Origin of the sequence: Benzoatithermus flavus (assembly GCF_037908215.1) — a bacterium.
In the GTDB taxonomy this organism is placed as follows: Bacteria; Pseudomonadota; Alphaproteobacteria; order Geminicoccales; family Geminicoccaceae; genus Benzoatithermus; species Benzoatithermus flavus.
This window is the reverse complement of record NZ_JBBLZC010000009.1, coordinates 113,414-168,640: the sequence shown is the minus strand read 5'-3', so window position 1 is coordinate 168,640 and position 55,227 is coordinate 113,414. Positions and strand designations below refer to the sequence as shown.

General features: G+C 69.5%; 53 protein-coding genes and 1 pseudogene (2 of these 54 only partly in view). 11 read left to right on the top strand and 43 right to left on the bottom strand.

All coding sequences use genetic code 11. The annotated features are described in order from the left end of the window. The 7 genes from U1T56_RS11300 to U1T56_RS11270 all read right to left on the bottom strand — a co-directional run. Window positions 1–555 carry the 5' end (the start) of a hypothetical protein gene (locus U1T56_RS11300; RefSeq protein ID WP_418159573.1) on the bottom strand. Its footprint begins 774 nt before the window's first position, so only the first 555 of its 1,329 coding nucleotides appear in the window; it begins with the start codon at window positions 553–555; the stop codon falls past the left edge of the window. Window positions 556–566: 11 nt separating this feature from the next. Further along, window positions 567–1,610 carry a 4-hydroxythreonine-4-phosphate dehydrogenase PdxA gene (pdxA, locus tag U1T56_RS11295; RefSeq protein ID WP_418159572.1) on the bottom strand — a complete coding sequence of 348 codons (1,044 nt, stop codon included), beginning with the start codon at window positions 1,608–1,610 and terminating at the stop codon, window positions 567–569. Beyond that, window positions 1,607–2,410, bottom strand: coding sequence for an exodeoxyribonuclease III (locus U1T56_RS11290; protein ID WP_418159571.1), 804 nt, complete (start codon window positions 2,408–2,410; stop codon window positions 1,607–1,609). The genes pdxA and U1T56_RS11290 overlap by 4 nt, the downstream gene beginning before the upstream one ends. Before the next feature lie 122 nt (window positions 2,411–2,532). Next, a complete protein-coding gene (locus tag U1T56_RS11285; protein ID WP_418159570.1) occupies window positions 2,533–3,537 on the bottom strand; it encodes an aldo/keto reductase in 1,005 nt (334 codons plus the stop codon). Between the two features lie 22 nt (window positions 3,538–3,559). Further along, window positions 3,560–4,699, bottom strand: coding sequence for a PQQ-dependent sugar dehydrogenase (locus tag U1T56_RS11280; protein WP_418159569.1), 1,140 nt, complete (start codon window positions 4,697–4,699; stop codon window positions 3,560–3,562). A 339-nt stretch (window positions 4,700–5,038) separates the two neighbouring features. Beyond that, window positions 5,039–6,448, bottom strand: coding sequence for an ATP-binding protein (locus tag U1T56_RS11275; protein ID WP_418159568.1), 1,410 nt, complete (start codon window positions 6,446–6,448; stop codon window positions 5,039–5,041). After that, a complete protein-coding gene (locus tag U1T56_RS11270; protein WP_418159567.1) occupies window positions 6,445–7,170 on the bottom strand; it encodes a response regulator in 726 nt (241 codons plus the stop codon). The genes U1T56_RS11275 and U1T56_RS11270 overlap by 4 nt, the downstream gene beginning before the upstream one ends. A 189-nt stretch (window positions 7,171–7,359) precedes the next feature. On the opposite strand from U1T56_RS11270, the gene U1T56_RS11265 reads away from it, so the two are divergent. Both U1T56_RS11265 and U1T56_RS11260 read left to right on the top strand, forming a co-directional pair. Then, the gene (locus U1T56_RS11265; RefSeq protein ID WP_418159566.1) at window positions 7,360–7,842 is read left to right on the top strand and encodes an EF-hand domain-containing protein; all 483 of its coding nucleotides are present in this window, start codon (window positions 7,360–7,362) and stop codon (window positions 7,840–7,842) included. 25 nt (window positions 7,843–7,867) lie between these two features. Then, a complete protein-coding gene (locus U1T56_RS11260; protein ID WP_418159565.1) occupies window positions 7,868–8,437 on the top strand; it encodes a cytochrome b in 570 nt (189 codons plus the stop codon). Window positions 8,438–8,470: 33 nt separating this feature from the next. Here U1T56_RS11260 and U1T56_RS11255 read toward each other — a convergent pair whose 3' ends face one another. Then, a complete protein-coding gene (locus U1T56_RS11255) occupies window positions 8,471–9,808 on the bottom strand; it encodes an Nramp family divalent metal transporter (RefSeq protein WP_418159564.1) in 1,338 nt (445 codons plus the stop codon). A gap of 170 nt (window positions 9,809–9,978) precedes the next feature. Between U1T56_RS11255 and U1T56_RS11250 the strand changes: the two genes are divergently transcribed. Further along, the gene (locus tag U1T56_RS11250) at window positions 9,979–10,752 is read left to right on the top strand and encodes an SDR family NAD(P)-dependent oxidoreductase (RefSeq protein WP_418159563.1); all 774 of its coding nucleotides are present in this window, start codon (window positions 9,979–9,981) and stop codon (window positions 10,750–10,752) included. Here the strand turns inward: U1T56_RS11250 and U1T56_RS11245 are convergent. Next, window positions 10,682–11,014 (bottom strand): type II toxin-antitoxin system Phd/YefM family antitoxin, encoded by a 333-nt coding sequence (locus tag U1T56_RS11245; RefSeq protein ID WP_418159562.1) that lies wholly within the window; start codon window positions 11,012–11,014, stop codon window positions 10,682–10,684. The two genes, U1T56_RS11250 and U1T56_RS11245, sit on opposite strands and share 71 nt — an antisense overlap. Window positions 11,015–11,514: 500 nt before the next feature. Here U1T56_RS11245 and U1T56_RS11240 point away from each other — a divergent pair, with 500 nt between their 5' ends. Continuing rightward, the gene (locus tag U1T56_RS11240) at window positions 11,515–12,108 is read left to right on the top strand and encodes a DUF1013 domain-containing protein (RefSeq protein WP_418159561.1); all 594 of its coding nucleotides are present in this window, start codon (window positions 11,515–11,517) and stop codon (window positions 12,106–12,108) included. 21 nt (window positions 12,109–12,129) lie between these two features. Here U1T56_RS11240 and U1T56_RS11235 read toward each other — a convergent pair whose 3' ends face one another. From U1T56_RS11235 to U1T56_RS11125, 23 genes and pseudogenes are all read right to left on the bottom strand, one after another. Then, window positions 12,130–12,678, bottom strand: coding sequence for a hypothetical protein (locus U1T56_RS11235; RefSeq protein ID WP_418159560.1), 549 nt, complete (start codon window positions 12,676–12,678; stop codon window positions 12,130–12,132). A gap of 130 nt (window positions 12,679–12,808) precedes the next feature. Continuing rightward, window positions 12,809–13,456 carry an MT-A70 family methyltransferase gene (locus tag U1T56_RS11230; protein ID WP_418159559.1) on the bottom strand — a complete coding sequence of 216 codons (648 nt, stop codon included), beginning with the start codon at window positions 13,454–13,456 and terminating at the stop codon, window positions 12,809–12,811. Then, the gene (locus tag U1T56_RS11225; RefSeq protein ID WP_418159558.1) at window positions 13,453–14,628 is read right to left on the bottom strand and encodes a M20 aminoacylase family protein; all 1,176 of its coding nucleotides are present in this window, start codon (window positions 14,626–14,628) and stop codon (window positions 13,453–13,455) included. Before U1T56_RS11225 ends, U1T56_RS11230 begins: the two co-directional genes overlap by 4 nt. A 100-nt stretch (window positions 14,629–14,728) precedes the next feature. After that, window positions 14,729–15,040, bottom strand: a pseudogene (locus tag U1T56_RS11220) (type II toxin-antitoxin system VapC family toxin); the annotation flags it as partial. Next, window positions 15,040–15,285: a type II toxin-antitoxin system VapB family antitoxin gene (locus U1T56_RS11215; RefSeq protein WP_418159557.1), complete on the bottom strand. Its 246-nt coding sequence runs from the start codon at window positions 15,283–15,285 to the stop codon at window positions 15,040–15,042. The gene U1T56_RS11215 and the pseudogene U1T56_RS11220, both read right to left, overlap by 1 nt. 130 nt (window positions 15,286–15,415) lie before the next feature. Further along, on the bottom strand, window positions 15,416–16,516 hold the full coding sequence (locus U1T56_RS11210) for a branched-chain amino acid ABC transporter substrate-binding protein (protein ID WP_418159556.1): 1,101 nt from the start codon (window positions 16,514–16,516) through the stop codon (window positions 15,416–15,418). A 119-nt stretch (window positions 16,517–16,635) separates the two neighbouring features. After that, a complete protein-coding gene (locus U1T56_RS11205) occupies window positions 16,636–16,989 on the bottom strand; it encodes a DUF6867 family protein (protein WP_418159555.1) in 354 nt (117 codons plus the stop codon). A 4-nt stretch (window positions 16,990–16,993) separates the two neighbouring features. After that, window positions 16,994–17,704 carry an ABC transporter ATP-binding protein gene (locus U1T56_RS11200; protein ID WP_418159554.1) on the bottom strand — a complete coding sequence of 237 codons (711 nt, stop codon included), beginning with the start codon at window positions 17,702–17,704 and terminating at the stop codon, window positions 16,994–16,996. After that, entirely contained in the window at window positions 17,704–18,552 is an 849-nt protein-coding gene (locus tag U1T56_RS11195) for an ABC transporter ATP-binding protein (RefSeq protein WP_418159553.1), read from the bottom strand. The genes U1T56_RS11200 and U1T56_RS11195 overlap by 1 nt, the downstream gene beginning before the upstream one ends. After that, window positions 18,549–19,871, bottom strand: a complete 1,323-nt coding sequence (gene livM, locus U1T56_RS11190; protein WP_418159552.1) for a high-affinity branched-chain amino acid ABC transporter permease LivM — start codon at window positions 19,869–19,871, stop codon at window positions 18,549–18,551. The genes U1T56_RS11195 and livM overlap by 4 nt, the downstream gene beginning before the upstream one ends. Window positions 19,872–19,875: 4 nt before the next feature. After that, entirely contained in the window at window positions 19,876–20,790 is a 915-nt protein-coding gene (locus tag U1T56_RS11185; protein ID WP_418159551.1) for an ABC transporter permease subunit, read from the bottom strand. Between the two features lie 220 nt (window positions 20,791–21,010). Next, entirely contained in the window at window positions 21,011–22,330 is a 1,320-nt protein-coding gene (locus U1T56_RS11180; protein WP_418159550.1) for a cytochrome c peroxidase, read from the bottom strand. A gap of 7 nt (window positions 22,331–22,337) precedes the next feature. Next, the gene (locus U1T56_RS11175) at window positions 22,338–23,204 is read right to left on the bottom strand and encodes a hypothetical protein (protein WP_418159549.1); all 867 of its coding nucleotides are present in this window, start codon (window positions 23,202–23,204) and stop codon (window positions 22,338–22,340) included. Window positions 23,205–23,282: 78 nt separating this feature from the next. Next, the gene (locus U1T56_RS11170) at window positions 23,283–23,741 is read right to left on the bottom strand and encodes a hypothetical protein (RefSeq protein ID WP_418159548.1); all 459 of its coding nucleotides are present in this window, start codon (window positions 23,739–23,741) and stop codon (window positions 23,283–23,285) included. Between the two features lie 176 nt (window positions 23,742–23,917). Continuing rightward, complete coding sequence (locus U1T56_RS11165; protein WP_418159547.1) at window positions 23,918–25,375, bottom strand: NAD-dependent succinate-semialdehyde dehydrogenase; 1,458 nt, start codon at window positions 25,373–25,375, stop codon at window positions 23,918–23,920. A 225-nt stretch (window positions 25,376–25,600) separates the two neighbouring features. Further along, entirely contained in the window at window positions 25,601–25,993 is a 393-nt protein-coding gene (locus U1T56_RS11160) for a DUF4174 domain-containing protein (protein WP_418159546.1), read from the bottom strand. A gap of 75 nt (window positions 25,994–26,068) precedes the next feature. Then, the gene (locus U1T56_RS11155) at window positions 26,069–27,214 is read right to left on the bottom strand and encodes an AI-2E family transporter (RefSeq protein WP_418159545.1); all 1,146 of its coding nucleotides are present in this window, start codon (window positions 27,212–27,214) and stop codon (window positions 26,069–26,071) included. 113 nt (window positions 27,215–27,327) lie between these two features. Next, window positions 27,328–27,765 carry an SRPBCC family protein gene (locus tag U1T56_RS11150; RefSeq protein WP_418159544.1) on the bottom strand — a complete coding sequence of 146 codons (438 nt, stop codon included), beginning with the start codon at window positions 27,763–27,765 and terminating at the stop codon, window positions 27,328–27,330. Between the two features lie 34 nt (window positions 27,766–27,799). Next, window positions 27,800–28,630, bottom strand: coding sequence for a phosphoenolpyruvate hydrolase family protein (locus U1T56_RS11145; protein WP_418159543.1), 831 nt, complete (start codon window positions 28,628–28,630; stop codon window positions 27,800–27,802). Next, window positions 28,630–29,847: a Tm-1-like ATP-binding domain-containing protein gene (locus tag U1T56_RS11140; protein WP_418159542.1), complete on the bottom strand. Its 1,218-nt coding sequence runs from the start codon at window positions 29,845–29,847 to the stop codon at window positions 28,630–28,632. Before U1T56_RS11140 ends, U1T56_RS11145 begins: the two co-directional genes overlap by 1 nt. 266 nt (window positions 29,848–30,113) lie before the next feature. Continuing rightward, a complete protein-coding gene (speB, locus tag U1T56_RS11135) occupies window positions 30,114–31,088 on the bottom strand; it encodes an agmatinase (RefSeq protein ID WP_418159585.1) in 975 nt (324 codons plus the stop codon). 370 nt (window positions 31,089–31,458) lie between these two features. Beyond that, window positions 31,459–32,085: a 3'-5' exonuclease gene (locus U1T56_RS11130; RefSeq protein ID WP_418159541.1), complete on the bottom strand. Its 627-nt coding sequence runs from the start codon at window positions 32,083–32,085 to the stop codon at window positions 31,459–31,461. 4 nt (window positions 32,086–32,089) lie between these two features. Then, complete coding sequence (locus U1T56_RS11125; RefSeq protein ID WP_418159540.1) at window positions 32,090–33,904, bottom strand: putative nucleotidyltransferase substrate binding domain-containing protein; 1,815 nt, start codon at window positions 33,902–33,904, stop codon at window positions 32,090–32,092. Window positions 33,905–34,101: 197 nt separating this feature from the next. Here U1T56_RS11125 and U1T56_RS11120 point away from each other — a divergent pair, with 197 nt between their 5' ends. Both U1T56_RS11120 and U1T56_RS11115 read left to right on the top strand, forming a co-directional pair. Further along, window positions 34,102–35,073: a DMT family transporter gene (locus U1T56_RS11120; RefSeq protein ID WP_418159539.1), complete on the top strand. Its 972-nt coding sequence runs from the start codon at window positions 34,102–34,104 to the stop codon at window positions 35,071–35,073. Between the two features lie 85 nt (window positions 35,074–35,158). Beyond that, entirely contained in the window at window positions 35,159–36,337 is a 1,179-nt protein-coding gene (locus tag U1T56_RS11115; protein WP_418159538.1) for an iron-containing alcohol dehydrogenase, read from the top strand. On the opposite strand, the gene U1T56_RS11110 is transcribed toward U1T56_RS11115, so the two are convergent. Beyond that, window positions 36,316–37,137, bottom strand: coding sequence for a matrixin family metalloprotease (locus U1T56_RS11110; protein ID WP_418159537.1), 822 nt, complete (start codon window positions 37,135–37,137; stop codon window positions 36,316–36,318). The two genes, U1T56_RS11115 and U1T56_RS11110, sit on opposite strands and share 22 nt — an antisense overlap. A 302-nt stretch (window positions 37,138–37,439) precedes the next feature. Between U1T56_RS11110 and U1T56_RS11105 the strand changes: the two genes are divergently transcribed. After that, window positions 37,440–38,756 (top strand): lipopolysaccharide biosynthesis protein, encoded by a 1,317-nt coding sequence (locus U1T56_RS11105; protein WP_418159536.1) that lies wholly within the window; start codon window positions 37,440–37,442, stop codon window positions 38,754–38,756. 6 nt (window positions 38,757–38,762) lie between these two features. On the opposite strand, the gene U1T56_RS11100 is transcribed toward U1T56_RS11105, so the two are convergent. Beyond that, window positions 38,763–39,347: a rhodanese-like domain-containing protein gene (locus U1T56_RS11100; protein WP_418159535.1), complete on the bottom strand. Its 585-nt coding sequence runs from the start codon at window positions 39,345–39,347 to the stop codon at window positions 38,763–38,765. A 120-nt stretch (window positions 39,348–39,467) separates the two neighbouring features. On the opposite strand from U1T56_RS11100, the gene U1T56_RS11095 reads away from it, so the two are divergent. After that, on the top strand, window positions 39,468–39,653 hold the full coding sequence (locus U1T56_RS11095) for a hypothetical protein (RefSeq protein ID WP_418159534.1): 186 nt from the start codon (window positions 39,468–39,470) through the stop codon (window positions 39,651–39,653). 258 nt (window positions 39,654–39,911) lie between these two features. Here U1T56_RS11095 and parC read toward each other — a convergent pair whose 3' ends face one another. After that, the gene (gene parC / locus U1T56_RS11090; RefSeq protein ID WP_418159533.1) at window positions 39,912–42,155 is read right to left on the bottom strand and encodes a DNA topoisomerase IV subunit A; all 2,244 of its coding nucleotides are present in this window, start codon (window positions 42,153–42,155) and stop codon (window positions 39,912–39,914) included. Further along, window positions 42,152–42,937, bottom strand: a complete 786-nt coding sequence (gene recO / locus U1T56_RS11085; protein WP_418159532.1) for a DNA repair protein RecO — start codon at window positions 42,935–42,937, stop codon at window positions 42,152–42,154. The genes parC and recO overlap by 4 nt, the downstream gene beginning before the upstream one ends. Before the next feature lie 150 nt (window positions 42,938–43,087). Between recO and U1T56_RS11080 the strand changes: the two genes are divergently transcribed. Beyond that, window positions 43,088–46,216 (top strand): SNF2-related protein, encoded by a 3,129-nt coding sequence (locus U1T56_RS11080; RefSeq protein WP_418159531.1) that lies wholly within the window; start codon window positions 43,088–43,090, stop codon window positions 46,214–46,216. Between the two features lie 649 nt (window positions 46,217–46,865). After that, entirely contained in the window at window positions 46,866–48,137 is a 1,272-nt protein-coding gene (locus U1T56_RS11075; RefSeq protein WP_418159530.1) for a hypothetical protein, read from the top strand. A 43-nt stretch (window positions 48,138–48,180) separates the two neighbouring features. Here the strand turns inward: U1T56_RS11075 and era are convergent, their stop codons facing one another. The 5 genes from era to U1T56_RS11050 all read right to left on the bottom strand — a co-directional run bounded on the left by era (window position 48,181) and on the right by U1T56_RS11050 (window position 52,800). Continuing rightward, a complete protein-coding gene (gene era / locus U1T56_RS11070) occupies window positions 48,181–49,104 on the bottom strand; it encodes a GTPase Era (RefSeq protein ID WP_418159529.1) in 924 nt (307 codons plus the stop codon). Further along, a complete protein-coding gene (gene rnc, locus U1T56_RS11065; RefSeq protein ID WP_418159528.1) occupies window positions 49,097–49,822 on the bottom strand; it encodes a ribonuclease III in 726 nt (241 codons plus the stop codon). Before rnc ends, era begins: the two co-directional genes overlap by 8 nt. Before the next feature lie 12 nt (window positions 49,823–49,834). Beyond that, window positions 49,835–50,587 carry a signal peptidase I gene (gene lepB, locus U1T56_RS11060; RefSeq protein WP_418159527.1) on the bottom strand — a complete coding sequence of 251 codons (753 nt, stop codon included), beginning with the start codon at window positions 50,585–50,587 and terminating at the stop codon, window positions 49,835–49,837. 164 nt (window positions 50,588–50,751) lie between these two features. After that, complete coding sequence (gene acpS / locus U1T56_RS11055; RefSeq protein WP_418159584.1) at window positions 50,752–51,153, bottom strand: holo-ACP synthase; 402 nt, start codon at window positions 51,151–51,153, stop codon at window positions 50,752–50,754. Between the two features lie 99 nt (window positions 51,154–51,252). After that, the gene (locus U1T56_RS11050) at window positions 51,253–52,800 is read right to left on the bottom strand and encodes a YifB family Mg chelatase-like AAA ATPase (protein WP_418159526.1); all 1,548 of its coding nucleotides are present in this window, start codon (window positions 52,798–52,800) and stop codon (window positions 51,253–51,255) included. A 203-nt stretch (window positions 52,801–53,003) separates the two neighbouring features. Between U1T56_RS11050 and U1T56_RS11045 the strand changes: the two genes are divergently transcribed. Then, on the top strand, window positions 53,004–53,258 hold the full coding sequence (locus tag U1T56_RS11045; RefSeq protein ID WP_418159525.1) for a DJ-1/PfpI family protein: 255 nt from the start codon (window positions 53,004–53,006) through the stop codon (window positions 53,256–53,258). 52 nt (window positions 53,259–53,310) lie between these two features. Here U1T56_RS11045 and pyrE read toward each other — a convergent pair whose 3' ends face one another. Further along, window positions 53,311–53,910 carry an orotate phosphoribosyltransferase gene (gene pyrE / locus U1T56_RS11040; protein ID WP_418159583.1) on the bottom strand — a complete coding sequence of 200 codons (600 nt, stop codon included), beginning with the start codon at window positions 53,908–53,910 and terminating at the stop codon, window positions 53,311–53,313. Between the two features lie 14 nt (window positions 53,911–53,924). Next, window positions 53,925–55,227: the 3' portion of a RelA/SpoT family protein gene (locus U1T56_RS11035; RefSeq protein WP_418159582.1), read on the bottom strand. The gene runs 851 nt beyond the window's last position; the window shows 1,303 of its 2,154 coding nt (coding positions 852–2,154); the start codon falls outside the window, past its right edge; its stop codon occupies window positions 53,925–53,927.

Here is a 55,227-nt window from a genome sequence, read left to right as displayed (position 1 = left end):
ATCGCCGTATCTCTCGTCGAGATAGGCGAACTTGCGACCCAGTAGGAACATGTACCTGTCAGCGGCGCCCTCCTTGATCTGCCGCCAGATCTCGGGGTTGCGGTAGCGGCCGTTCTCCCAGCCATTGCCGACCGTGCGCGGCACGACGTTCATCCAGGCGAGGTGGATGATTCGCCGGCGATGCTCGGTCGCCGGGTAACCGCCCCAGACGTGCGCCATCCAGGCGGAGCCCTCGAAAATGCCGGCGAAGGTCGGCGGGGTCGCGCGCCAGTCGCTCGGGGATCGCCGGAACTCGCGCTCGACCTCGGCCTCGCTGCGGGCACCCGCGTGCTCGGCCCACGTGTCCTTGCCGCGCAGGGACTGTGTCACCGCATCGGACGGCCGCCCCCGCATCGCCTCGAACCGCTGTAGCCGGTCGCTGTCGCCGTTGACCCAGTTGCCGGACTTCCACGACAGGCCCGAGCCGTTCCCGTCCGTGGCGCTGCAGGCGGCGACGAGCAGGAACGAGAGCGTCAGACCCGAGGCCAGACCCTGGCGACGCCGCGAGCCAGCCATGCCGCCGCTCCTCATCCGCCCGCGGCCGATCCCGGATCGGCCCCGCCGGCCGCCGCGTGCCGGCGTTCCGCCGTCTCGGCGGCGAGGCGGATGGCGGCGATCAGGCTCTGCGGCCGGGCGACGCCCTTGCCGGCGATGTCGAGCGCCGTGCCGTGGTCGGGCGAGGTGCGCACGAAGGGCAGGCCCAGCGTGACGTTGACCCCCTCGTCGAAATCGAGGGTTTTGATCGGGATCAGCGCCTGGTCGTGGTACATGCACAAGGCGACGTCGTAGCGGCTGCGCGCGTGGACGTGGAACATGGTGTCGGCCGGCAGCGGCCCGCGCACGTCGATGCCCTCGGCCCGCAGGCTCGCGAGTGCGGGTACGATCAGCCTCGCCTCCTCGTCGCCCATGGCCCCGTCCTCCCCGGCATGGGGGTTGAGCCCGGCGAAGGCGAGCCGGGGCCGCTCGATGCCGAAGTCGGAGCGCAGCGCACGGGCCACGATCCGCCCCTGCCCGACGATGAGCGCCGGGTTCAGGATCCGCGGCACCGCCGCGAGTGCCACGTGGATCGTGAGCGGCACGACGCGCAGCGACGGCCCGACCAGCATCATCACGACCCGGCAGCCGCCGGCGAGCTCGGCCAGGTACTCGGTATGGCCGGGAAAGCGGAAGCCCGCCGCATAGAGCGTGCTCTTCTGGATCGGATTCGTGACCACGGCCGCCGTCTCGCCCGCCCGGGTCAGGCTCACCGCCCGCTCGATGCTCTCGAGTGCCATGGGCGCATGGCGCGGCTCCGGACGGCCGGGCGTCGCCTCGACCGACCGGCTCAGCGGCAGGACCGGAAGCGCACGGGGGAAGACCGCGACGGCCTCGCCCGGGCTCGCCACGGCGCGGATCGGGACGGGCCAGCCGAGTCCTGCGGCCAGCCGCGTCAGCCGGTCCGGATCGTCCAGCGCCACGAACGCGGGCCCGGTCGCGGCGAGCGCCTGCCACGCTGCCAGCAGGATCTCGCCGCCGATCCCGGCGGGCTCGCCCATGGTGATCGCGAGCGGCGGGCGCTGAAGCGCGGTCATGGCCGGACCGAGAGCTCCACCGTCACCGGCACGTGGTCGCTCGGGTTCTCCCAGCCGCGCGCCGCGCGCCGGACCTCGGCCGTGACGAGATGCGGCGCCAGTGCCGGCGAGAGCCAGATATGGTCGAGCCGGCGGCCGCGGTCGGAGGCGTCCCAGTCCCGGTTGCGGTAGGACCACCAGGTGAAGAGCTTCTGCGAGGGCGGGATCACCGTGCGCACCGCGTCGACGAACCCGTACGCCTCCTGCAGCCGGATCAGCCCCTCGGTCTCGACCGGCGTGTGCGAGACGACGTCGAGGAGCTGCCTGTGGCTCCACACGTCGGTCTCGAGCGGGGCGATGTTGAGATCGCCCAGGACCACCATCCTGGCCCCATCGCCCTTGCGTCCGCCGAAATAGCCGGTGAGCTCCTCCAGCATGTCGAGCTTGTGGCGGAACTTGGGGTTCGCTTCCGGATCGGGGATGTCGCCCCCGGCCGGGATATAGAAATTGTGCAGCTCGATCCCGCCCGGCAACGTGCAGATCGCGTGCCGGCAATCGCCGTTACCGCACCATTTCCGGGCATGGCACTGCTCGAGCGGCAGCTTCGAGAGCACGGCGACGCCGTGATAGGCCTTCTGGCCGTGAACGTGCAGGTGCGGGAAGCCGAGCTCGCGGCAGAGATCGTAAGGGAACTTGTCGTCCTCGACCTTGATCTCCTGCAGGCACAGCACGTCCGGCCGGATCTCCGCCACGATCCGTTTGAGCGAGCTTTCCCGCAGGCGGATCGAGTTGGCGTTCCAGGTGGTGATCCGAAGCGACATGGCAGACCCGGGGAGCGATGGCACGGATGCCCTACCACCATTCCGAGGTGCGTGGGCAGCTCCCGAGATAGGGCCTTCGGGCGAGCCTGTCATCAGGTCGCCCCGCATGTCCGGCTTTCGTCTCAGCCGCCCGGCCGGCCCTCGCTGTCGAGCATCCGCATGCCGTGCGCGTCGTAGCGCGTCCCCGCCACCGCACCCGCCGGGACCGCCGCCTCGATTCGGACGAGGTCGTCCGCGTCCAGCACGAGATCGAGCGCACCCAGAGCCTCCTCCAGCCGGTCGCGCCGCCTCGCACCCACGAGCGGGACGATGTCCTCGCCACGGCTCAGGACCCAGGCGATCGCGAGCTGGGCGGGTGTCGCACCCTTCTCCACGGCGATCCGGCGCAAGGCCTCGACCAGCTCGAGGTTGCGGGCGAGGTTCTCGCCCTGAAAGCGTGGTGCGCGGGTGCGGAAATCGTCGGCACCCAGCGTCGTGCCGGCGGCGAGCCGCCCGCTCAGAAGGCCACGCGAAAGAACGCCATAGGCCGTGACGCCGATGCCGAGCTCGCGGCAGGTCGGCAGGATCGCGGCCTCGATCCCGCGGGTCATGAGCGAGTACTCGATCTGGAGCTGGGCCACGGGATGGACCGCGTGCGCGCGCCTGATGGTGCCCGCCCCGGCTTCCGAGAGGCCGAGATGACGCACGTAGCCGGCCCGGATCAGATCCGCGATCGTGCCCACCGTGTCCTCGATCGGCACGGCCGGGTCGACGCGGGCGGGCTGGTAGAGATCGACATGATCGGTACCGAGCCGGCGCAGCGTGTAGCTCAGGAAGTTCCTGACCGAGGCGGGGCGCGCATCGAAGCCGATCAGGCCGCCCGAAGGATCGCGCAAGGCCCCGAACTTGACGGCGATGAACACCTCGTCGCGCCGGCCGCGGATCGCGCGTCCGATCAGCTCCTCGTTGTGGCCGATACCGTAGAAGTCGCCGGTGTCGAGCAGGTCGATCCCGGCCGCCATGGCGGCATGGATGGTGGCGATGCTCTCCGTCTCGTCGGCCGGCCCATAGGCCCACGACATGCCCATGCAGCCGAGCCCGATCGCCGACACGTCCGGGCCGTTCCGCCCCAGCCGCCTGCGCTGCATCGCCTCCCGCTCCCGCCGCCGCTCAGCCCGCCTCGGTGACCGGCTCCAGCCGGTAGAGTCCGCCCGGATCCTCGTCGGTCAGGAGATAGACGAGCCCGTCCGGCCCGGTGCGCACGTCGCGGATACGGCCGAGCGCCCCTTCGAGGAAGCGCTCCTCCTTCACCACCCGGCCTTCTTCGTCGAGATCGAGCCGGCTCACGAGCTGGTACTTGAGCGCACCCACGAGGAGATCGCCGTTCCAGCCCGGAAACCGGTCGCCGAGATAGAGCGTCATGCCGGAAGGGGCGATCGACGGGTCCCAGTAGAACACGGGCGCCTCGACGCCGGGAGCGATGCTCCTGCCGGTGCCGATCGTGGTGCCGTCGTAGTTCTTGCCATAGGCCACCTCGGGCCAGCCGTAGTTGGCGCCGGGCTTGAGCAGGTTGATCTCGTCCCCGCCCATCGCACCGTGCTCCTGCTCCCAGACCCGTCCATTGCGCGGGTCGACCACGAGCCCTTGCGGGTTACGGTGGCCAAAAGTGTAGATCTCGGGACGGGCACCCTCGCGGCCCACGAACGGGTTGTCCGGAGGTGCTGTGCCATCGGTCGTGATCCGTAAGACCTTGCCGAGATCGGTCGCGAGATTCTGCGCGTCCTGCCGGGCGACGAAGCGCTCGCCCACGGTGACGAAGAGCGTGCCGTCGGTGCCGAAGGCGAGCCGCGAGCCGAAATGGGCCGAACTCTGGATCATGGGCTCGGCCGAGAAGATCACCTTCTGCTCGGAGAGTCCCTCGGGCGCGTAGCGGGCGCGCATCACCCGTGTCGTGGTCTTGCCGCCCTCGGCATGAGCGTAGCTGAGATAGATCCGCCGGTTCTGGGCGAAGGCCGGATCGAGGGCGACATCGAGCAGGCCGCCCTGGCCCCTGGCATAGACCTCGGGCCCGCCCTTGACGGGCTCCGCGCGCAGCTTCCCGTTCTCGACGAGGCGCAGCCGGCCCGGCCGCTCCGTCACCAGCATCCCGCCGTCCGGCAGGAAAGCCATCCCCCAGGGGTTCTCGAGCCCGCCCACGACCTCGACCACGCGAAAGGTCGCCTTCTCGGTCCGAACCGGCCCCTGCGGTGCTGCCGCGTGGGCGCAGCCCGCGGCCGACAGCATGGCGACGGCAAGAGCGATCGTACGCATGCCAGCCAACTCCCGTGCTCCCGTCATCGGTGAGGCGAGCGGCCGACCCGCCGCCACGCGTCCATCCTCGCAAGAGAGACTGGGTCGGGTGAGCGGCGCGACCATAAAGAACGCGTGAGGAGGGGTTTAGTCCCTGTCAAGGGTGCATGTGAGCCATGCGCCGATTCGGGTTGCGACCGGCGCCGTCGGCGGCGACAGTCCTGTTGCGTTGCAGCACTCCTCTCGGATCGGACCTGCGGAGGTTGTCGCCTCGACGTTGTGCGTGGAAGCGGCCCGATGCCCGAACGGCATCGGGCCGTTCCGCATCGAGGCGGCGATGCAGAGCAGGGCGCTCGCGTATCAGCCCGCCGGCCACGCATCGCCTGCGGCCGGCAGGGCGATCGTGACCCGCAAGCCTCCCTCGGGCCGGTTCTCGAGCCGGATGTCGCCGCCATGGCCGCGCACGATCGAGCGGGCGATCGCGAGCCCGAGGCCGATGCCACCGGTCTCGCGCGAGCGCGAGCCCTCGAGCCGCACGAAGGGCTCGAACACCCGCTCCATCATGTCGGGCGGGATGCCGGGCCCCTCGTCCTCGATCACGATGCGAACACCGTCGCGATCGCTCGCGAGGCTCACCTGCGCACGCTTGCCGTAGCGCACCGCGTTCTCGATCAGGTTGCGCAGAGCGCGCCGCAGGCCCAGTGGCCGGCAGCGATAGGCGAGTCGGCCCGGACTAGCGAAGGCGACATCCGCGCCGAGATCGGTGAGATCGAGGACGATGCTCTCGACCAGGGCCGCGAGGTCGACCACCCGCGTCTCCTCGCTCGCCGCCTCGCCCTGCGCGAAGGCGAGCGTGCCCTCGACCATCCGCTGCATCTCGTCCAGCGTGTCCAGCATGCGTTCCCTAGTCTCGTCGTCCTCGACGAACTCGGCCCGGAGCCGGAGCGAGGTGATGGGCGTCCTGAGGTCGTGGCTCACCGCCGCCAGCATGGCGGTACGGTCGTCGACGAAGCGCTTGAGCCGGGCCTGCATCCGGTTGAAGGCGCGCACCGTGCTCCTGATGTCGGCTGGCCCCACCTCGGGTAGAGGCGGCAGCGCCTCGCCCCGGCCGAGCGCGTCGGCGGCAACGGCGAGGCGTGCCAGCGGTCGGGCGAGCCGGCGCACCGCTAGCACCACCGCGACGCCCACGAGCACCGCCGTAAGCACGAGCGAGACCAGATTCGGCAGCCCCCAGGCCGGCGGTGTCGGGAACGAGGTCTCGGCGTTGAGCCAGCGTCCGTCCCCGAGCTGCACCGCGGCCACGAGCCCGACCGGGCCACGCCGCCCCTGCCAGTAGCGCGGCCGGCCGGTCGCCTCGTCCAAAGGCGCGAAGCCGATCAGGTTCTCGAGCCGCCGCTCGTCGCCCCGGATGTCGACCAGCACCGGGCGGCCGCCATTGCCGTCCAGGAGCTCCCCGAGCTGCCGGGCGAGGCGGTTGCGGCCGTGCCAATTCTCGCCGATGTCGACGGCGCTCTCCCGTCCGATCTGGAAGCGGAGCTGCCGGCTGCTGCTCGCCGCGAGGATCGGCTCGTGCAGATCGGGCGGAGTCTCGTCCAGAAGCCGCACGAGCGTCGCGGTCCGGGCCAGCACCTGCTCGCGGTTGGCGGCGCGCAGGGCCGCCCGGCGCTCGTCGGCGAAGATGAGGAAGCTCAGGCTCTGGCCGGCGATCAGCGCCGCCAGCACGATCAGCACGAGCTGACCGGCGAGGCTGCCGGGCCGCAGGCGCCTCATGCGGTCTCGACCGGCTCGGCCGTGAAGCTGTAGCCGCCGCCCCAGTGGGTCTTGATGAGCTGCGGCCGGCGCGGATCGCGCTCGATCTTCTTCCTGAGCCGGCTCACTTGGTTGTCGATCGAGCGGTCGAAGGGGGCGGCGTCCCGGCCACGGGTGAGATCGAGGAGCTGGTCGCGGGTCAGCACCATGCCTGGATGGCGCAAAAAGACGCCGAGCAGCAGGAACTCGCCCGTGCTCAAGGGCACCGCCACCCCGTCCTCGCCGACGAGCTCGCGCCGCGCCACGTCGAACGTCCAGCGGTCGAAGCGGAGACGGCGCGCCGCGGGCCGCTCGGGCTGCGGCGGCAAGCTGTGGGTGCGCCGCAGCACGGCCTTGATCCGGGCGAGGAGCTCCCGCGGGTTGAAGGGCTTCGTGACGTAGTCGTCCGCCCCCATCTCGAGCCCGACCACCCGGTCCGTGTCCTCGGCCATGGCGGTGAGCATGATGATCGGCACGTCGCTCTTCGCCCGCAAGGAGCGGCAGAGCGAGAGCCCGTCCTCCTTCGGCAGCATGAGGTCGAGCACGACAAGGTCGATCCGGCTGGTCTCGAGCACGCGCCGCGCCGCCATGGCACTGTCGGCCACGCTCACCCGGTAGTCGTGCTTGGTGAGATAGCGGGCGAGGAGGTCGCGGATCTCGCGATGATCGTCGACGACGAGGAGATGGGGGGCGCTGTCCGTCATGGCCGGGCCGCTCGGGAGGCTGCGAGCGCAGTATGCCCGCATCCGCTGCCATGCGTAGCAGCGAAATGTAACGAAGTTTCCCGGGCATCCGCTTTCGCCGCAGCTCGCGACGAAGAGCCGGGCCGCGCGCCAAACTCTCGTTACGCCCGTACGGTCTCCTGGGGTCGTCAACAGGAGACGGAACGAACCATGCGCATTCCAGCGAAGAAGACCCTGTTCCTGACGGGTGCCGTCCTCGCCGGCGCTCTGGCCCTGGGGGCCGGAGCCGCCGTGGCCCGCGGCTGGCACGGCGGCGGCCCCGGCTTCGGCGGCATGGGCGGACCCATGATGCTGTTCGATCAGTTCGACAGCAACAAGGACGGCAAGATCACCCAGGACGAGATCGACGCCGTGCGCGACGCGCAGCTCAAGAAGTACGACCGCGACGGCGACGGCACCTTGAGCCTCGAGGAGTATCAGGCGCTCTGGCTCGATGCGATGCGACCGCGCATGGTGCGCCAGTTCCAGGCGAACGACGCCGACGGCAACGGCCGCATCACGACGGAGGAGTTCCGCGCCCGCTTCGCCGGCATGATCCGCCATCTCGACCGCAACGGCGACGGCGCCATAATGCCCGACGAGCTGCGCCGCCACGGCGACCGCGGTCCCCGCGGCGACCGCGACGACGAGTGAGGACGGGGTACGAGAGGGACGAACCATGCTCGTCAAGGACAGCAGGTCCGGCTACGGCCTGGTCTCGATCGCGCTCCACTGGTCGAGCGCCTTCCTCGTCGCCGCGCTGGTCTGGCTGGGCTGGACGTTCACGGAGCTGCCGCGCGGGCCCGAGCGCGACGCGCTCGCCGCCCTCCACATCTCCCTGGGCTTCCTCGCCCTGTTTCTCGCGGCCGCACGTCTCGGCTGGCGGCTCGCCTGCGGCATGCCGGCGGCGGCCTCGTCCCGGCCGCGCGTGCTCGAGGAGCGGCTGGCGCGGATCGTCCACCGCCTGCTGCTCGCGGTGCTCCTGCTCCTGCCGCTCACCGGCATCCTGACCGTCGCCGCCACGGGCCGCACGCCGATGCCGTTCGGCCTGCCGGTGCCGATCCCGCTGGTGCCGCAGAGCCCGCTGCTGCACGAGGTCGGCGAGACCCTGCACGTGGTCATGGCCAATTTCCTCCTCCTGCCGCTGGTCGGCCTCCATGTCCTCGGGGCTCTCAAGCACCATCTGCTCGACCGCGACGCCACGCTGCGCCGGATGCTCCGCCCGGCGGCCGGCCCGGCCGGCGCCTGAGATCGCGGGACGAGGGGCGGCCTTCGCCGCCCCTCAGCCGCCCGTGGCCACGTCGAACAGCAGCTTCGCGTTGAGCGCGATGATTACCGCCGCCACCACCCAGGCCAGGCCGCCCAGCCAGCGCGGCGCCACGAGCTCGCCCATCTTCCGGCGGTCGGTCGTGAAGCGCACGAGCGGCACCACGGCGAACGGTAGCTGCAGGCTCAGGACCACCTGGCTCAGGATCAAAAGCTGCGCCGTGCCGCCCTCGCCGTAGAGCCAGGCCACCGTGACCACCGGCAGGATCGCGACGAGCCGCGTCACGATCCGCCGGAGCCAGGGCGGCAGCCGGAGCCGCAAGAATCCCTCCATCACGATCTGCCCGGCGAGTGTCGCCGTCACGGTCGAGTTCTGGCCCGAGGCGAGAAGGGCGAGCGCGAACAGCGTGCTCGCCGCGGCCGCCCCCAGTGTGGGCGCCAGAAGGTGATAGGCGTCCTGGATCTCCGCGACCCCGGTCTGACCGGTGGCGTGGAACGCGGCGGCGGCCAGGATCAGGATCGCGGCGTTGATGAAGAGCGCGAAGCTCAGCGCCACCGTGCTGTCGATCGTGGCGAAGCGCACCGCCTCGCGCTTGCCCTCCAGCGTCGGCGCCCAGCGCCGCGTCTGCACGATCGAGGAGTGGAGATAGAGATTGTGCGGCATCACCGTGGCGCCGAGGATGCCGATCGCGATGTAGAGCATCGCCGGCTCGGTGACGATCGTAGGACTCGGCACGAAGCCCTTCGCGACTGCAGCGAGATCGGGCCGGGCGAGGAAGAGCTCGATCAGAAAGCAGACGCCGATCAGGCTGATCAGCCCGATGATGAACGCCTCGAGCCAGCGGAAGCCCTTGTGCTGCAGCATCAGGACGAGCAGCACGTCGAGCCCGGTCAAAAGCGCCCCCAGCGCCAGCGGAATGCCGAACAGGAGCTGGAGCGCTATCGCCGTGCCGATCACCTCGGCGAGGTCGCAGGCGATGATCGCGAGCTCGCACAGGAACCAGAGCGCATAGTTGACGGCGGGCGGGTAGTGGTCCCGGCAGGCCTGCGCCAGATCCCGGCCGGTGGCGATGCCGAGCCGGGCCGAGAGCGACTGGAGCAGGATCGCCATCAGGTTCGAGAGCAGGATCACCGAGAGCAGCGTGTAGCCGAAGGCCGAGCCGCCGGCGAGATCGGTCGCCCAGTTGCCGGGGTCCATGTAGCCCACGGCGACGAGATAGCCGGGGCCGACGAAGCTCAGGAGCCGCCGCAGCGCCTTACCCGAGCGTGCCACCGGGATCGAGCCGTGCACCTCGGGCAGGCTCGGCAGCGCGGGTGCGCTGCGCCAGGCCGGCGGATTCGCGAACATGTCCATGGCGCTGCCTCGACCGCGAGAGAGAACGGGGACGAGTTAACATGAAAAAAGTTAGCCTCGTCTAAATAAAAGTCAAGCTGCTGCCAAGGCTCCCGCGGCCGCTGACCGGATCGCCGGGGCGTGCTAGAGCGCCGACCGTGAGAGCGCGATGGAGCAAGGGGAGCGCAACCATGCGGTTCGACGGCAAGGTCGTCATCGTCACGGGCGGAGCGCAGGGCATCGGCCGCGCCTGTGTGGAGGCGTTCGTGGCCGAGGGCGGGGCGGTCGTGATCGCCGACGTCGACGTGGAGCACGGTCAGGCCCTCGTGGCCGAGCTGGGCTCGCGTGGCAGCAAGGTCCATTTCGTCCGCACCGACGTCGGCGACGCGCGCGACGCAGGTGCCTTGATCGACGCCACGCTGGAGTGGGGCGGCCGGCTCGACGTTCTCGTCAACAATGCCGGCATCATCAAGACCGCCGATTTCCTCGATCTCGCCGAGGCCGACTTCGACAAGGTCCTGCGCGTGAACCTGAAGGGGCCCTTCCTCGTCGGCCAGGCCGCGGCCCGCGCCATGGTCGCCCGTGGCGGCGGGGCCATCGTCAACATGTCTTCGGCCAATGCCGTGCTCGCGATTCCGAACCAGGTGCCCTACGTCGTGAGCAAAGGCGGCCTCAACCAGCTCACCAAGGTCATGGCGCTGGCACTCGCCGACAAGAACATCCGCGTCAACGCGGTCGGCCCCGGCTCGATCATGACCGACATCCTGAAGGTGGTGATGAACAACGACGAGGCCCGCCGCCGCATCCTCTCGCGCACGCCCATGGGCCGCACCGGCGATCCGATGGAGGTGGCGAAGCTCGTCCTGTTCCTCGCCAGCGACGATGCCAGCTACATCACCGGCCAGTGCGTCTACATCGACGGCGGCAGGCTGGCACTGAACTACACCGTGCCGGTGAAGGATTAGGGGCGGGACGCCCATGGCTTCCTGGAGGCCGAGCGCGTCGGTCGCGGCCGAGAGCGACAACCCCGTGCCGCCGCCCGGTCGCGATCTCCGCCAGCGGTTCGAGGCCCGCACCGATCTCCGGCGCTGCCCACATCCGCCCCGGCCGCCGCTCGGGGCGCCGCGCTGGCGGGCCGAGCCGCACCACCTCCTTGCCGCTGCGCGTGATGACGACGGTCTCACCGCGTTCCACGCGACTCACGAGCTCGACCAGACGCGCACGCATCTCACGAATGCCGATGGTGATCTGTCAACCGCGGTCGCCCGGCACAGCCGGCTATAGGATATATTTCTTGATAAGGATGATATGCTGGAATTCGGTGCGCCTCGGCCGGGAGCCTGCGCATGGCCAACGTCTCGCCCCACCCCCCGCTCGCCCGCGCAAGCTGAAGCCTCGCGCATGAACGGCACCCGCTCGCACGGTCCCGTCACCGCCGAGGGCAAGGCGCGCGCGGCCCCGAACGCCACCCGCCGGCCCGGCGAGCCCGCGCCTTTGCCGCCCGGCGCCGGCACCGCTGCGGAACGGCACGAGCGAACCCGCGCCGATGCGCCCGCTCAACCGCCACCGGCGCCGTCGGCTCGCGGCCCTGGAACGCAAGGTACGGCGCAAGGCGGCCTAGCGGTGATGCCAGCCATCCCTTGCGCTTGACGCGGTCCCGCGCCACCTCTACTTGCGAAGCCTCCCGCGCGTCATCGTTCATCTCGTCGTTCTTGCAGGAGTATCGCATGGATCGACCCCTGATGCCGAAGGCCACGGCCGTCTGGCTGGTCGAGAACACGGCGCTCACCTTCGAGCAGATCGCGGATTTCTGCGGCCTGCACCCGCTCGAGGTGAAAGGCATCGCGGATGGCGAGGTGGCGACGGGCATTCGCGGGCTCGATCCGATCGGTGCCGGCATGCTCCAGCGCAGCGAGATCGAGCGCTGCGAGAAGGACCCCAAGGCGCGGCTCCGGCTCGCGAAGTCGGTCGCATCCGAGATCAAGCCACCCAAGCGCAAGGAGCCGCGCTACACGCCGCTCTCCAAGCGGCAGGACCGGCCCGATGCCATCGCCTGGCTCCTGCGCCATCATCCCGAACTCAGCGACCAGCAGATCTGCAAGCTGCTCGGCACCACCAAGGCGACGGTGCAGGCCGTGCGCGACCGGACTCACTGGAAGAGCCAGGACATCCGTCCGCGCGATCCCGTGCTCTTGGGTCTGTGCTCGCAGATCGAGCTCGACGATGCGGTGATGCGCGCCCGGCTCGAGCAGGGCAAGGACGGCGCACAGCCGCCCGCAGCCGAGCCGGTCCCGGCCTACGAAGACGAGTACGGCGCCTGAGCGGCAGGGGCTTCACGAGGCTCAGCCGCTGTCGCTCTGGTCGCCCGGTGCTTCGTCCGCGCTCTTCTCGTCGCCGCGGCCGCGCCAGTAGCGCTCCGACAGGAGCCGGCGGTCCCGCTCGATCATGCCGGCGATGCGCCTGAGGCTGTCGGCGGCGGTGCGGGGCAGGGTGCCCGGTGTCACGATCACCCGGACCGGGCTCGGCGGCAGGAGCTCGTGGCCGAGCGTCACCGAGGGCGGGCCGTGGCCGCGCTGCGGGCTCTCGAATGAGACGAACGGGGCCGGCTCGCGGCGGGCGTAGCTCGCGAGCAGCTTGTCCTTGGGCGGTGCCGCGAGCGCGTTGCTGCTCGCCACCACGGCTGCCGAGAGGGCGTGCCGCTGCTCGCGCGGCAGATGGTTGAAGAGCGTGCGCGCATGGCGGAGATGGTCGAGATCACCGGTGTGCAGCGCCCGGCGGATCGCATGGAACAGGAGCGCGTCGTGGCCGAGCACGCGCTCGGCGATCGGCAACAGGTTCTCGAGGAACAGGCTGAGCCCGCGCCGCTCGCCGGGATAACGCTCTCTCGCCATGATCCGCACCGTCCCGCGCCAGCTTGCCCGATTAAGCCGATCTTAACGCGTCGGGGGCGCAGGTAAACCGCGGATTGGTCCGGTCCTGCGTCCCGGAGGATGGCGGAGCGGATTATTTTCCGCATTCACGTTAATCTCCATCCGCCTGCATGGTGGGCCGGCTGCTCGATGGCCTCCTTCGGGTATGAACAGGCCCGGCCCGGTCGAACAGGCCGGTCTGGTTGCCGAACGCGTCCCAGCCCGGTCGGCTCGTGCGGGCGAACAGCTCGAGGTAGGGGCCCTCGACCAGGCGCTCGATCCGGGCATAGGCCTCGTCCGGCTTTCTGGAATGCTCGCGGCGCGGTGAGACCAAGAGCTTCGGCACGTCGGCGCGGCGTCGTCGCGGATGGCCGCGCGTGGCGAGCAGGCAGATCTCCGGGTTGGCGCGGGTCCAAAAGCCCATACCGGTGAAAAAGTCCTGCGGCGCGAGGCGGGCCGGGTCGCGGCCCTTGTTGAGCTTGACCCAGTAGAACGCCACTGTCTTGTAGGCGAAGCCCCAGGCTTCCAGGACCTCGAGCGAGCGGGGCAGCATCGGGTCGGTGGTCCATAAGAACAGGGCGGCGTCGGGTCCTGCCCAGGCATTCACCGGCAGCGCCTTGATCTCCTCGAGGCTCATGCAGTCGTAGTGCGCCTCGGCGCTGCGGCCCTTGCCCTTGTCGGAGTAGGTGACGAACCGCCAGGGCGGGTCGGCGTAGATCACCCGGTAGGAGCCGGCCCGCGGTGGCTCGCCGCTGGTCATGCCGCCTTCGGCAGGAGCCGCTCGACCAGCCGCGCCCAGTAGCTCACGCCGTAGGCGAGGGTCGCGTCGTTGAAGTCGTAGCGCGGGCTGTGGAGCGGCTCGTCGCCGGTACCGGTGCCGGTACCCATCCAGATATAGCTGCCGGGCCGCTCCTTCAGCATGAAGGCGAAGTCCTCCGAGCCCATGGCAGGCGCCGGATCGCGCTCGACCCGGTCCTCGCCCGCGATCTCGGCCGCGACGTCGGCACCGAGCTGCGCCTCGCGCGGGCTGTTGATCGTGGCGGGATAGCCCTCGAGGATCCGCACCTCGGCCTCGAGCCCCTGCGCCAACGCCGTGCCCTTCGCCACCTCCTGTACCCGGCGGATCAGGTGCGCCCTCGTCTCCTCGCGGAAAGTGCGGATGGTGCCCCAGAGCTCGACCCGCTCGGGCACGATGTTATAGGCGTGCCCGCCCGCGATCCTGGTCACCGAGACGACCGCGTTGTCGAGCGGATCGACCTCGCGCGCCACCAGAGGCTGCAGCGCCTGGACCAGCAGCGCCGCGGCCACCACCGGATCGCGTCCCGTGTGCGGCATCGCGGCGTGGCAGCCCCTGCCCACGATCTCGATCGTGAACTCGTCGGAGGCGGCCATGGCCGGACCCTTGCACATGGCGAAGCTGCCGGCCGGAGCATAAGGCCAGTTGTGCAGGCCAAAGATCTGCTCGGCCGGGAAGCGCTTGAAAAGGCCGTCCTTCACCATCTCGCGCCCGCCGCCGAAGCCCTCCTCGCCGGGCTGGAAGATCAGATAGACGGTGCCGTCGAAGTTGCGGGTCTCGGCGAGGTAGCGGGCAGCGCCGAGCAGCATGGCGGTGTGCCCGTCATGGCCGCAGGCGTGCATCCGCCCCGGCACCTGCGACGCCCAGGGCAGCCCGGTCTCCTCCTGGATCGGCAAGGCATCCATGTCGGCGCGCAGCCCGATCCGCCGCGCGCTCGTGCCGGCACGGATCACGCCGACCACGCCGGTGCGGGCGAGGCCGGTGTGGACCTCGTCGACTCCGAAGCTCTCGAGCTTGCCGGCGACGAAGGCCGCCGTTGCGTGCTCCTCGAAGCCGAGTTCCGGCCGCGCGTGCAGATGGCGGCGCCAGGCCGCGATCTCGTCCTGAAACTCGGCGATGCGGTTGATGATTGGCATCGGCGCAGCTCTCCTCGCCCGTCACAGCACCGGGCCGGATGTCGGTATGCCGGAAGTCGTCGCCCTTGAACAGGAGCGGCAGGTTCAGGCTCTTCGCAAGGGCACAGACGAAGCAGTCGCCGTAATTCAGCTTGGCGGGATGGTGTCCCTTGCCGAAGCGACGGTAGGCGTCGGCGGCGATCAGGGCTTCCGTCAGGGTGACCACCTCGACGACCACGCCGAGCTCGAAGAGTATGTTCACCAAGAGCTCGCTGTTGTCGTCGCCGGTTCGATTGTCGAGCACGATCAACGTCTCGGCCACGCGAGCGGCCGACATCCGTGGCTCATCGGCGGCGCGGATCAGGTCGCGGAACAGCGGCCCCTCAGGCTCGTCGAGAAAGATGGCGACGATGGCCGACGTATCGACGATCATCACTTGGGCAAGCCGCACTCGTCGTAGAGCATGTCCCCGGGCGTGCGCGGATCCAGCACGGGCTTGGCGTTGTAGGCGCAGACGATTTCCTCGATCCGGCCGAGGGGGCCGCGCTCGCGCCGGCGGCACTCCCGGGCCAGCCGTTCCTGGATCGCCTTCCGTACTGCATCGGCGATCTTCTCGCCGGTGAGTTCGGCGAGCTCGCGTGCGAGCTGGTCGGTCTCGGCATCCCCGATCTTCAGCACCGTCCGCGACCTTCGCCAAGGAAGCGTTCCCCCTTACGGGGGAAGCATCATGGCGGTCAATGGCCACGAAGAAGAACCGGGCCCGAAGGCCCGGTTCCGTGATCGGCAGCCGAGAAGGAGCCCGTCCGGCTCACAGCTCGCTGTAGCTGCCCTTGCTCCACTGGTACATCACGTACTTGGGCTCCTTGACGTCGCCCTTCTCGTCGAAGGCGATGGGGCCCAGCACGGTGTTGTAGGTGCCCTCGCGCAGGGCCTTGGCGACGGCATCCACGTCGGTCGAGCCCGCCTTCTTCACCGCGTCCACGTAGGCCTGGATCGCGGCATAGGTGTAGAGCGTGTAGCCCTCGGGGTCGTAGCCCGTGGCCTTGAACTCGGCCACGACCTTCTCGGCCGCCGGCGACTTGCGCGGGTCGGGGGCGAAGGTCATGAGGGTGCCCTCGCCGGTCGGCCCCGTGATCTCCCAGTATTGCTTGTCGACCAGGGCGTCGCCCGACATCATCTTGGCGTTGAGGCCCTGCTCGCGCGCCTGACGGGTGATCAGGCCGGCCTCGGTATGGTAGCCGCCGAGATAGATCAGGTCGACACCGGCGTTCTTCATCTTGGTGATGAGCGCCGAGAAGTCCTTGTCGCCCTGGGTGATGGCCTCGTACATCACCTCCTGCACGCCCTTGGCGTTGAGCCCCTTCTTGAACTCGTCGGCCAGGCCCTTGCCGTATTGCGACTTGTCGTGAAGGATCGCGATCTTCTTGCCGATGCCGTGCTGGACGACGTAATTCGCCGCATACTGGCCCTGGACGTCGTCGCGGCCGCAGGTGCGGAACACGTTGCCGAAGCCCTGCTCGGTCAGGGTGGGGTTGGTCGAGGCCGGCGTGATTTGCAGGATGCCCTCCTCGTTGTAGACCTTCGACGCCGGGATCGACGAGCCCGAGCAGAAATGGCCGGCGACGAACTTGACGCCCTTGTTGACGAACTGGTTGGCGACCGCCACCGCCTGCTTCGGGTCGCAGGCGTCGTCGCCGGTCTCGAGCACGAGCTTCTCGCCGTTGATGCCGCCGGCGGCGTTGATGTCCTTTACGGCGAGCTCGGCACCGCGCTTCATCTGCTCCCCGAACACGGCATACTGGCCGGTCAGCGGCCCGGCGACGGCGATGGTGATGTCGGCGCGCGCGGCGGTGCCGCCGAGCAGGACGAGCGCGGATGCGCCCAAGAGCAAGCTGGTGACACGACGCATGATGTACCTTCCCTCGGCTGACGGGTGCTCCCGAGGAGCTCCCCTTGTCGGTAGAATGTTATAGCCGGTCACGATTATTCAGGGAGGCGCAACGGGTTGACAAGCCGGTTTCGGCTCGCTCAGCCGCGCGCCGTCTCTTCATAGGAGAGAAGCGAGGTCCGCTGGTAGCGCCAGGGGTACTGACGCACGAACTTGCTGACGCGCGCGATCCGCCAGGCGACGAGGCCCAGCGCCACGAACAGGGCGTAGTGGAGCACGAAACCCCATAAGCTCAGAAGCGTGCCCTCGAACAGGGCGAAGATCAGGAACCGGTCGATGATGGCAAGCCCGATGCCGGCGGCCACGACCTGCCACGCCGGCTTCCAGTTGCCGCCGATGGCACGGCCGGTGAGGACCGCGGCCCCGCCGATCAGGATCAGGGTGAGCCCGACGAAGACGGCGGGCGGAGCGCCCAGGAGGGTGGCGAGGTCCATGGCTTCAGTGCCCGCCTTCGAGGTAGGCCGCGCGGATCTCGGGATTGGCCAGGAGCTCCCTTCCTGTGCCGGCCATGACGAGGCGGCCGGTGGCCAGCACGTAGCCGCGGTGGGCTATCTTGAGCGCCTGGTAGGCGTTCTGTTCGACGAGGAGGATCGTGAGCCCCTGCATCCTGTTGATCTCGACGATCGCCTTGAAGATCTGCTGCACCAGGATGGGGGCGATGCCGAGCGAGGGCTCGTCCAGGAGCAGGAGGCGCGGGCGGGCGAGGAGAGCGCGGCCGATCGCCAGCATCTGCTGCTCGCCGCCCGAGAGCGTGCCGCCGCGCTGGTGCAGGCGCTCCTTCAGGCGCGGGAACAGGGTGAACACCCGCTCGAGGTCCTGCTCGAACCATTTGCCGCCGGTGGGCACGGCCCCCATCTGCAGGTTCTCGTAGACGGTCATGCGCGGGAAGATGCGTCGGCCTTCCGGCGACTGGCTGATGCCGAGATTGACGATGTCGTAGGTGGGCAGGCGCGTGATGTCCCGGCCCTCGTAGAGGACCCGCCCCTCGGAGGCCTTCGGGCTGCCGCAGATCGTCATGAGCAGCGTCGACTTGCCCGCGCCGTTGGCGCCGATGATCGTGACGATCTCGCCCTGCTCGACGTCGAGGCTGACCCCTTTCAGGGCCTCGATGTTGCCGTAGCGGGTGTGGACGTTCTCGAGCCGGAGCATCAGGCGGTCCCCTCCACCCCGAGATCGGCCTTCACCTCGGGCGGCAGCTCCTCCTCCTCGGGCTCGCCGAGATAGGCCTTGATGACCGCGGGATCGCTCCTGACCTCGTCGGGCGTACCGTCGGCGATCTTGCGCCCGTAGTCCAGGACCACGATGTGGTCGGAGATGCGCATCACGAGGCCCATGTCGTGCTCGATCAAAAGGATCGCGACCTTGTGCTCGTCGCGGATGTCGAGAAGGAGCTGCGAGAGATCGGCGGTCTCGCGCGGGTTGAGGCCGGCCGCCGGCTCGTCCAGGCACAGGAGCGTCGGCTGCGTGCACATGGCGCGCGCGATCTCGAGCTTGCGCTGCTCGCCGTAAGGCAGAGAGCCCGCGTTCCAGTCGGCGCGCGGGCCGAGCCCGGTGCGATCGAGCCAGAACTTCGCGAGTTCCACCGCCTCGCGCTCGGCCTTTCTGTAGCGGGCGGCGCCCAAGAGCCCGAGCACGCTGAAGCCCGATTCCACCATCAGCCGGTTGTGCTGGGCGACGATCAGGTTCTCGAGCACGCTCATGTTGGCGAACAGGCGGATGTTCTGGAACGTGCGGGCGATGCCTTCGCGCGGGATCCGAAAGCCGTCCATCTGCTCGAGCAGCACGGGGCCGTTCTTGCCGTGGAAGGTGAGCTGGCCCACGGTCGGCCGGTAGAAGCCGGTGAGGCAGTTGAACACCGTGGTCTTGCCGGCACCGTTCGGGCCGATGATCGCGGTGATGTCGCGCTGGGCGGCCACGAAGTTGAGGTCGTTGACGGCGACGAGACCGCCGAAGCGCATCGTCAGATGCTGGACGTCGAGAGCCGCGGCGCTGCTCATCGGGGGGCTCCTTCGACGGTGCCGACCTTGTGCAGGCGGATGGTCGGGTCGCGATGGCCCATGAGCCCGCCGGGTCGCCAGACCATGATCGCCACCATGGCCGCTCCGAACAGCAGCATTCGGTACTGCTCGAACTCGCGCGCGAGCTCGGGGAGAACCACGAGCACGGTGGCTGCCAGCACCACGCCCAGCTGGCTGCCCATGCCGCCCAGGACGACGATGGCGAGGATCGTGGCGCTCTCGATGAAGGTGAAGCTCTCCGGGCTGATGAAGCCCTGCCGGGTGGCGAAGAACGAGCCCGCGAAGCCGCCGAACATGGCGCCCAGCGCGAAGGCCGTGAGCTTGGTGTTGGTCGGGTTGATGCCCAGGGCCTTGCAGGCGATCTCGTCTTCGCGCAGCGCCTCCCACGCCCGCCCGATCGGCAGCCGGCGCAGGCGAAGCACGACGAAGTTCGTGAACAGCGCCAGCACCAGGATCAGAAAGTAGAGGAAGATGATGCGGTGCTGGCTCGAAAAGGCGATGCCGAAGAACTCGTGGAAGGCGCGCTCGCCCTCGGCCGGACTGCGCGTGAACTCGAGGCCGAAGAAGCTCGGGCGCGGGATGTCGGCGATGCCGTTGGGGCCGCCCGTGACATTCTGCCAGTTGAGCAGCACGATGCGGATGATCTCGCCGAAGCCCAGCGTCACGATGGCGAGATAGTCGCCGCGCAGGCGCAGGACCGGGAAGCCCAGGAGGATGCCGAAGCTCGCGGCGAAGAGGCCGGCGAGCGGCAGGCAGAGCCAGAAGCTGAAGCCGAAGGTCTTGGCCAGGAGCGCATAGGAATAGGCGCCGACGGCGTAGAAGGCGACGTAGCCGAGATCGAGCAGCCCCGCCAGGCCCACCACGATGTTGAGGCCCCAGCCGAGCATGACGTAGATCAGGACGGTGGTGGCGACGTCGACCACGTAGCGGCTGGCGAACGGCAGGAACGGCAGCACGAAGGCGAAGACGAGGCCGGCGGCCGCGAGCCAGCCCGAGCGCGCGGAGACCGCTGCGCCGAGCTTGGTGAGCGCCCTGCTGGGAGCAGCGGGTGCGACGCCCCGGCTCGTGCGGAAGAGGGTGAGCGCCAGCCGGCCGACGAACACGATCGCCGTGGCGAGCAGCACCGCCTCGAAGTGGAATTCGAGCGTCATCCCTTCCGGGCCGCTCGTCGTGCGCATGCCGAGCAGCGGTGCGAGCAGCACGAAGGTGACGAAGGCGGCGAGCAGCGCATCCTTTAGGGCCGGTTGCAGGACCGATGCGCCGCGCGCGCCGGTGACGACGGTCGTGGTGGTGGCCATCGACTCAGACCTTCTCGATCTCGGGCTTGCCCAAGAGGCCCGTGGGCAGGAAGATCAGGACGACCACCAGGATGCTGAAGGCCGCCACGTCCTTGTACTGGATGGTGAAGTAGCCGGACCAGAACGCCTCGACGAGGCCCAGGACCAGCCCGCCCAGCATGGCGCCGGGGATCGAGCCGATCCCGCCCAGCACCGCCGCGGTGAAGGCCTTAACCCCGGCGAGGAAGCCGATAAAGAAGTCGATGACGCCGTAATAGAGCGAGGCCATCAGGCCGGCGACGGCGGCGAGCGCTGCACCCATGACGAAGGTGGCCGAGATCGTCCGGTCGACGTTGACCCCGCACAGGCCCGCCATCTTGAGGTCCTGCTCGCAGGCGCGCTGCGCACGGCCGAGGGGGGTGCTCGCAATCAGGAACGAGAACGCGGCCATCAGCACGACCGTGAGCACGATGACGAAGATCTGGGTGTAGCTGATCTGGACCGGAAAGGCGGTGTCGGCGCCGAACACGAAGCCGCCCGTGATCTTGGGCGGCAGGGGCTTGACGTTGGCACCCTGGGTGATCTGCACGAAGTTCTGCAGGAAGATCGACATGCCGATGGCGGAGATCAGAGGCGCCAGGCGGAACGAGCCGCGCAAGGGCCGATACGCGATGCGCTCCACCGTCCAGCCATAGGTGGCCGTGATCAGCATCGCCACGATCAGCACCGTGAGCAGTGCCAGAGGGACCCAGGTGATACCGAGCATGCCCAGGAGCGTGAACACGATCACCGTCAGGAAGGCGCCGATCATGTAGATCTCGCCGTGGGCGAAGTTGATCATGCCGATGATGCCGTACACCATGCTGTAGCCGATCGCGATCAGCCCGTACATGGCGCCCAGCGTGAGGCCGTTGACCAGTTGCTGCAGGAAGTAGCTCATCTTTTGTCATTCTCGTTGCGGCACCTGCCGGGGTTGACCGCTGGCACCTCCGCTGAGGGTCGGCAACAAGTCCGGCCTGAAGCCGACAAGGCGAAGCTACGTTGTATGCTGCACGCCTGGCCCAAGCAACTGCGCCACACCTGACGGCTTGTCAATCCGGCAACGAGCGGCGGTCCATGCCTGCTCGTGCCGAAGGACGATCGGCGCAGGGATTTTCCGCCTATTGGCTGCCGGCCGACTCGACCTCGACCGTGAGCCTCATGGCAGGATGGATGCCGCAGAACAGCTGGTAGCGGCCGGGCTCGGCGAAGGAGAGCGCTATGCTCTGCCCAGGGTCCTGGGCGCCGCTGTCGAAGGCGAGCCTGGGATCGCTGACGCGGACATTGTGCGTCCGGCTGTCGTCGTTGACGACGGTGAGCCGCTCGCCCGCCGCGATCCGGATATGGCCGGGCGCAAAGCGTTTGTCCTTCTGCCGGACCGTGCCGGTCGCGACCACCTCTTCCCGGCTCGCATCGGCGGGCACCGCCACGACCAGAGGAGCCGGCTCCTGTGTCTTTGCCGTGAGCGTGCCGAGAAAAGCCAAAAGGTCGCGGCGCTCGTCCGGGGTCAGCGCTATCCGCCGCAGATCGGGCGACAGGCTGGGCCGTTCCACGATCCCACCCGTGTAGTGATCGAGCACCTCGTCCAGCGTCGCGAAGCGGCCGTCGTGCATGTAGGGCGCGGTGCGGCCGAGCTCGCGCAGGCTGGGCGTCTTGAAGGCATGGTCGGCGACGTCGAGGCCGATCACGGCGCCACGGCCGCGATCCCCGCCGGGAAGGCCGATATCGTGGAAGCCGTGGTCGGTGAACGCCCAGCCCTCGTGGCAGTTGGCGCAGCCGGCCTTGCCGTTGAACAGGAGAAAGCCGCGGATCTCGGCCGCATCAAGGGCGTTCGCATCGCCCGTGATCCAGCGGTCGAAGCGTGTCACGGGCGAGACCAGGGTGCGCTCGTAGGTGGCAAGCGCCAAGAGCAGACGGGTCTCGTCCACCACGGGCGAGGCAGGAAAGGCTCTGGCGAAGGCCGCGCGATAGTCTTCGCGCGCGGCGAGCTTCCTCACACCTTCGGCAAGGGGCTGCGCCATCTCCTTGGGGTTCTGGATCGGCCCCTTGGCCTGCTCCTCGAGCGAGGCGGCGCGGCCATCCCAGAAGAGTGCCGGCGCCCAGGCGAGATTCCACAAGGTCGGCGTGTGTCGGGGCAGAAGTTCGCCGGGGACGCCGCGGCCCAGCGCCTGCCCGTCGGCGAAGCCCTGGCCGGGGTCGTGGCAGGTGGCGCAGGCGAAGCTGCCGTTCTGCGAGAGCAGCGGCTCGTGGAACAGACGCTCGCCCAACGCCGCCTTCTCGGGCGTGAACGGATTGTCGGCGGGAAACGGCACCCCGGCCGGCCGCGCGTAGCGGGCCTTGAGCCGCTCGAGCGCCCGGCCGCCGCCGGCCGCGGCACCGGGCAGAGGGGCGAGGACCAGGCTCGCCAGGAGCGCGAGGTGGAGAAAGCGACGGATCGCCATCGCCGCCTCAGCGCAGCCCGCTCGCCGCGAGCTCGATGTTGGACACACCCGCCAGCACCTCGCCCGGCTGCATCACCGGCTTCTTCGGCGGGGTGACGTCGGGCCAGGCTTTGCGCAGCTCGGCCAGGGACCTCTCGATCTCGGCATAACGCTGCGCGTTGCCGCTGCTCTTGAAGGCATCGGCATGCTTGCCGAGGAGATCCGCCGCCTCCTCCACGAAGCCCATGCTGTCCTGGTACTCGACGACGTTGACGAGCTTGCCTTCCTCGTCGAACGCATTGGCGTACTCCTCGGCCGCGGTGTCGAGGAGGGAGACCGCGACCGAGCCCACGAACGTGGCCGAGCCGCGCTTCTCGGCCGGCACGGTGGCAAGAGCCGCGTCGATCCGGCCCTGCACCTCCTGGAGCTGCTTTTCGTAGGCGGCGAGGTCGGCCTGGCGGCGCACGAGGCGGGCGAGCTGGTCGAGCGCATCGCCGAAGGGCGGCTGGTCGCGCTCGGCCAGGATCTCGCGGACGTTGGGATAGAGTTCCTCGATCGGGTGCAGGAAGTGCGGCAATGCCTCGGACCAGCGCCCGGCGCGCACGAGCCGGTCGCCGACGCGGTAGTGGCCCTTCATGAGGAGGAGATCGCTCGCGAGCGCCTGATCCGGCTCGAGGACGGACTCTTCGTCGGTCGTGGCGGCGCCGCCGCCTTCGCCACCCTCGCCGCCTTCGCCGCCCTCGCCACCCTGCACCAGCATCATGTGCCCGGCATGGCTCTGCGCCAGGGCTTTCGGGACCAGAAGGCCGTCGTCCCGGTCGAGACCGGCCGTGGCGGCACCGCCGACCAGGACAGCGCTGCCGATCCCGAGCCAGATCCGGGTCCGTTTCTGCATCTTTTGGCTCCTTGTTCCTTCGGGGGGAACTGCCGAAAACCGGTTGGAAAGGGAACTGCCGTCGCAGTTCCTGCGACATCAGTGCAGCACGGCCTCGCGCACGGCGGCCGAGGGCGGCAGGGAGAACACGTGGCCGGCGCGGCCGAGCACGTCCGCGAGCGCTCGCGCCGCCTCGCACAGCGCTGCCGCCCGCTCGGCGCCGACCAGGGCGCAGGCGAGCCGCTCGGACCGCACGATGTCACCGGCTTGTGCCGCGGCGAGGAGAGCGAGGCAAGTGGCCTCGTCGCGGCTGAGGCAGGCGCAGCGCAAAGGGCAGAAGCCCACCTCGCAGCGCGCGTGGCGCTCGAGACAGTCGAACAGGCGCTCGAAGCACTGGAGCGCCTGCTCGACGCCGGAAAGGCCGCAAGCGAGAAGGAAGCCCTGGACGAGCTTCGGCGTGGTCTCGCCCCGATCCGCGAGCCGCTGACGCAACGCCCAGAGGAGAAGCTGCCCGCCGGTGCCGAGCTGGCCGACGACGACGGTGGAAAGCGCTGTCATGCTGCCGTCCCGATTCCTGTCCTGCCGGGGCACGTGTCCGGCCGAATACCGGCATGTCCGGCACGGGCACGCGTCCGAAGTCGCGAACCTGCCTAGCGCAGGCCGCGACTTTCGGGAAGGGCGGCTACTTTACGATCAGTTTGAAGTGCTTCCAGAATTACTGTCCGTGGCGGGTCTCAGACGTCTCCCGGCAGCTCGATGCTCACGAACTTGACGTCGAGATAGTCGCGCAGGCCTTCCGCACCGTTCTCGCGGCCGAAGCCCGAGTGCTTCACGCCGCCGAACGGCATCTCGGCGGTGGCGACGGCGAAGCTGTTCACCCCCACCATGCCGACCTTCAGCGCTTCCGCCGTCCTCTGCGCGCGGCCGAGCGAAGCCGTGAAGACGTAGCCGGCAAGGCCGTAGCTCGGGCCGTTGGCGCGGGCGATCACGTCCTCGAAGCTCTGGAAGGTGGAAAGCGCCGCGATCGGGCCGAACGGCTCGTCGTGCATGACGCGGGCGGAATCCGGCACGTCGCCGAACACGGTGGGCTCGAAGAAGAAGCCCCGGTTGGGACTCGCCGGCCGGCGGCCGCCGCACAGGAGCGCAGCACCCGAGGCCTTCGTGTCCTCGACCATCCGCTCGACCGCTTCCAGCCGGCGCCGGTTGATGAGCGGGCCGATGTCGGTCTCGGGCTCGAGGCCGTGGCCGAGCCTCATGGCCTTGACCGCATCGACGAAGGCGTCCGTGAACGCGGCCCTGAGCTTCTCGTGGACGTAGAAGCGGGTCGGCGAGACGCAGACCTGACCGTTGTTGCGGAACTTCGCCACCGCCGAAGCCTTGGCGGCGAGCACAGGATCGGCATCCTCGTGGACGATCACGGGCGCATGGCCGCCGAGCTCCATCGAGATCCGCTTCACCGTGTCGGCCGAGCGGCGGATCAGGTGCTGGCCCACCGGGATCGAGCCCGTGAAGCTCACTTTCCGGATCAGCTCGGAATCCATGACGGCTTCCGCGATCTCGCCGGGCACGCCGGTGAGCATGTTGATCACGCCGGCCGGCACGCCCGCATCGAGGAAGCAGCCGATCAGCATGGCCACGGCCCCGGTCCCTTCCTCGGCCGGGCGGCAGACCACGGTGCAGCCGGCGGCGAGTGCGGGTGCGATCTTGCGCGCCTGCAGCACCACCGGAAAGTTCCAGGCGGTGAAGGCGGCGACGGGACCCACGGGCTCGCGCAAGGTCACGAAGCGCTGGCGGGTGCTCCGCCCCGGCAGGGTCTCGCCGTAGATCCGCCGCGCCTCGTCGGCGTACCAGTCGATGGTCTCGGCGGCAGCCAGCACCTCGGCCCGCGACTGGGCCAGGGGCTTGCCGATCTCGAGCGTCATGCGGCGCGCCACCCGATCGACCCGCTCGGCCAGGAGGCTCGCGGCCTTTCTCAGGATCTTCGAGCGCTCCCATGCCGGCACGCTGCGCCAGCTCTCGAAGGCCCGTGCCGCGGCCGCGATCGCGGCTTCCGTATCGGCGCGCCCGGCCTGCGCGATCATTCCGATCCGCTCCTCGGTGGCGGGGTCGATCACCGCCATGGTCGCACCGTCCGCGGCCGGGCGCCAGCACCCGTCGATGAGGAGCCCGGTCGAAAGCTGCTCTGTCGTCATCGGTCCCTACTGCCGTCGTTCCTGCCTGCCGGCCGCCCGTGAGCCGCGGCCGCCCTCTCCAGATGGCGACGCGCGAGCGCCGTGTCGACCTCCGGCACGGCTGTCCTGCCGGTAGCGGGAAACCCTTCGCGGCAGCGGCGCGCGCTTTCGTAGCGTGCCGACGGTGGGGAAACCGCCGGCCGAGAGGCCCGCGACGCAGCACCCCGCTCCGCCCGCGGGACCTTCTCAGGCCCGTGTCCGCGCCTCGCTCTGCCGCGCCGGCGGCATGTCGTCGATCAGCTCGAACAGATGCGCCGCCGACACGGGCTCGCCCGAGCGCAGCTCGACGGCGCCGTCCTTGCCGATCAGCACGGCCTGGAAGGGCTCGCCGGGCTTCACGCCATAGGCGCAGGCGAGCCCGCGCGCGTCGAGCGCCGGCATCTCGCCGCCTTCGGCCGAGACCTTGCCGCCGGCCGCCCAGACCACGACCACGTCGCGCGCCTGCAGGCCGACCTCCTCGCCCGCCAGCGCCCGACGCTGCCGCTGAACGGAGCCGCTGTCAGCCGTGGGCGACAGCACGAGCAGCACCCGTTTCCTGCCATGATAGCAGCTCAAGGGCGGATTCGTGACGCTCGTCATCGGTTTCAGCCCTCTGCAGATCCGGCCGGACGACGGGCTGCCGTCCGCGCCGGGACGCGTCGGGCGGGCTCGAGCCTAGGAACGGCCCCTTCTCGCCGGCCCGACCTCGCTGCTTGTGGAACCCGGAACGATCCAGGCCGGTTCCGACAATTTCGCCGGCTCGTCGCCGGCATCGGCGAAGTAGCGGCTGCTCCGCCACCGCTCGACCCCGAACCGTACCAGCACCGCGATCACGGCCGCCACGGGGGTGGCGAAGAACGTCCCGGCGAGCCCGAACAGCGCCGTCCCGGCGAGGACGGCGAAGATCACCCACACCGGATGCAGCCGGATGCGCTTGCCCACCACGCGCGGGGTGAGAAAGTTGCCCTCGATGAACTGGCCGAGCGCGAACACGCCCGCGACCAGCGCCATCGGCCAGAGCGAGCCGAACTGGAACGCCGCCACGGTGAGCCCGACCGCGACCCCGGCCAGCATGCCGACATAGGGGATGAACGAGAACAGCCCGGTGAGAAGGCCGATGATCGTGCCGTGCTGCAGGCCGACGAGGGTGAGGCCCAGGGCGTAGAACGTGGCGAGGAACAGGCAGATCAGCCCCTGGCCGCGCAAGAATCCGGCCAGCACCTCGTCCACCTCGGCCGCGAGCCGCCGGGCCAGGGGCAGGTAACGCGGCGGCACCACGCGCGCCACGGCCGCCACCATCCGGTCCCAGTCGCGTAGGAGATAGAACGTCACGATGGGGGTGACGAACAGGAGCGAGAGCAGGTTGAGCACGGCGAGGCTCGACTGCACGACGTTGCCGATCGCCGTGCCGAGGAAGCCGAGGGCCCGCTCCGAGAACCGGGTGACGAGGCCCTGCATCGAGAGTTCCTGAACGAGATCCTGCCGGTTCAGAGCCTCGAGCACGTGCACGAACCGCCCGCGCAGCGCCTCGAGATAGTCCGGCAGGCGCGTGGCGAGGTCCACCACCTGCTCGACCAGCACCGGCAGCAGCAGGAGCATCAGAGGCACCAGCGCCGCGAAGAACAGGACGGTGAGCGTCAGCGTCGCCGCCGTCCGCCCGAGGCCGGCACGCTGCAGCCGGTCGGCCACCGGATCGAGCACGTAGGCCGCCGCCATGCCGACGAGGAACGGCAGGAGAATCCCGCCCAGGAGATAGAGGACCAGCAGGAGCACCATACCCGCGGCGAGCCACGAGAGCACCGTGCGCAGGCCAGGGTTCAAGGTCCGGGTCTCCCGATTCACGAGCCGCCACGGCAGTGGGGCGGGCAGAAAGCAAGGTGCGCGCGCCCGGCCGGCGGGTCAACCCGGACGGACGCCGCCGCCGGCCGTTCCGCTCACCCGCCGAAATGCGCCTTCAGCGCATCGAGGCCGCTCTTGAACACCGCACCGGCGAAGGTCTCGACCCACGCCTCGATCTTCTCGGGCTCGCAGTCGAAGGTGGTCCACCACTCGACGAAGGCCTTGCCGCTGTCGGTCACGGGCGAGACCTTCAAGGTGGCGTGGTAGTTGCGGACGGCGAAGGGGGTCTTCTCGAAGTTGTAGGAATAGGAGCGCTCGACGTCGCTGAAGCTCAGAAGGCGCTCGCGCAGATGTGCCCCATCCTGAAGGTGGAAGCTGCGCACGGCACCCACCTGATCGCCTGCCTTGCCGTCCTCGATGACGCTGTCCGTGACCGCCGGATGCCAGGTGGCGAGGCCGTTGAAGTCGCGGATCAGCGCCCAGACCGCATCGGCCGATGCGTCGACAACGGTGCTGGCATAAGCCTTGGCCATGATTCCTCCCTCTTCTCTCTTCTGCTGGGGGACCTCAGAAACGGATCGCTTTGAAGTCGCGCGTGGTCGCGGTCAGCGCCTGCTCGGCCGGCAGGCGCTCCATCGACGAGGCGCCGTAGAAGCCGTGGCAATGGCGCGTGTGCCGGAGGACCCAGGCGGCATCCGCCGGGGTCGCGATCGGGCCGCCGTGGCACAAGACCAGGATGTCGGGGCGCACGGCTTTCGCGGCCTCGGCCATGGCATCGATCCGCGCCGGACAGTCCTCCAGCTTCAGCGCGGTCGCCGCACCGATGCTGCCGCCCGTGGTGAGCCCCATGTGCGGCACCAGGATGTCGGCGCCGGCCTCGGCCATGGCGACGGCCTGGGCCTCGTCGAAGACGTAAGGGGTGGTGAGGAGGCCAAGCGCGTGGGCCTTGCGGATCATCTCGACCTCGAGTGCGTAGCCCATGCCCGTCTCCTCGAGGTTCTGCCGGAACACGCCGTCGATCAGGCCCACGGTCGGGAAGTTCTGCACGCCCGAGAAGCCGAGCTCGCTCAGCCGCTTCAGGAAGGACTCGACGAGGAGGAAAGGATCGGTGCCGTTGACACCGGCCAGGACCGGCGTGCGCCGCACCACGGGCAGCACCTCGGCCGCCATCTCGAGCACGATCTCGTTGGCGTTGCCGTAGGCGAGGAGGCCCGCGAGCGAGCCGCGGCCCGCCATGCGGTAGCGGCCGGAATTGTAGATCACGATGAGGTCGATGCCGCCGGCTTCCTCGCATTTCGCCGAGAGGCCCGTACCGGCGCCGCCGCCGATGATGGGCTCACGGCGACGTGCCATGTCCCGAAAGCGGGCGAGGAGCTCCTCGCGGGTGAAGCGTGGCATCAGACGGCGATCTCCCGAAAAGCCTCGACCAGCGCCGCGGCGAAGGCCGGATCGTTGATGGCGTAGGGCAGGCGGCCGAGGCGGCGGCGTGCGGTCGGGCGGAACGTGGCCTCGATCGCCGCGAACAGGGCCGCATCGGCCACGGGATCGTGGAACGGCCCGCCGGGCACGTCGATCGCCGACACGCCGCCCTCGGGCAGGAAGAGGCGCACCTCGCCCTCGCAGGCATTGAGCCGCCCGGCGATCCAGCGCCCGATCGCCGCGTTCTCCTCGGGCGTCGTGCGCATCAGCGTGACCTGCGGGTTGTGGACGTAGAGGTTCCGGTTCCTGAATCGTTCGGGCACGGTCGCGAGCGGCCCGAAGTTCACCATGTCGACCGCTCCCACCGAGCCGACATAGGGCACCCGCGTCCGCGCGATGGCGCCGAAGCGGTCCTCATCGCAGGCCATGACGCCGCCCACGAGGAAGTCCGCGACCTCGGTCGTGGTGACGTCGATCACGCCCGCGATCAGCCCGCTGTCGACCAGCTTCTCGAGCGAGCGCCCGCCCGTGCCGGTGGCGTGGAACACGAGGCAGTCGTGATCGGCCTCGAGCGCCCTCGTCACCGCCTGCACGCACGGCGTCGTGACGCCGAACATGGTGAGCCCGATCGCCGGCCGATCCGGGGTCGCGGGTGCGGGCACGGGAAAGCGCATCATGCCGGCGAGCGCGTGCGCGGCGTTGCCAAGCACCCGGCGCGAGATCCGGTTGAGCCCCTGCACGTCGGTCACGGCGTAGACCATGCAGATGTCGGAGGCACCGACGTAAGGTGCCGTGTTGCCCGAGGCCACGGTCGAGACCAGGACCTTGGGCACGCCCACGGGCAAGGCGCGCATGGCCGGCGTTACGAGCGCCGTGTTTCCCGAGCCGCCGGCCGCGATCATGCCGCCGATATCGTCCTGCGCCGCCACGAAGCGCTCGAAAGCGAGGGCCATGGCGGCGATGGCGCGGCCGCGGTCGTCGCCGCCGAGCACGGCTTCCACCCCGTCCGGATGAAAGGCCGCGACCGCCGCCGTGCTCACGTCGACGCCGGCACCCGTCGCCCGCGTACCGAGATCGACCGTGCGCACCTCGAGCCCGGCCGCGCGCAGGAGGGCGGCCAGATAATGCAGCTCGGCCCCTTTCGTGTCGAAGGTCCCGCAGACATAGGCCACGGACCTTGGGCTTGCCCCGGCCATGGCGCCTCCCCGATTCGTCGTTGCGTTCGTTGCCCGACGCCTAGCATGGCGGAGCCCGGCCCGCCAGCCGGACGGAGGCTCGGATACCGACTTCGACCGCGGCGTTCACGACCGACGTCCGCTCGATCGTGGTGGAGAGCGAGTTCGCCTGCACCATGGGCTGGTAGGAGCCGATCGCCCGCGCTCCGGCCGGGAAGCGCTCGGCGGCGCCGACCTATCTCAAGACGCTGTGCAAGCGCCTGCCGTCCGTGGAGCGGCCGTGAAGATCAGGCGGCGCTCCGGCGCTGCACGGCATCGGCCAGCACGCACAGGAGCTCGAACATGATGTTGACGCCGACCCAGGCGGTCATGCCCGAGGGGTCGAAGGGCGGGCTCACCTCGACGAGGTCGGCGCCGATCAGGTTGAGGCCCTGGAGCTTGCGGATCATGCGCTGCGCCATGTGCGTGGTGAGGCCGCCGATCTCGGGCGTGCCGGTGCCGGGCGCCTGGCTCGGGTCGATGGAATCGATGTCGAAGCTGACATAGGTGAGCTGGTCGCCGACGATGGCGCGGGCTTCCGCCATCACCGCGTCCACACCTTTGTCCATCACCTCCTCGATCATGAAGATGCGCACCCCGTGCGCCCGCGCCCACTCCACGTCCTCGCCGTCGTAGGCGCTGCCGCGGATGCCGATCTGGACCACGCGGCTCGTGTCGATCAGCCCTTCCTCGGCGGCGCGGCGGAAGGGGGTGCCGTGGGTGAAGCGGAAGCCGCCGAAATAGCTGTCGTAGAAGTCGGTGTGGGCGTCGAAGTGGATCATGGCGACGGGCGCACCATGGCCGACGAGGCCGCGCAGCACCGGCAACGAGACGAGATGGTCGCCGCCCGCGGTCATGGGCACGATGCCCTTGGCGCGGACCCGGCCGTAGAAGGCCGAGACGCGCTGCAGGCTGTCCTGGACGTCGGCCGGGTTCACCGGGCAGTCGCCGAGATCGGCGCAGCGGGCCATGTGGAACGGCCGCAGGCGCGTCGCCTGGTTCAAGAGCCGGATCATGGTCGAGGCGTCGCGGAGCTGGCGCGGCCCGTGGCGCGGGCCCGGCCGGTTGGTGGTGCCGCCGTCCCAGGGCACGCCGATCAGGCCGATCTGCACGTCGTCGGCTTCCTCGACCGGCACGTGCGGCAGGCGCATGAAGGTCGGAATGCCGGCAAAGCGCGGCAGCTCCATGCCCGAGACGGGCAGGTAGGAACGTCTCTCGGCCATCGTCGCTCCTTCGCGATCTCGACCAGCGGATGGTTGCCGCGCCCGCGGGCACAGGTCAAACGCGAAAGTGGGGGGCAGGCCGCGCCGGCGGCGTGAGATGCCCGCCTCGTTCTCCGGGCGGCACGACGGCCGGTCGCGCAACGCGGCCAGCGCCACGCCGGTCGCGTTTGCGGTGATGGTGCGGTGTGGCCCGCCCGGTGGGTTCATCGCCACGGGCCGGCCGTCGATCGGCTCGTAGCGCTGCTCGGTGCCGTCGTCCCAGGCCAGGAACTCGGCCACGGTCATGCGTCCGACGGCAGGTTGCGCCATCGGTCACCGCCTCGGTGCCGATCATGCATCCGCCCGCGCATCCTGTCAGCGGTACCTTCGCTCAGCCCTCGGGCTCCGGCCTCCAGTCGCCCTTGAGGCGCAGATACATCATGGCGGCGAGGAGCGCGTCGTTGAAGGCGTCGTGGGCGGCGCGGCGCGGGAGGTCGAGGCGCTCGCGGATGGTCTCGAACTTGAGGTCGATGTTGGCGCCCGTGGGGAGCTGCTTCGCGCGCCAGTCGTAGTAGAGGCTCGAGACCTCGATCTGCCGGTTCGGCAAAGGCGCGCCGATGAGCGGGACGACGTGCTTGTTGAGCATGGCGACGTCGAACGCGAGGAAGTAGCCGAGCAGGGGCCGGTTGCCCACGAAGTCGAGCACGCGCCGCATCGCCTCCTCCACGGGCAGCGCATCCTCGAGATCGACCGGGCGGATGTGGTGGATCAGGATGGTCTTCTCCGAGACCGGCTCTTTGGGCTTGACCAGGAAGTCGAGGCGCTGGCTGGTCAGGATCGTGTCGCCTTTGACCTTGATGGCGCCGATCGAGAGGATCTGGTCGCGCCTGACGTCGAGGCCCGTGGTCTCGCAGTCGATGCTGACGAGCTCGTCGCCCTCGTAGGGCTCGAAGAGGCAGGCGAAGGACGGGTCCGCGAGCTGGCGGCGCCACCAGGCCCGCTTCAGGGATTCCAGCATCGGCTCAGAACCGGCCGAGATGGAAGTGGTGGCGGACCAGCTCCTTGAACTTCTTGACGATCTGGAGCGAGTCCTTGAGGAGATCGCGCTCGAGCTTGCTGATGGAATCGGGGCGGATGAAGTTGTCGAGCGGCTGGTGGAGGCGCATCTTCTCGAGCCGGACCGTGAGCCTGAGGCCCAAGAGATAGTTGAACGCCTCGGTGAGCTGCTGGGCGTAGGCCTGATCGAAGATGCCGAAGCCCTGGAGCCGGCGGATGCGCTGGACCGTGTTGGTCTCCGTGAGCCGCTTCTCGAGGGCGAGCGCCCTGACGCCGTGCATCAGCGGAAAGATGCCGCCCTTCTTGAGGTCGAGCTCGTCCTTGTGCGCTCCCTTCTCGGTGACGAAGGTCGTGAAGAAGCCCAGGGGCGTGTCGAACATGTCGATGGCGCGGGCGAAGCGGGCATGGAACACGGTGTTGTCGGCAAGGAGATCGAACAGGTAGCGCTTGGCCTCGTCCAGGAGCCGCGCATCGCCCGCGATCGCGGTGGCATCGTAGAAGATGGCGACGTTCATGAGCGCCTGCTCGTCCGGGGTCATGACCCAGTGGCGGACGTCCTCGCACCACTTGGCGAGCGGCTTCGACCAGGCCGGATTCCGCACCATGATCTCGCCGGGGCAGGGCGGAAAGCCGGCCTCGATCATGGCCTCCGTGAAGCGGTGACGGAAGCGCTCCCAGTCCGGCGGCTCGTAGCCGTCCGCGAGGATGATGCCGTTGTCCTGGTCGGTCTTGGTGAGATACTCGCCGCGACCCTCGCTGCCCATGACGACGAGGCAGGCATGCTCGGCGAGGCCCGGCGGAGCCAGGCTCTCGAACAGCTTGACCATGATCCGGCGATGCAGGTCGGTCGAGAGCTCGGTGATGAAGCCGATCTTGGTGCCGCTGTCGTTGAGCTGGCGGATCAGGAAGCCGATGCGCTCGCTGGCTTCGGCGAGTTCGGCCGGGGTGCGCGCGTGCTCGATGAGAGTACCGATCGGGTCGGCCTGGTTCGCGAGCGAGGAGAGCACGTTCGCGGCATCGAGCACGCCCACGATCTCGCCGCTCTCGTCCCTGACGGCGAGGTGACGCACGCGGCGGCGCGCCATCAAGAGGGCCGCCTCGAACAGGAAGCTGCCCTCGTCGATGCTGAGCACCTCCCAGTGGACGAGGTCGCGCACGGGCGTGTCGAGCGGGCGGCGCTGTGCCACGGCCGTGCGGGTGAGATCCACCCCGGTGAAGATGCCGATCCGCTCGCCGTCGCGCACGAGCAGTGCCCTCTGTCCCTCCCGGTCCATGTGGACGGCGGCCTCGTGCAGCGTGGTCGCGGGATCGACGAAGATCGGCCGGCGCACCATGTCCCGGCTCACCCGCGTCGTGAGGGCGCCCAAGGCCTGCGGGCCCGCCTGGCGCTGGCTCCAGGCCTCCATCTTGAGGGAGAGATCCTTGTAGAAGAAGGCGGCGAAGGCGGGATTGTTGGCGGTGAGCTCGAGAAAATCCTCGATCGGCAGCGCGTAGCAGATCGCCTCCTCGCGCACGACGAAATCGTGGCGCGAGATCTGGTGCACGAGGATGCCGCTGTCGAAGCCGTCGCCGCTCTCGTGGACGGTGACGATCTCCTCGCCGTCGCGTTCCTCCACGAGGCCCTTGATGACGACGTAGAAATGGTCGGGCAACGTGCCGGCGGCGATGATCGTCCGGCCCTTGCGGAAGAAGACGATGTCGACGGCGCGGTTGACGCGCTCCACCTCCGCCGGCCGCAGACGGTCGAAGGGCGGGCTCGTGAAGTCGAAAGCCTTGGGCATCGCTCGCTGACCTCCCCCGTGCCACACCGGGCCGATCGCCCGAAAGCCCGGCCTCGGCCGGAGATTAGGCCCATCACGGTCCGGCTTGACCATGCGACGCGCTGGCTGCATGGCAGGCCAGCCAGCGATGCGATTGTGCCGGGGAGCCCGTTCTCGCTAGGGGATGACACGAGGGCATCGGGCCAGGAGTAGCCGCCATGAGCACGATAGAGCGCGCCGCACGCGCGGCCGGGCCGACGCGCTCCGTGCCGTGGCGGACCGACGCGCGGCTTTCGGGCATCCTGTTCCTGTGCGCTGGCGCCTTCGTCTTCTCGCTGCAGGACATCGTCATCAAGTGGATCAGCGGTACCTATCCGATCACGCAGGTGCTGACCATCCGCTGCATCGTCGCCATCGGGCCGCTGCTGCTGATCCTTGCGTGGGACGGAGGGTTCGGGGGCCTGCGCACCCGCCGGCTCGGCCTGCAGATCCTGCGCGGCGGCTGCCTGTTCCTGAGCTACACGGCCTATTACCTCGCCATCGCGGCCCTGCCGCTGGCCGAGGCCGTGGCGCTGTTCTATTCCGCTCCCCTCTTCATTCTGGCCCTTTCCGTGCCACTTCTGGGCGAGCGGGTCGGCCCGCGCCAATGGCTCGCGGTCCTCGTGGGCTTCCTCGGCATGCTGGTCGTCTGCCGGCCGGGTATCGGTATGTTCGAGCCGGCGGCGCTGTTCTCGATGGCCTCCGCCTTCGTCTATGCGGTGGGCCAGGTGCTGGCCCGCGATCTCGGCCGGACCGAGCGCGCCTCGGTGATGACGTTCTACCACAACCTCGTCAACCTGACGGCGGCCTCCGCCATCGGGCTTCTCGCCGGCAGCGGCACTTACGCCCGCTTCGCCCACCCGAGCCTGCAGTTCCTTCTGCGCGGCTGGGTCGCGCCGGGCCTGCGCGATCTCTTGATCATGGCCGCGACCGGGCTGATCGCGGCCTTCGGGAGCTGGTGTCTGACCAACGCCTATCGGGTCACGGCCGCCAACGTGGTCGCACCCTTCGAGTACTCGGCGATCTTGTGGGCGACCTCGTGGGGTTTTCTCGTCTGGGGCGAACGGCCGGCGGCGGTCGTGCTCCTCGGCATCGCCATGATCGTCGCGGCCGGCCTCTACGTGCTCCGCGCCGCCCCGGCGCGCGCCTGAGGGGGTATGGGCGCTGCTGCGGCTTTCTTACCTTCTGCACCTGGGCTATCCCGACGGGGACTGCGTTTGGGAGGACGAAAACGACATGCCCGAGCTCGATCTGGCCTCGCTCTCGACGACCTGGAACTACCCGACGACCGTGCTGTTCGGCGCCGGCAGCCTCGAGAAGGCGGCGCGCGCCTGCGAGAGTGCCGGCATCAGACGTCCGCTCGTCGTCACCGATCCGGGGCTCGCGAAGCTGCCGCTGGTGCAGACGCTGCTCGACCATCTGCGCGCGGGCGGGCTCGAAGCCGGGCTCTTCACCGACGTGAGGCCGAACCCGGTCGCTGCCAATGTCGAGGCCGGGCTCGAGGTGCTGCGGGCCGGTGGGCACGACGGCGTGGTGGCGCTCGGCGGCGGCAGCGCACTCGATGCCGGCAAGGTGATCGCCTTCATGGCCGGCCAGACCCGGCCGATGTGGGACTTCGAGGACATCGGCGACTGGTGGAAGCGGGCCGACCCGAAAGGTATTCTTCCCATCGTCGCCATCCCCACCACGGCCGGGACGGGCTCCGAGGTCGGGCGCGCCGGTGTGATCACCGACGAGGCGACCCATACCAAGAAGATCATCTTCCATCCCCTGATGATGCCCAAGACCGCGATCCTCGATCCCGAGATCACGGTCGGCCTGCCGCGCCATCTCACCGCCGCCACCGGCATGGATGCGCTGGCGCACTGCATCGAGGCCTACTGCGCGCGCGGCTACCACCCGATGGCCGAGGGCATCGCCGTCGAGGGCATCCGGCTCGTGAAGGAGGCGCTGCCGCGGGCCTGCGCCGACGGGAAGGATCTCGCGGCGCGCGGCATGATGCTGACGGCCTCATCCATGGGGGCGGTGGCGTTCCAGAAAGGGCTCGGTGCCATCCACAGCCTGTCGCACCCGGTCGGTTCGGTCTACGACACCCATCACGGGCTCACCAACGCCGTCGTGATGCCCTATGTGCTCGCCTTCAACCGGCCGGCCATCGAGGCGAAGATCGAGCGGCTCGCGGCCTGGCTCGGGCTCGAAGGCGGCTTTTCGGGCTTCATGCGCTGGGTTCTGGATCTGCGCCGCGAGCTCGGCATCCCGCACACGCTGCAGGAGCTGGGCGTGCCCGCCGACCGGTTCGACGAGCTCGCCGGGATGGCGGTCAAGGACCCGACCGCGGGCGGCAACCCGGTTCCGCTCGACGTCGCGGCGGCGCGGCGGCTGTTCGAGGAGGCCTACTCCGGCAGGGCTTTCTGAGCCGGCTCGCAAGCGGCGGCGAGCGCCGTGGCGTTGGCCGCGGCCGCAGCCGGGCAGGGTTCGCCCGGCTGCGCCGCCGCCTGCACCGGAACGGCGTCGCCGGCGGGACCATAGAGCCGGACGACGGCGTCGATGTCGCTCTGGGCCAGCCGGATCGCGCCGGGCGAGGCCACCTTCTCCTGGTAGGCGAAGCCCATGATGCCGTGGTCCCGGCCCTGGTGGTCGAGGCCGATGGCGTGGCCGATCTCGTGCGTCGCGACGTAGCGCACGTTGTAGGTCTTGGGATCGCCGTCGATCCCGATCTCCCAGCGCTCCGAAGGGTCGAGGCAGATGGTGGATCGGCCGATGCCGTCGATCGGACCGCTCGCGGCCGGCTTCTGCACCACGTTGGTGAACGCCACGCCGGCCGAGCCGGCCTGGGCGCCGATGACGATGTCGGCCCGGTCGGCATCGTCGATCCGGACGAAGCGCAGGCTCGCGGCTTCGGACCAGAGCCTGAAGGCGGCGGCGATCTCCCGGTCGAAGCTCTGGAACGTGATGCCGGCCGGTGTCAGCAGGGTCGCGATCGGGGCCATGGCGGCACAGTTGCGAGCCCCCGGAAAGCTGCGCGTCTCCTGGAGGTAGGCGTAGGTGATCTCGGCCGGGCTGCCGTAGGCGAGCGGCCCCCACTTGACGTAGTGACCGGCGAGCTTGAGCAGGCCGCGGTCGCCCGGCGGGGCGATCTCGGCGGCTTGCGCGGCCGCGAGGCCGACGAGTAGCACGGCCAGAAGGACGGCAGGCTTGAACCGGAACCGGGGCAACCCATCGCTCCCCACAGTAGCCGTCGGTTGCGCTCGCGATCGAAGCCGGAACCATCGCGGCCGACGACCGTTTACGACAGTTTCCGTAATGGAGAGCGGGTTGCGGGCGCAAGTCGCGGCTTGTCCTGCGGCGTTAAGCGCGGGCTGCCGCCATCGAGCGAGTGTCCCGCGCGAGAGCGTCGGCTTCGAGAAGGTGCCGTGACGGGTGGATGGCTGCGGCCGAGATCCGCCGCTATGGTGCCGGCCGTTTCCTGCCGACCCGCTTAGGGTCGGGCCGTTCTGGTAGAGGTCGGTGCCGGCCCATGCACGCCGCGATGCTCGTCGATTCCTTGTGGGTGCTCCTGACCCGGCTGGTCATGCGAGCCGCCAACTTCGCCGTGTTCCTGCTGCTGGCACGGAGCCTCGGCGTCGCCGAGTTCGGCTTCTACGGCTACGTCATGTCGACCGCGCTCGTGCTCGCCGTTGCCTTCGATCTGGGCCTGCGCCAGTCCGGGGCCTGGCTGATCGGGCAGGAGCCCGAGAGCGATGCCGCCGTCACGACTCATCTCGTGGCGCTGTGGCTCGTCCTCGGCGCGCTCGGCGTGCTCGTCTGCTGGCTGATGCTGGAATCCGCCGGTTACGCCGCGAGCTACGGGCTTCTTGCGCTCGTGGGTGCCCTCAACGTGGCGCCGATGCTCTGCCTGCGCACCGGCCAGGGCGTGTTCCTCGGCCGCGGCGAGCTCGGCAAGCTCAACCGGTCCGAGCTGATCTCGCGCGCCGTGGTCCTCGTCGGCACGGTGAGCTTGTGGGCCACCGGCCTTCTCGATGTGCGAAGCGCCGTCTGGACGCTGCTCGCGGCCCACGTCGCCGCATCCCTCTATCTCCTCGTGCAGATCGGGGGCGGCATCCGGCCGAAGACGCTGTTCCAGCCCCGTCTGGTGGCGCGGATGCTGCGCTACGGCGGCGAGCTGTGGGTCGCGATGCTGCTCCTGATCCTGCTCGGCCGGATCGGCTTTTGGGTCGTGAGCTGGCAGCTCGGCGAGCAGGCGCTCGGGCTCTATTTCGGCTCGCAGCGCCTGGGCGAGATCCTGGTCGAGGTCGCGACCGCGGTCGGCATCGTGATCTTCAGCTACGGTGTCCGGGCCAAGGACATCCGCGCCTCCGCGCTGGATGCCATCCGCATCGCCCGGCTCGTGACGGCGCTCATGGCGCTCGTGGCGCTGGCCGCCATGGTCGCGGCGCGGCCGCTCCTGGGGCTGGCGCTCGGGCCCGAGTACGCGGCCGAGCCCGACGCCTTCCGCCTCGTGATGCTGGGAGCGCTCGCCAGCTCCTACACCACCATGCTCTATCCCTGCCTGTCCTCGCAGGGACTCGCGCGCTTCGGCATCCTGGCGTTCGGCCTCGGCAGCGCCGTGGCGGCACTAGCCTTCGCCGGTCTCACCCCGCTCTTCGGCCTCGCCGGCGCCGGCCTCGCTTACGCGCTGGCGCAGAGCTGCGCGGTTGCCGTGATCGCCTACGCCTATCGCTGCCGCTTCGGCTTTCCGATCGTGGCGGTCGTTCTGCCGCAGGCGGAGGATGCGCGCATGCTCCGCGACATCGCCTGGACGGCGCTCGGCCGGCTGCGTCGAGCGCGGCCGTGAGGCCGCTCAGGAGCAGCGGGCCCTCGCACCGCTCGTCGTGCCGCAGGTGGGAGCGCTGGCGCGCCGGTTGTAGGGCAGGCGGGCGAGCAGGCTCGCCATTCCACACCGGCCAGTGATCCCGGCGAAGATCAGCCCGAAGCCGACGAAGCCCGAGAGCAGGTGCCAGGCCGGGGCGACCCAGAGGCCGAGGAGGAAGCCGAGCACGATCAGGCTGCCGGCCGCGATCTGCACCTGACGCATGATCGGCAGCGGTGCCCTGGCATCGCCGGCGACGGGCAGGCCCGCGCGCTTCCAGGCCTGAAGGCCGCCCTGCAGATGCCAGACCTCGCGGGCACCGGCTTCGAGGAGCATCTGTGCCGCCTGGAGGGAGCGCGCACCGCTGTTGCACTGGAGGACGATGCGCGGCCCGCGCCGTGCTGCGAGCGCCGCAGCATCGAGACGGTCGAGCGGCATCGATTCCGCGCCCTGGATGCGCTCGCGCCGGTGCTCGTCCTCGCCCCGCACGTCCACCACCACAGCGGAACCCTCGTCCAGCCACCGCTTCAGCTCGCCCGCGGCGACCTCGTGCAGGCCGGTCGTCATCGTCGTCATCGCGTTTCTCCATGCCGTTCGGGAGCAATGATAAGGTAAGTCTAATATGATAGAATGTTGATATGATACAAGGCCCACCGGCCAAAAGGAACGGCCGCCCGAAGGCGGCCGCTCGATGGGATGACGAGATCGACCGGCAGCTTACGGCGCCTCGAGCGTCTCCGGCCGCTCGCGCAGCAGCGCGAGATCGCGGCGCAGCTCGTCCACCTCGGCCTGGCGCAGCGCTGTGCGGTCGAGGCGGTGCTGGAGCGCGGCATAGCCGCGCCCCAGAGGGGTGAGGCCCTGGTCGATCGTGGGGAGCCGTGACCCGATCAGGCTGAGCCGGGCCAGGATCTCTTCCTGCCCGGCCTCGATCCGGTCGAGCCGGCGGTTGAGCGTATCGAAAGCGCCGCGAAAGAAGTCGATCAGCGGTTAGCTCATGGTCGAAGCCCCTCTCGCATGGGACCGGGCCGGCGCCCGATAACGGCTCTCGTCACGACGAGGATCTCCCTATCGGCAAGGAGGAGCTTCGCACCTCTGCGCACCGCACGCCACATTCTTCGTCTGCGGTTTCCGGCTCGAGGCTCAGCCGAAGCGGTGGCTCTTCGGGAAGCCCGGAGGCGCCATCCGGCCGGTCGTGGCCCGGGCACCCCGCCAGGGCGTCACGTCGGCGAGCCGCTTCCCCTTCCCGTTGCCGTTGCCGGCCCAGGTGAGGCCCTGCGCCGGGTCGAAGGTCTTGAGGTCGGCAAGCTCGGCATCTTTGAGCTTCATGAGCGTCACACCTTTGCCGCGCGCCTGGACCGGCAGCTCGGCGAGCGGGAAGACCAGGAGCTTGTGGTTGCTGCCGGCGAGCGCCACGTGATCGCCCTCGACCGGAAAGGCGCCGAGCAGCGAATCACCCTCGGCGAGGTTGACGACCTGCCGGCCGGCGCGGGTCTGCGCCTCGATCTCCTTCTCCTCGGCGACGAAGCCGAAGCCCTTCCGCGTCGCGAAGACGAGGCGGCCGTCCGGGCGAACCACCCTGAGATCGAGGATCTCGACCCCCTTCTCGAGGTCGATCGAGAGCGAGATCGGCTCGCCGTGGCCGCGGCCGCTCGGCAGCTTGTCGACGGCGAGCGTGTAGACGCGACCGTTGCCGGCGACGACCATGAGCTTGTCGCTGCTCTGCGCGCGCAGGACGAAGCGCTCGCTGTCGCCCTCCTTGTACTTGATCTCGGCCGGGTTCTCGATCGTGCCCCGCATGGCGCGAATCCAGCCCAGGCGCGAGCAGACCACGGTGACGGGATAGCGCTCGACCGGCTCCTCGAGCGCTTCGAGGCTCACCACTGGCGCCTCGGCGAGCGTGGTGCGCCGTCTGCCGAGAGCACCGCCGCCGAACTGCTTTCTCGCCGCCTGGAACTCCTCCTTGAGCCTGGCACGGCGCTTGCTCTCGTCGGCGAGCAGCTCGAGCAGGTCCTGCCGCTCGGCGGCGAGGCGCTCGCGCTCGCCCCGAAGCTCCATCTCCTCGAGCTTGCGCAGGTTGCGCAAACGGAGGTTGAGGATGGCCTCGGCCTGCCGCTCGGTGAGATCGAAGCGCGCCATCAGCGCCGGCTTGGGCTCGTCCTCCTCGCGGATGATGCGGATCACCTCGTCGAGATCGAGAAAGGCCTTGAGATAGCCCTCGAGCACCTCGAGCCGGTCCTCGACCTTGGCGAGCCGGTAGCGCGAGCGCCGGACCAGCACCTCCATCCGGTGGGCGAGGTAGGCGCTCAGGACCTCGGCCAGGCTCATCACCCTGGGCGTGCCGGCGGCGTCCAGCACGTTCATGTTGAGCGGGAGCCGGACTTCGAGATCGGTCGTGCGGAAGAGCTGCTCCATCAGCAGCTCGGGCGGTACGGAGCGGCTCTTCGGCACCAGCACGAGGCGCACGGCCTCGGTGGACTCGTCGCGAAGATCGCCCAAAAGCGGCAGTTTCTTCTGGCCCAAGAGTTCCGCGATCCGCTCGACGAGGCGGCTTTTTTGCACCTGGTAGGGGATCTCGGTCACGACGATCTGGTACTGGCCGTAAGGGAGATCCTCCTTCTCCCAGCGGGCGCGCAGGCGGAAGCTGCCGCGGCCGGTGCGGTAGGCTTCGAGCAGCGTCGTTTCGGGCTCGATCAGGATGCCGCCCGTGGGCAGGTCCGGACCCTTGATGTGCTTCAGGAGCTCTTCGGCCGTGGGTTGCAGAGCAGTGGCGGCGCGGCCGGCCATCCAGGCAAGGGCGGAAAGCAGCTCGCCCGCGTTGTGCGGCGGGATGCTGGTCGCCATGCCGACGGCGATGCCGGAAGCGCCGTTCGCGAGCAGATTGGGAAAGGCGGCCGGCAGGACCACGGGCTCCCGGTCGCTGCCGTCGTAGTTGTCGCGAAAGTCGACGGCGTCCTCGTCGATGCCGTCGAGGAGTGCCATGGCGACCGTGGTGAGGCGGCTCTCGGTGTAGCGCATCGCGGCGGGGTTGTCGCCGTCGATGTTGCCGAAGTTGCCCTGACCGTCGACGAGCGGGTAGCGCTGGGCGAAGTCCTGCGCCAGGCGCACGAGCGCGTCGTAGACCGCGGCGTCGCCGTGCGGATGGAACTTGCCGATCACGTCGCCGACCACGCGGGCGCATTTCTTGAAGCCACCCTGCGGGTCGAGCCGGAGCTGCAGCATGGCGTAGAGCAGCCGGCGCTGCACGGGCTTCAGGCCGTCGCGCACGTCGGGCAGCGAGCGCGCGGTGATGGTCGAAAGGGCATAAGCGAGATAGCGCTCGCTCAGTGCGTCCTTCAGGTTGACGGGACGGACGGTATCGTTGGCGGGCTGCGTGGCTCGGCTCATTCAGGGGTCTCTTGATCCTGCTCCTGGAGGAGCGTCACGAGGCGCTCGCGGGCGGCGGGCAGCGGCCGGTCGGCCGGGGCGAAGACGTGCTTCGCCAGGAAGTGGCCGGCGAGCCGCAGGCCCGCGAGGATATCGGAGAACATAGCAGGAACGTCCTGTAAAAGGAACGGGGGCAAGGGCAGAAGGCGGGGGGCGAGGTCGCCCGCACCCTCGCGGCTCACGGCCCGGCCCGTGCGCGGCGAGACGAAGGCCAGATCCTCGGCCCGGCCGGTGGCGGCGCAGCGCTCGAGGTCGAGCGCGAAGCCCAGGTCCTGGAGCAGCAGGAGCTCGAAGCGGACATAGGTCTCGAGCCAGCGCGGATCGCCCAGCATGGCGTCGAGGAGCTTCAGGAGGCCGGCATAGAGCCGGGGATGCGGCTCGCGCTCGGCCAGGCTCTGCTCGAGCAGCGTCGTGGCGCTGGCGAGGGCCGCGAGGCGCCAAGGATCGTCGATCAGCCGGTTGCCGCAGAGCTGTACGGGCTCGAGCGTGTAGAGGCCGAGATGCTCGGGCAGCCGCGCCTTCCAGGCGAGCTCGAGCCGGTTGCCTGGCTGGAGCAGCGGCCGCGCGCGGCGTCCGATCCCGCCCTTGACCAGCCCGAGATGCCGGCCGTGCTCGAAGGTGAGCGCGCTCAGGATGGCATCCGTCTCCCCGTGGGGGCGGGCGGAAAGAACGATGCCGTCGTCGTGCCATTCCATGGGCTGGAGATAGGCTGTCCTGTGAGTGGTCGCCAGCGTTGTCCGCACGTCATCACTTGACGTTGCAAGCGGCATTGAGCAGCCTGAGCGCGCAATTATAGCAGATCGCTACAACCTGCAGCATGGAATCCGGCCCATGCGCCCAAGGGGTGAGGTGCCGCTGCCGTGCCCTCCGCCCGGGAGGGCCGAGGCCGCCTTATGACTTTGCCTTTCACGCCCGGCACGCTCGTGCGCCTCGTGGGCGACCCGCAGCAGATAGGTGCTTTCCAGGAGAGCCGGCCGCGCGGCGGCCAACCCTTCGCCCGGGTACAGTTCCCGGGCGGGCTGCGCTGGATACCGCTCGATCAGCTCGAGCCCGTCCCTGCCGCGCAGGAGGAGCCGCTCGAGTTCCTGCGCTCCGGTCGGCTCAGCGAGCCGCGCCGTCTGCGGCAGGTGCTGGCCCATATCCGCCTCACCGGCCGGCTGGCCGACATGATCTACAGCATGGAGGCGACCAACACCGAATTCCATGCCCACCAGTTCAAGCCCGTGCTCAAGATGCTGGGGTCGCCCACGAGCGGTCTCCTGATCGCCGATGAGGTGGGTCTGGGCAAGACGATCGAGGCCGGGCTGATCTGGACCGAGCTGCGCGCTCGTTTCGATTGCCGCAACCTGCTCGTGGTTTGCCCCAAGGTGCTGTGCGGCAAATGGGAGGCCGAGCTCTCGAGGAAGTTCGGCCTCGATGCCCGCGTGCTGGGGGCCGGCGACCTGCTGCGCCTTCTTCAGGACGGCGAGCGGATGCGGCGCGGCAACGTCGTCATCGGCAGCCTGCAGGGCTTGGCACCGCCGCGCGGCTGGGATGACGAGGCGGCGCCGGCCTATGGGCGCGACTCGGCCAGGCTCGCCCGGTTCCTGCGCGACCGCGAGGACGAGGAGTCCCTGTTCGACCTCGTCGTGATCGACGAGGCGCATCATCTGCGCAACCCAGGCACGCAGCGCAACCTGCTCGGGCGGCTGCTGCGGCCCGTGGCCGAGCACCGCGTCTTGCTCTCGGCGACGCCGATCCACCTGCGCAACCGTGACCTGTTCAGCCTGCTCACCCTGCTCGACCCCGAGACTTTCCGGCGCGAGCAGGACTTCGACGACATCGTCGAGGCGAACCGCCCCCTGATCCGGGGCCGCGAGGCGGCGCTGTCCGGCCGGCCCAAGGCCGCCATTGTCGAGCTGATCGAGGAGGCCGACCGCCATCCGCTGCTGTGCCACACGAAGCAGCTGGCGGCGCTGCTGGACGAGGTTGCCGGCATGGGCGAGGCGCTGTCGCGCGCCGAGCGGGCGCGTCTGGCCGACCGGCTCGAGCAGGTCAATCTCCTCGCCAACGTCGTGAACCGCACGCGGCGGCGCGATGTGCAGGAGCTGCGGGTGATCCGGCGCGTCCACGCCTACCGGGCGCCTTTGACGGAGCTCGAGCGCGAGGTCTACGAGCGCGTGACGCTCGCGGTTCACCGCTATGCCGCCGCCCGGGATGGAAGCCCCGGCTTCCTCCTGGCGATGCCGCAGCGGCTGCTCGCCTCCTGCCTGCCGGCCGCCGTGGCGCACTGGCGCGAGCGGTCGCCCGACTTCGGGGTCGAGGACGAGGAGGACCTTGAGGATGGTACGGACGAGGCGGGAAGGCCGCTGGTCGGCAGGCTCGCGGAGCTGTGCGCCTCCCTGCCCACGCCGGCCGAGCTGGCAGCCGAGGATTCCAAGTTCGGCGCGTTTCTCAGGGTGGTGCGTGCGTTCCTGACCGATCACCCCGGGGAGAAGATCGTCGTCTTCTCGACCTTCCGGGCGACCCTCCATTATCTGCGCGACCGGCTGAAGGCCGAGGGGATCGGCGTCGCCCTGATCCATGGTCAAGTCGAGGACCGCGAAGGCGAGCTCGAACGGTTCGCGGACGACGACCGGGTGCGGGTGCTCCTGTCCTCGGAGGTCGGCAGCGAGGGCATCGACCTGCAGTTCTGCCGCGCGGTCGTCAACTACGACCTGCCCTGGAACCCGATGCGGGTCGAGCAGCGGATCGGCCGCGTCGATCGCTTCGGCCAAGCCGCCGACGCGATCTCGGTGATCAACCTCCTCTCGGCCGACACGATCGACGATCGGATCTACCGCCGCCTGTACGAGCGCTTGGATCTGTGCCGGAACGCGCTTGGCGACTTCGAGGCCGTGCTGGGCGACGAGATCCGGCAGCTCACCACCGACCTGCTCGTCAAGCGCCTGACTCCCGAGGAGCAGGAGCAGCGGATCGACCAGACCTCGCAGGCCATCGAGACCCGCCGGCGCCAGGTCGAGGAGCTGGAGCAGGAAGCAGCGGCGCTGATCGCGCACGGCGATCATGTCCTGCGCTCGATCCACGAGGCGCGCGACAAGAATCGCTGGATCGGCCCCAAGGATCTTCAGGGCTACATCGTCGATACCCTGGGCACGCTCCATCCCGGCTGCGGCTTCCGCGAGCTCGAGGACGGCATCTGCGAGATCACGCTCACCCTCGATGCCCGCCGCGCCTACCGGAGCTGGCTCGACGCGCACCGTCTGCCCCAGGGTGGGCTACTCGCGCAGGAATACGGCCCCGTGCGCTGCCGGCTCGGTCGCCCCGCCACTGGCCGGTCGCGTCGACAGGCGATCGAGGCCATCACGCAGACGCACCCGTTCGTGCGCTTTCTCGCCGCCGAGCTCGAGCGTACCGAGGCCCCGAAGCTGCGCCCCGCCGTGGCGGCGCTGCTGCCTGCCTCGCGGTGCAGGATCGACCTGGCACCCGGCTGCTACGCGGTGGTGGCGGAGCTCTGGCGCTTCGGGGGGCAGGTCGAGACCGAGAAGGTGGTCTTCGGTGGCCTCGACCTGATGGCGCGACGCCCCATGGCCGAGGACGATGCCGAGCTTCTCCTGCTGGCCGCCGCCGAGCACGGGAGCCTGTGGCCGGGGGCCGAGGCCGAGATCGACACGGCCGCCGTGGCGGACGATTGCGAGACGATCCTGCTCGACGGGCTGCAGGCCCGCTTCGACGACGAGCGGCGGGCGCGCGGCGCGGAGCAGGAGGACCGTGCCTCGATCCAGCTCCGCACCCTTGAGCGCCGGGAGAAGGAGCAGGTCGGCCGGTTGCGCGAGCTGATCGGCCGGCAGCGCCGAGATCAGCGGGTGAAGGGCAGCATCATCGCGGCGAACGAGGGCAAGCTCCGCAAGCTCGAGGAAGCCATCGCGGCGCGTCGCCGGGAGATCGAGGAGCAGCGCAGCATTTCTTCACAAAGAGAATTCTTGATAGTAGCCGTCATTAGGATAATCGACAATGAAGAAAAAGGGGAGCGGTTCTTGTGACTGGAATAAAGAAGCAGGAAATCTGAGATCAGAGATTGCCTTTCTTCTCGAAAGGATCGGGGAACGAGCCGAGAAGGCGCCTCATCGGCCGAGTGTCGACCCCCGTGAGGCCATGCGAGCGGCCTTCCGCAAGGCGTTGGGCTTTGCCCGGGCAGGCAACGAGCCGTATGCCGGCCCGAGCGAGAGGCCCGATGCTCGGGCGCACGGGACGGCTCCGGGGCAGGCGAGCCACGATGGGTCCGCCTTTGCAGCGGGCTTTTCGCCGGCGGGAAGCCGGATCGCTCCGCCCACGACGTGCCCGAAGCCCGAGCTGCGAGAGGAAGGGCGCCCGTTTCGGCGGCATGCGGCACCACCCGCCACCAACACCGGCGGCGGTGGCCAGCCGGCTTCCCCGAGGCCGCCATCGCCTCCCCGAGAACCTCGTGCTGCCCCGCCGCCTCATCGCCCAACCTCCCTGACGGCCATCGAACTGCCGACCGGTGCTCTGCCGCAGCGGGTGCAGCCTGCCCGCGCCCATCGCCCGGCAGCCCAGCCGAGCGTCGAGCACCGTCTCAAGCACCGCCTGGATGCGGTGGTCGCGAACATCGAGCGGCGCAACGCGGCGCGGGCCGCCGCCTGCACCTTCACGGAGCCTGACCGGCACATGCTCATGGAGCGGCTCGCCGCCGGCGTCAGAGAGCAGGCCGAGAGCCCGCGCAGTGCGCGCAGCATTCCGGTCAATCTCGGCATCGATTTCGGCACCTCCAGCACCAAGATCGTGGCCCGGCTCCCCTACGAGGCCGGCACACCTGCCTTTGCCGTTCCGGTGCCCGCATCAGCCAGGGCGGAGGGCCATCCGCATCTCTGGGCATCCCAGCTCTGGCTCACCAGGGAGGGCGCGTTCTCCCTCGCGCCCGCGTCCGGTGCCCCCGCCTTTTGCGCCATGAAGGCTGCGCTCATGCGGGACGACGGCGACAGGGCCATCGCCCTGCACTGCGCCCCCTGGGCGGCTACCGCCATGGAGGCCGCGACGGCGTTCCTCGCGCTCCAGATCCGCCAGGCCCGCGGCTGGCTCCTGACCCGACAGCAGGCGGCGTTCGCCGCCGGCATCCTCCGCTGGTCCTACCATGTCGGCTTTCCCGCAGCCTCCCTCGACAGGGAGGATCTGCGCCGGCGCTATGCCGCCGTCTGCACGGCGGCACGCGACCTGTCCCGCATGCAAGGAGCCTTGACGATGGACCTGGTCCGGGCCGCGCTCGGTAGCGCGCCGACGACGCAGGAAGAACTCGAGCGGCGAGGGATCGCGCTGGTGCCCGAGATCTCGGCCGCGGTGGCCGGCTTCGCCAACTCGACCAAGCGCGATAACGGCCTTTACGCCTTGGTCGATGTCGGTGCCGGCACGGTCGACTGCTGCACCTTCGGCCTCGGTGATTGGCGCGAGGAGGGTGAGATCGGCTGCCCGATCTTCATGGCGGACGTGGCCATGCTGGGGGTCGAGCCGTGGCGCAGCTGCCAGGACGATGCCGAGCTCGCCGCCTTTTTCGAGAAGAAGGTGGCGGAGCAGCAGCGAGGTGTCATCTGGGATACGCGGCAGCGCCGGCATCGCTCGAGCGAACGCTGGCGCACCGGGCTGCCCGTTTTCCTGCTGGGCGGCGGCGCGGCGTCCGACATGCATCGTCGCGTCACCGCCGGCCTGGATGCCTGGCTGCGGCGCTCCATCCGTGATGGGGGCGGCGCGCGCGTGAGGGCGCTGTCGGTCCCCGAAGAAGAACTTCGCTTCGACTGCAGGAAGGAGGAAACGCATCGGCTCGCCGTCGCTTTCGGGCTGAGCTTTCCATTCGGCGAGATCCCGAAAGCGGAGCTTCCCCGCAGCATCGACGACGATGTGCCGGCGCGGAGGAGGGACATCGAGGCGAGCTACGTTTCGAAGGAGATGACGTAGTCCCTTCCAGCGCAGCTCGGCTCCTCGCCCCGAGACGACCGCCTCACCGCTCGAAGTCGAGCCCCATCTCGCGGTAGCGCTCGGGGTCGTCGAGCCAGTTCTCGCGCACCTTGACGAACAGGAACAGGTGGACGCGCTTTTCCAGGATCTTCTCGAGTTCGCGCCGCGCCGCCTCGCCGATCGCCTTGAGCTGCTGGCCGCGCCTGCCGATCAGGATGGGCTTCTGGCTCTCGCGCAGCACGTAGATGGTCTGGTCGATCCGGACCTCGCTGCCGTCCGGTGCTTCGGCCCAGCCTTCGGTCTCGACCGTGACGCTGTAGGGCAGCTCCTGGTGGAGCTGGAGGAAGATCTGCTCGCGGGTGATTTCGGCGGCGAGCGCCCTGTCGGAGAGATCCGAGAGCTGGTCCTCGGGAAACAGCCAGGGACCTTCGGGCAGCCGCTTCGCCACGGCCCGGAGCAGGTCGGCGCAGCCGTCGCCATTCAGCGCCGAGACGATCCAGGTCGCCTCGAACGGGTAGGCCTCGTTCGCCTCCTTGATCAGCGGCAGGGCCCTCTCGGGCGGCACGGCATCGATCTTGTTGACGACGAGGAAGGCCGGCCGCCGCTCGCGCCGGAGCTGCTCGATCGCGAGCCGCGCGTTGGCGTCGATGCCCTTCCTCGCATCGAGCAGCAGTAGCACGAGGTCGGCATCGGTGATTCCGACCGAGGCGGCCTTGACCATGGCGCTCTCGAGCCGGCGCTTGGGCGCGAAGATGCCGGGCGTGTCGACGAACAGGATCTGGCAGGGCCCTTCGATCGTGATACCGATGATCCGCCGGCGCGTGGTCTGCACCTTGGGCGAGACGATCGAGACCTTGGTGCCGACCAGCCGGTTGAGGAGCGTCGACTTGCCGACGTTGGGCGCGCCGATGATGGCGACGAAACCCGCACGGGTCGGCGCGGTCCCGCTGTTTTCGGCCTCAGTCATGGACAGCGTTCTCCAGCCGCTCGAGCATCAGGCCCGCCGCGGCCCGCTCGGCGGCGCGCTTCGAGGTGCCCTCGGCGACGGCGGGCTCCTGGTCGGCGAGGCCGACCTCGACGATGAAGGTCGTGGCGTGCGCCGGGCCTCTGGTGGCGACGACGCGATAGCTCGGCCGCTCCAGGCCGCGCGCCTGGGCCCATTCCTGCAGCGCCATCTTGGCATCGCGCGGCGGCGAGCGCACCGCCTCGATCAAGGGCTCCCAGTGGCGGCGGATGAAGGCGCTGGCGGCATCGAGGCCGCCGTCGAGATAGAGGGCTCCGATCAGAGCCTCGCAGGCATCGGCCAGCATCGCGGGCTTGAGCACGCCGCCGGGCAGGGCCTCCGAGGCCGCGACCTGCAGCCAGCGGCCGAGGCCGATCGCCTGCGCCACCTGGGCCAGCGCCTCCTTGCGCACGAGCGCCACGTGGCGATGGGTCAAGGCTCCCTCGGCATCGTCCGGGAAGCGTTCGATCAGAAGATGGGCGATCGCGAGCCCCAGCACCCGGTCGCCCAGGAACTCGAGGCGCTGGTAGCTGCGCCGGGGAGCGCCACGCCGCCGCGAGGTGGCCGGATGCACGGAGCTCGCATGGGTCAGCGCCTCCTCGAGCAGCGCGGGCTCGCGGAAGGCATGGCCGAGCGCCGCCTCGATCTCGCTGCGGCGCTTCTTGGAAAGGCGGGTGCTCACGCGGCGACGGGCCTACTGGATCAGGCGGAACAGGCGATCGTAGCGAATGCCCCAGGGCCAGGTCCAGGGTTCCCAGAAGCTGGCATGGCCGTTCACCGAGAAGAACAGGAGCTCGGCCCGGCCGATCAGGTTCTCGACCGGGATGAAGCCGACATTCTCGACCCGGCTGTCGAGCGAGTTGTCGCGGTTGTCGCCCATGGCGAAGATGTGGCCGGGAGGAACATGGAACACACCCGTGTTGTCGAGGCTGCCCGTGGGCGTGAGGTCCATGATCAGATGGGTGCGTCCGCCGGGCAGCTTCTCGCGGTACTGCGGCACCGGCACGGCGCGCCCGTCGAACTCTTCGTCGAACTCGCCCGCGGGCTCGAGCTTCACCGCCTCGCCGTTGATGTAGAGCACGCCGTCGCGCACCTGCACGCGATCGCCCGGCAGGCCCACGACCCGCTTGATGTAGTCGGTCTTGTTGTCGCTCGGCAGCTTGAACACGACCACGTCGCCGCGTTCGGGCAGGCGCTCGAGCACGCGGCCCGAGAACAGGGGCAGGCCCAACGGCAGCGAGAAGCGGCTGTAGCCATAGGCGAACTTGGAGACGAACAGGTAATCGCCCACCAGGAGGGTCGGCTTCATCGAGCCCGAAGGAATGTTGAACGGCTCGAACGCGAAGGTGCGGACCACGAGCGCGATACCGACGGCATAGACCAGGGTCTTGAGGGTTTCCCTGATTCCGCCACTCTTCCGATCCGGCATCACCAACGACTCGCGCATGCTCTTTCTGGTCCGACGGGTTTCTGCCGGCAACCTCACCGACGGTTCTTGCACGTCATTCATCGCCGCAATTGCCATGAGGCGGCCAGCCGACCCGGCCACGAATGCCGCGCAACGTAGCCGAGGGTGGAATCGAGGTAAAGCCGAGGTCGCTCACCAGAGCGTCATCCGGTAGGCAGAGCCGTGATGATCACGATGGCCTGCGCCAGCGGCGGCTCGTCGGTGAGGCTGACGTCGATCTGAGCGCGCATGCCGGGCGGGGTCAACGCCGCGAGCCGCTCGGCGGCACCCCCGGTGAGCTGGATCGTCGGCTTGCCGCCCGGCAGGTTGACCACGCCGATGTCGCGCCAGAACACGCCCCGGTTCAGCCCGGTGCCGAGCGCCTTGGCGCAGGCCTCCTTGGCGGCGTAGCGCCGCGCGTAAGATTCTGCCCGGTTGGCGCGGCGGTCCGACTTCTCGCGCTCCACAGGGGTGAACACGCGCTGGACGAAGCGGTCGCCGAAACGGTCCAGCGTGCGCTGGATGCGCCTCGTGTCGATGAGATCGCTGCCGATGCCGATGATCATGGGCGAGAGGAGAACCGACCGAAGGAGGATGATCATCCATCGCACGATCCTGCCCGAGCGTCGAGCCCTGCCGTGGCGGAACGGGCTTGCGCGCCGCGCTCAGGAGCGGGCGCGAACGGCCCGGCGAAACGCGATCGCCTCGGCGATGTGCGGCTTTCGGATCGTCTCGCTGCCGTCGAGGTCGGCGATGGTGCGTCCGACCCGAAGCACGCGGTGATAGCCGCGGGCGCTGAGATGAAGCTGATGCGCGGCGCGCCGCAGGAGGCCGTGTGCCGGCTCGTCGCACAGCGCCACCTGCTCCAGCAGCTCGCCGTCGGCCTCGCCGTTGACGCGCAGCTCGGGGCGTCCCAGCGCCGCGAAGCGGTCGGCCTGGAGCTGCCGCGCCGCTGCCACCCGTGCCGCGACCTCGGCCGAGCCCTCGCGCGGTGGCGGCAGCGCCATGTCGGCGACGCTCAGCGCCGGCACCTCGACGTGAAGGTCGATCCGGTCGAGCAGCGGCCCCGAAAGCCGTGCCTGGTAGTCCGCGCCGCAGCGCGGGGCGCGCGGGCAGGCCTGGACCGGATCGTCGAGATGGCCGCAGCGGCAGGGGTTCATGGCGGCGACGAGCTGGAAGCGCGCCGGGTAGGTGACGTGCACCTGGGCACGGGCCACCGTGACCGTGCCGGTCTCGAGCGGCTGGCGCAGCGCCTCCAGCACCTGCCGGCCGAACTCCGGCAGCTCGTCCAGGAAGAGCACGCCGCGATGGGCGAGGCTCACCTCGCCGGGGCGCGCCTCCTTGCCGCCGCCCACCATCGCCGCCATCGAGGCCGCATGGTGCGGGCTGCGGAACGGCCGGCGGCGCGACAGGCGCCCGTCGCTCAGGCGGCCGCCCGCGCTCGCGATCATGCTGACCTCGAGCACCTCGCTCGGGTCGAGCGGTGGCAGCAGCCCGACGAGGCGGGACGCGAGCATCGACTTCCCCGCTCCAGGAGGGCCTACCAAGAGCAGGTTGTGTCCGCCGGCCGCAGCGATCTCGAGCGCGCGCTTGGCGGTCTCCTGGCCCTTGATGTCCTTGAGGTCGGGATAGGAGCCATCCTCGTCCGGAAGCGCAGGCTCGGGTGGGCTCAGGATCTGGGCGCCCCTGGCATGGTTGATGAGGGCCACCAGGCTCGATGGCGCCAGAATCTCGATCTGGTCCTTGAGCCATGCGGCCTCCACGCCGCAGACGGCCGGGCAGATCAGGCCGAGCCCGCGCTCGGCGGCGGCGATGGCGGCCGGCAGCACGCCGGTCACCCCGCGGATGCCGCCGTCCAGCGCCAGCTCGCCCAGGACCAGATGCTGCTCGACCGTATCGGTCGGAAGCACGCCCATCACGATCAGGAGACCGAGCGCGATGGGTAGGTCGAAGTGGCTGCCCTCCTTGGCGAGGTCGGCCGGCGCCAGATTGACGGTGATCCGCCGCGGCGGAAGCGTGAGCCCCATGGCCCCCAGCGCGGCGCGGACCCGCTCGCGGCTCTCCGCGACCGCCTTGTCGGCCAGTCCCACGATCGTGAAGCTCGGCAGGCCGTTGCCGAGCTGCACCTCGACGTCGACATCGGCCACGTCGAGCCCGAGCAGGGCGACGCTGCGAACCCGGGCGATGGTGAGGGTTCCCGTCGGAGCCGGCATGGCGCGCCCTTGCTGCTTTCGGTCGAGCGCATTCTACTAAAGGTAGATGAAGCGGCAAGAGTTTTCGCCGAAAATATTGGGATGTCGCCGCTACGGAAGCCGGCCTCGCTCGGAACTCGTCTCGGCGCGCGTCGTTGAATGGCCCGATGCGAAGAGAGGAGTCTTCGCGATGGGCGACCAGGCTGGACAGGGTGAAGGTGGCCATGCTCGCCACCGACGGGTTCGAGCAGGTCGAGCTCACCCGGCCCGTCGAGGCGCTTGAGGTGGCCGGTGCCACGGTGCACGTCGTGGCGTCCGGGGGTGACGGGATCCAGGGCTGGAATCACCACGATAAGGGCGACCGGGTGCCGGTCGACCGTGAGCTGAAGGAAGTCCGGCCCGACGATCTCGACGCGTTCTGCCGCAAGATGATCGAGGAATTCGCCGAGGGCCGGCACACGGCACGGGTGGCCGCGTAGGTGGGAAGAACCGGGGCGGGTCCTCGCATCCGCTCCCGGCATGTCCTGTCCTTCAGGCCGACTGTGCCGCCTGGCGTGCGTCGAGACCGCGCGAGCCCGGCTTGACCGCCGGGATCGCAGCGAGCTCGGGCGGCAGCTTGTGCTGCGGGTAGGTCGGAAGGTCGAGGGTCGCGAGACAGACGAGCGGCACCCCGAGCTCGGCTTTGCCGGCACTGCGGTCCACGAGGCACGCGGCACCGACGATCTCGCCGCCTTCCGCGCGACAGCAGGCCATGCACTCGCGGGTCGAGAGGCCGGTGGTGATCACGTCCTCGGCGACGACGATTCGGCTACCCTTGGGGATGTCGAAGCCGCGGCGGAGCGTGAAGGTGCCCTCCACCCGCTCGACGAAGATCGAGTTCTTGCCGAGCTGTCGGGCGAGCTCGTAGCCGAGAATGATGCCACCCAAGGCCGGTGCGACGACGAGGTCGGGCTCGAGCGCCCTCACCTTCGGCGCCAGCGCGCTCACGAGACGGGCGGCCCGGCGCGGGTCCATCAGCACCCGCGCGCACTGGAGGTAGAACGGGCTGTGCAGCCCCGACGTCAGCACGAAATGCCCCTGGAGCAGGGCTCCTGCTGCGCGGAATTCCGCCAGCACCTCCGCTTCGCTCATCTCTGTCATGGAACTTACCCGAGATTCCGTTCGACCGACGTCACGCAGGCCGTGGCGCGCAGCGCCGCCTGCACGCGCATGAGCTGGTCGAGGCTGTCCACCTCGACGTCGAGCAGGAGCTCGTAGATCTCGGGTGTGCGCCGCCCGATCTTGAGATCGACGATGTTCCCGCCCTGCTTGCCGACCACGGTGCTGATCGAGCCCAGCGAGCCCGGTCGGTTGAGGGTGGTGACGCTGAGCCGCGCCGAGACCTTGGGCAGGGTCTCGCGCTCGTTCCAGCCGAGCTCGAGCAGCCGGTGCTCGGGTGTCCTGCTGCGGCTCAGGACCGTGCATTCGGCCCGGTGGATGCTCACCGGGCGGCCGGTACGGATGAGGCCCACGATGGCGTCGCCCGGCACGGGCCGGCAGCAGCCGGCATAGTGGAAGGCAACGCCCGTCGGCAGACCGACGATCGGCGAGCCTGCCGCCGGAAGCGCGGGCGGGCTCGGCCGGCGGAGCGGGATCACCCGCGCGCCGATCTCGCCCTTCCGGCCGTCCTGGCGCTTGAGCTCGGGATGGAGCGTCTCCAGGACGGTGCGCACCGAGAGCGTGCCTTCGCCGATGGCGACCAGAAGATCCTCGACCGTCTTCTGGTGCAGAGGCTCGAGCACCTTCTCGAGCTGCTTTTCGGCGATCGAGAGCTGCTCCTGGCGCGCCGCCTTCGCGAGGGCCTCCCGGCCGTGGGCGAGATGCTCGTCGCGCTGCTGGGTACGCAAATAGCGCCGGATGCGGGCGCGCGCCCTGCCGGTGACGACGAACCGCTCCCACTCGGGCGAAGGCGAGCCGTTCTTGCTCGTGATGATCTCGACCTGATCGCCGTTCTGGAGCTGGGTGCGGAGCTGCACCATGCGCCCGTCGATCTTGGCGCCCACGCAACGGTCGCCCACCTGCGAATGGACGGCGTAGGCGAAATCGACGGGCGTGGCGCCCCGTGGCAGCGCTATCAGGTCGCCCTTGGGCGTGAAGCAGAACACCTGATCCTGGAACAGGTCGAGCTTGGTGTTCTCGAGGAAGTCCTCCGGGTCCGCCGCGTGCTCGAGAATGTCGAGGAGCTCGCGGATCCACCGATACTGCTTGCCGTCGGTGATCCGGGAGTCCTGCTTGTAGGCCCAGTGTGCCGCGACGCCGAGCTCCGCCACCTCGTGCATGTCGCGCGTGCGGATCTGCACCTCGATCTTGCGCCGCTCGGGCCCGATGATCGTGGTGTGCAGCGAGCGGTAGCCGTTGGGCTTGGGCGTGCTGATGAAGTCCTTGAAGCGCCCCGGCAGCATGTGGTAG

Excerpts from the sequence above, each read along its gene's own strand:
- pdxA (WP_418159572.1), bottom strand. The coding sequence starts at position 1,610 with ATGACCGCGCTTCAGCGCCCGCCGCTCGCGATCACCATGGGCGAGCCC.
- U1T56_RS11290 (WP_418159571.1), bottom strand. The coding sequence starts at position 2,410 with ATGTCGCTTCGGATCACCACCTGGAACGCCAACTCGATCCGCCTGCGG.
- U1T56_RS11285 (WP_418159570.1), bottom strand. The coding sequence starts at position 3,537 with ATGCAGCGCAGGCGGCTGGGGCGGAACGGCCCGGACGTGTCGGCGATC.
- U1T56_RS11280 (WP_418159569.1), bottom strand. The coding sequence starts at position 4,699 with ATGCGTACGATCGCTCTTGCCGTCGCCATGCTGTCGGCCGCGGGCTGC.
- U1T56_RS11275 (WP_418159568.1), bottom strand. The coding sequence starts at position 6,448 with ATGAGGCGCCTGCGGCCCGGCAGCCTCGCCGGTCAGCTCGTGCTGATC.
- U1T56_RS11270 (WP_418159567.1), bottom strand. The coding sequence starts at position 7,170 with ATGACGGACAGCGCCCCCCATCTCCTCGTCGTCGACGATCATCGCGAG.
- U1T56_RS11265 (WP_418159566.1), top strand. The coding sequence starts at position 7,360 with ATGCGCATTCCAGCGAAGAAGACCCTGTTCCTGACGGGTGCCGTCCTC.
- U1T56_RS11260 (WP_418159565.1), top strand. The coding sequence starts at position 7,868 with ATGCTCGTCAAGGACAGCAGGTCCGGCTACGGCCTGGTCTCGATCGCG.
- U1T56_RS11255 (WP_418159564.1), bottom strand. The coding sequence starts at position 9,808 with ATGGACATGTTCGCGAATCCGCCGGCCTGGCGCAGCGCACCCGCGCTG.
- U1T56_RS11250 (WP_418159563.1), top strand. The coding sequence starts at position 9,979 with ATGCGGTTCGACGGCAAGGTCGTCATCGTCACGGGCGGAGCGCAGGGC.
- U1T56_RS11245 (WP_418159562.1), bottom strand. The coding sequence starts at position 11,014 with ATGCGTGCGCGTCTGGTCGAGCTCGTGAGTCGCGTGGAACGCGGTGAG.
- U1T56_RS11240 (WP_418159561.1), top strand. The coding sequence starts at position 11,515 with ATGGATCGACCCCTGATGCCGAAGGCCACGGCCGTCTGGCTGGTCGAG.
- U1T56_RS11235 (WP_418159560.1), bottom strand. The coding sequence starts at position 12,678 with ATGGCGAGAGAGCGTTATCCCGGCGAGCGGCGCGGGCTCAGCCTGTTC.
- U1T56_RS11230 (WP_418159559.1), bottom strand. The coding sequence starts at position 13,456 with ATGACCAGCGGCGAGCCACCGCGGGCCGGCTCCTACCGGGTGATCTAC.
- U1T56_RS11225 (WP_418159558.1), bottom strand. The coding sequence starts at position 14,628 with ATGCCAATCATCAACCGCATCGCCGAGTTTCAGGACGAGATCGCGGCC.
- U1T56_RS11210 (WP_418159556.1), bottom strand. The coding sequence starts at position 16,516 with ATGCGTCGTGTCACCAGCTTGCTCTTGGGCGCATCCGCGCTCGTCCTG.
- U1T56_RS11205 (WP_418159555.1), bottom strand. The coding sequence starts at position 16,989 with ATGGACCTCGCCACCCTCCTGGGCGCTCCGCCCGCCGTCTTCGTCGGG.
- U1T56_RS11200 (WP_418159554.1), bottom strand. The coding sequence starts at position 17,704 with ATGCTCCGGCTCGAGAACGTCCACACCCGCTACGGCAACATCGAGGCC.
- U1T56_RS11195 (WP_418159553.1), bottom strand. The coding sequence starts at position 18,552 with ATGAGCAGCGCCGCGGCTCTCGACGTCCAGCATCTGACGATGCGCTTC.
- livM (WP_418159552.1), bottom strand. The coding sequence starts at position 19,871 with ATGGCCACCACCACGACCGTCGTCACCGGCGCGCGCGGCGCATCGGTC.
- U1T56_RS11185 (WP_418159551.1), bottom strand. The coding sequence starts at position 20,790 with ATGAGCTACTTCCTGCAGCAACTGGTCAACGGCCTCACGCTGGGCGCC.
- U1T56_RS11180 (WP_418159550.1), bottom strand. The coding sequence starts at position 22,330 with ATGGCGATCCGTCGCTTTCTCCACCTCGCGCTCCTGGCGAGCCTGGTC.
- U1T56_RS11175 (WP_418159549.1), bottom strand. The coding sequence starts at position 23,204 with ATGCAGAAACGGACCCGGATCTGGCTCGGGATCGGCAGCGCTGTCCTG.
- U1T56_RS11170 (WP_418159548.1), bottom strand. The coding sequence starts at position 23,741 with ATGACAGCGCTTTCCACCGTCGTCGTCGGCCAGCTCGGCACCGGCGGG.
- U1T56_RS11165 (WP_418159547.1), bottom strand. The coding sequence starts at position 25,375 with ATGACGACAGAGCAGCTTTCGACCGGGCTCCTCATCGACGGGTGCTGG.
- U1T56_RS11160 (WP_418159546.1), bottom strand. The coding sequence starts at position 25,993 with ATGACGAGCGTCACGAATCCGCCCTTGAGCTGCTATCATGGCAGGAAA.
- U1T56_RS11150 (WP_418159544.1), bottom strand. The coding sequence starts at position 27,765 with ATGGCCAAGGCTTATGCCAGCACCGTTGTCGACGCATCGGCCGATGCG.
- U1T56_RS11145 (WP_418159543.1), bottom strand. The coding sequence starts at position 28,630 with ATGCCACGCTTCACCCGCGAGGAGCTCCTCGCCCGCTTTCGGGACATG.
- U1T56_RS11140 (WP_418159542.1), bottom strand. The coding sequence starts at position 29,847 with ATGGCCGGGGCAAGCCCAAGGTCCGTGGCCTATGTCTGCGGGACCTTC.
- speB (WP_418159585.1), bottom strand. The coding sequence starts at position 31,088 with ATGGCCGAGAGACGTTCCTACCTGCCCGTCTCGGGCATGGAGCTGCCG.
- U1T56_RS11130 (WP_418159541.1), bottom strand. The coding sequence starts at position 32,085 with ATGCTGGAATCCCTGAAGCGGGCCTGGTGGCGCCGCCAGCTCGCGGAC.
- U1T56_RS11125 (WP_418159540.1), bottom strand. The coding sequence starts at position 33,904 with ATGCCCAAGGCTTTCGACTTCACGAGCCCGCCCTTCGACCGTCTGCGG.
- U1T56_RS11120 (WP_418159539.1), top strand. The coding sequence starts at position 34,102 with ATGAGCACGATAGAGCGCGCCGCACGCGCGGCCGGGCCGACGCGCTCC.
- U1T56_RS11115 (WP_418159538.1), top strand. The coding sequence starts at position 35,159 with ATGCCCGAGCTCGATCTGGCCTCGCTCTCGACGACCTGGAACTACCCG.
- U1T56_RS11105 (WP_418159536.1), top strand. The coding sequence starts at position 37,440 with ATGCACGCCGCGATGCTCGTCGATTCCTTGTGGGTGCTCCTGACCCGG.
- U1T56_RS11100 (WP_418159535.1), bottom strand. The coding sequence starts at position 39,347 with ATGACGACGATGACGACCGGCCTGCACGAGGTCGCCGCGGGCGAGCTG.
- U1T56_RS11095 (WP_418159534.1), top strand. The coding sequence starts at position 39,468 with ATGACGAGATCGACCGGCAGCTTACGGCGCCTCGAGCGTCTCCGGCCG.
- parC (WP_418159533.1), bottom strand. The coding sequence starts at position 42,155 with ATGAGCCGAGCCACGCAGCCCGCCAACGATACCGTCCGTCCCGTCAAC.
- U1T56_RS11080 (WP_418159531.1), top strand. The coding sequence starts at position 43,088 with ATGACTTTGCCTTTCACGCCCGGCACGCTCGTGCGCCTCGTGGGCGAC.
- U1T56_RS11075 (WP_418159530.1), top strand. The coding sequence starts at position 46,866 with ATGGAGCGGCTCGCCGCCGGCGTCAGAGAGCAGGCCGAGAGCCCGCGC.
- era (WP_418159529.1), bottom strand. The coding sequence starts at position 49,104 with ATGACTGAGGCCGAAAACAGCGGGACCGCGCCGACCCGTGCGGGTTTC.
- lepB (WP_418159527.1), bottom strand. The coding sequence starts at position 50,587 with ATGCGCGAGTCGTTGGTGATGCCGGATCGGAAGAGTGGCGGAATCAGG.
- acpS (WP_418159584.1), bottom strand. The coding sequence starts at position 51,153 with ATGATCATCGGCATCGGCAGCGATCTCATCGACACGAGGCGCATCCAG.
- U1T56_RS11050 (WP_418159526.1), bottom strand. The coding sequence starts at position 52,800 with ATGCCGGCTCCGACGGGAACCCTCACCATCGCCCGGGTTCGCAGCGTC.
- U1T56_RS11045 (WP_418159525.1), top strand. The coding sequence starts at position 53,004 with ATGCTCGCCACCGACGGGTTCGAGCAGGTCGAGCTCACCCGGCCCGTC.
- pyrE (WP_418159583.1), bottom strand. The coding sequence starts at position 53,910 with ATGAGCGAAGCGGAGGTGCTGGCGGAATTCCGCGCAGCAGGAGCCCTG.